General features: G+C 70.1%; 56 protein-coding genes and 1 pseudogene (1 of these 57 cut by a window edge). 22 read left to right on the forward strand and 35 right to left on the reverse strand.

Translation table 11 applies throughout. From position 1 onward, the window contains the following. On the reverse strand, window positions 1-75 hold the start of the coding sequence (locus tag ACFW0G_RS06655; RefSeq protein WP_378323806.1) for a cytochrome P450. The gene continues 1275 nt to the left of window position 1, outside the view; the window shows 75 of its 1350 coding nt (coding positions 1-75); the start codon lies at window positions 73-75; its stop codon lies off the left edge, out of view. Window positions 76-219: 144 nt separating this feature from the next. Here ACFW0G_RS06655 and ACFW0G_RS06660 point away from each other — a divergent pair, with 144 nt between their 5' ends. Continuing rightward, window positions 220-807: a TetR/AcrR family transcriptional regulator gene (locus ACFW0G_RS06660; protein ID WP_378324009.1), complete on the forward strand. Its 588-nt coding sequence runs from the start codon at window positions 220-222 to the stop codon at window positions 805-807. A gap of 2 nt (window positions 808-809) precedes the next feature. Here the strand turns inward: ACFW0G_RS06660 and ACFW0G_RS06665 are convergent, their stop codons facing one another. After that, window positions 810-1862 (reverse strand): LLM class flavin-dependent oxidoreductase, encoded by a 1053-nt coding sequence (locus ACFW0G_RS06665; RefSeq protein WP_378323807.1) that lies wholly within the window; start codon window positions 1860-1862, stop codon window positions 810-812. 59 nt (window positions 1863-1921) lie between these two features. Here ACFW0G_RS06665 and ACFW0G_RS06670 point away from each other — a divergent pair, with 59 nt between their 5' ends. The 3 genes from ACFW0G_RS06670 to ACFW0G_RS06680 all read left to right on the forward strand — a co-directional run bounded on the left by ACFW0G_RS06670 (window position 1922) and on the right by ACFW0G_RS06680 (window position 3493). Beyond that, window positions 1922-2389 carry a MarR family winged helix-turn-helix transcriptional regulator gene (locus ACFW0G_RS06670; protein WP_378323808.1) on the forward strand — a complete coding sequence of 156 codons (468 nt, stop codon included), beginning with the start codon at window positions 1922-1924 and terminating at the stop codon, window positions 2387-2389. A 289-nt stretch (window positions 2390-2678) separates the two neighbouring features. Further along, on the forward strand, window positions 2679-3053 hold the full coding sequence (locus tag ACFW0G_RS06675; protein ID WP_378323809.1) for an RNHCP domain-containing protein: 375 nt from the start codon (window positions 2679-2681) through the stop codon (window positions 3051-3053). 26 nt (window positions 3054-3079) lie between these two features. Beyond that, window positions 3080-3493, forward strand: coding sequence for an RNHCP domain-containing protein (locus tag ACFW0G_RS06680; protein WP_378323810.1), 414 nt, complete (start codon window positions 3080-3082; stop codon window positions 3491-3493). A 43-nt stretch (window positions 3494-3536) separates the two neighbouring features. Here the strand turns inward: ACFW0G_RS06680 and ACFW0G_RS06685 are convergent, their stop codons facing one another. Next, window positions 3537-4871: an aspartate aminotransferase family protein gene (locus ACFW0G_RS06685; protein WP_378323811.1), complete on the reverse strand. Its 1335-nt coding sequence runs from the start codon at window positions 4869-4871 to the stop codon at window positions 3537-3539. An 87-nt stretch (window positions 4872-4958) separates the two neighbouring features. Here ACFW0G_RS06685 and ACFW0G_RS06690 point away from each other — a divergent pair, with 87 nt between their 5' ends. Next, the gene (locus ACFW0G_RS06690; RefSeq protein WP_378323812.1) at window positions 4959-5900 is read left to right on the forward strand and encodes a LysR family transcriptional regulator; all 942 of its coding nucleotides are present in this window, start codon (window positions 4959-4961) and stop codon (window positions 5898-5900) included. On the opposite strand, the gene ACFW0G_RS06695 is transcribed toward ACFW0G_RS06690, so the two are convergent. Together ACFW0G_RS06695 and ACFW0G_RS06700 are read right to left on the reverse strand one after the other, a co-directional pair. After that, a complete protein-coding gene (locus ACFW0G_RS06695) occupies window positions 5876-6274 on the reverse strand; it encodes a PPOX class F420-dependent oxidoreductase (protein WP_378323814.1) in 399 nt (132 codons plus the stop codon). The genes ACFW0G_RS06690 and ACFW0G_RS06695 overlap by 25 nt on opposite strands. A gap of 76 nt (window positions 6275-6350) precedes the next feature. Further along, on the reverse strand, window positions 6351-7262 hold the full coding sequence (locus ACFW0G_RS06700) for an NADP-dependent oxidoreductase (protein ID WP_378323815.1): 912 nt from the start codon (window positions 7260-7262) through the stop codon (window positions 6351-6353). Between the two features lie 198 nt (window positions 7263-7460). Between ACFW0G_RS06700 and ACFW0G_RS06705 the strand changes: the two genes are divergently transcribed. Continuing rightward, window positions 7461-7967 carry a MarR family winged helix-turn-helix transcriptional regulator gene (locus ACFW0G_RS06705; RefSeq protein ID WP_378323817.1) on the forward strand — a complete coding sequence of 169 codons (507 nt, stop codon included), beginning with the start codon at window positions 7461-7463 and terminating at the stop codon, window positions 7965-7967. A gap of 45 nt (window positions 7968-8012) precedes the next feature. Continuing rightward, complete coding sequence (locus ACFW0G_RS06710; RefSeq protein WP_378323818.1) at window positions 8013-8918, forward strand: LLM class flavin-dependent oxidoreductase; 906 nt, start codon at window positions 8013-8015, stop codon at window positions 8916-8918. 7 nt (window positions 8919-8925) lie between these two features. Here ACFW0G_RS06710 and ACFW0G_RS06715 read toward each other — a convergent pair whose 3' ends face one another. Further along, a complete protein-coding gene (locus ACFW0G_RS06715) occupies window positions 8926-9384 on the reverse strand; it encodes a pyridoxamine 5'-phosphate oxidase family protein (RefSeq protein ID WP_378323820.1) in 459 nt (152 codons plus the stop codon). A 181-nt stretch (window positions 9385-9565) separates the two neighbouring features. Here ACFW0G_RS06715 and ACFW0G_RS06720 point away from each other — a divergent pair, with 181 nt between their 5' ends. Next, on the forward strand, window positions 9566-10105 hold the full coding sequence (locus ACFW0G_RS06720; RefSeq protein ID WP_378323822.1) for a GNAT family N-acetyltransferase: 540 nt from the start codon (window positions 9566-9568) through the stop codon (window positions 10103-10105). 376 nt (window positions 10106-10481) lie between these two features. On the opposite strand, the gene ACFW0G_RS06725 is transcribed toward ACFW0G_RS06720, so the two are convergent. The 3 genes and pseudogenes from ACFW0G_RS06725 to ACFW0G_RS06735 all read right to left on the reverse strand — a co-directional run bounded on the left by ACFW0G_RS06725 (window position 10482) and on the right by ACFW0G_RS06735 (window position 13058). Then, the gene (locus ACFW0G_RS06725; RefSeq protein ID WP_378324010.1) at window positions 10482-10676 is read right to left on the reverse strand and encodes a hypothetical protein; all 195 of its coding nucleotides are present in this window, start codon (window positions 10674-10676) and stop codon (window positions 10482-10484) included. A 136-nt stretch (window positions 10677-10812) separates the two neighbouring features. Next, window positions 10813-12399: pseudogene (locus ACFW0G_RS06730) on the reverse strand (DUF222 domain-containing protein); the annotation flags it as partial. Window positions 12400-12491: 92 nt separating this feature from the next. Further along, the gene (locus ACFW0G_RS06735) at window positions 12492-13058 is read right to left on the reverse strand and encodes a TetR/AcrR family transcriptional regulator (protein WP_378323824.1); all 567 of its coding nucleotides are present in this window, start codon (window positions 13056-13058) and stop codon (window positions 12492-12494) included. 82 nt (window positions 13059-13140) lie between these two features. On the opposite strand from ACFW0G_RS06735, the gene ACFW0G_RS06740 reads away from it, so the two are divergent. Beyond that, window positions 13141-14622, forward strand: a complete 1482-nt coding sequence (locus ACFW0G_RS06740) for an amidase (RefSeq protein ID WP_378323825.1) — start codon at window positions 13141-13143, stop codon at window positions 14620-14622. A gap of 22 nt (window positions 14623-14644) precedes the next feature. Here the strand turns inward: ACFW0G_RS06740 and ACFW0G_RS06745 are convergent, their stop codons facing one another. From ACFW0G_RS06745 to ACFW0G_RS06805, 13 genes are all read right to left on the reverse strand, one after another. After that, on the reverse strand, window positions 14645-15469 hold the full coding sequence (locus tag ACFW0G_RS06745; protein WP_378323826.1) for a hypothetical protein: 825 nt from the start codon (window positions 15467-15469) through the stop codon (window positions 14645-14647). After that, window positions 15466-15687: a hypothetical protein gene (locus ACFW0G_RS06750; protein WP_378323827.1), complete on the reverse strand. Its 222-nt coding sequence runs from the start codon at window positions 15685-15687 to the stop codon at window positions 15466-15468. Before ACFW0G_RS06750 ends, ACFW0G_RS06745 begins: the two co-directional genes overlap by 4 nt. A 121-nt stretch (window positions 15688-15808) precedes the next feature. Then, entirely contained in the window at window positions 15809-16567 is a 759-nt protein-coding gene (locus tag ACFW0G_RS06755; RefSeq protein WP_378323828.1) for a hypothetical protein, read from the reverse strand. Between the two features lie 105 nt (window positions 16568-16672). Next, on the reverse strand, window positions 16673-18148 hold the full coding sequence (locus ACFW0G_RS06760) for an NADH-quinone oxidoreductase subunit C (protein ID WP_378323829.1): 1476 nt from the start codon (window positions 18146-18148) through the stop codon (window positions 16673-16675). Beyond that, window positions 18145-19617 (reverse strand): proton-conducting transporter membrane subunit, encoded by a 1473-nt coding sequence (locus ACFW0G_RS06765; protein ID WP_378323830.1) that lies wholly within the window; start codon window positions 19615-19617, stop codon window positions 18145-18147. The genes ACFW0G_RS06760 and ACFW0G_RS06765 overlap by 4 nt, the downstream gene beginning before the upstream one ends. Continuing rightward, window positions 19614-20279, reverse strand: a complete 666-nt coding sequence (locus ACFW0G_RS06770) for a hypothetical protein (RefSeq protein WP_378323831.1) — start codon at window positions 20277-20279, stop codon at window positions 19614-19616. The genes ACFW0G_RS06765 and ACFW0G_RS06770 overlap by 4 nt, the downstream gene beginning before the upstream one ends. After that, a complete protein-coding gene (locus tag ACFW0G_RS06775) occupies window positions 20276-21235 on the reverse strand; it encodes a respiratory chain complex I subunit 1 family protein (protein WP_378323832.1) in 960 nt (319 codons plus the stop codon). The genes ACFW0G_RS06770 and ACFW0G_RS06775 overlap by 4 nt, the downstream gene beginning before the upstream one ends. Next, window positions 21232-23220, reverse strand: coding sequence for a proton-conducting transporter membrane subunit (locus ACFW0G_RS06780; RefSeq protein ID WP_378323833.1), 1989 nt, complete (start codon window positions 23218-23220; stop codon window positions 21232-21234). Before ACFW0G_RS06780 ends, ACFW0G_RS06775 begins: the two co-directional genes overlap by 4 nt. Before the next feature lie 11 nt (window positions 23221-23231). Next, window positions 23232-23702, reverse strand: a complete 471-nt coding sequence (locus ACFW0G_RS06785; protein WP_378323834.1) for an NADH-quinone oxidoreductase subunit B family protein — start codon at window positions 23700-23702, stop codon at window positions 23232-23234. Window positions 23703-23783: 81 nt separating this feature from the next. Continuing rightward, window positions 23784-24164 carry an ArsR/SmtB family transcription factor gene (locus ACFW0G_RS06790; protein ID WP_378323835.1) on the reverse strand — a complete coding sequence of 127 codons (381 nt, stop codon included), beginning with the start codon at window positions 24162-24164 and terminating at the stop codon, window positions 23784-23786. Window positions 24165-24256: 92 nt separating this feature from the next. Continuing rightward, window positions 24257-26458 (reverse strand): hypothetical protein, encoded by a 2202-nt coding sequence (locus ACFW0G_RS06795; RefSeq protein WP_378323836.1) that lies wholly within the window; start codon window positions 26456-26458, stop codon window positions 24257-24259. Between the two features lie 148 nt (window positions 26459-26606). Continuing rightward, window positions 26607-27002: a GNAT family N-acetyltransferase gene (locus ACFW0G_RS06800; RefSeq protein ID WP_378323837.1), complete on the reverse strand. Its 396-nt coding sequence runs from the start codon at window positions 27000-27002 to the stop codon at window positions 26607-26609. A gap of 32 nt (window positions 27003-27034) precedes the next feature. Continuing rightward, a complete protein-coding gene (locus tag ACFW0G_RS06805) occupies window positions 27035-27481 on the reverse strand; it encodes a hypothetical protein (RefSeq protein ID WP_378323838.1) in 447 nt (148 codons plus the stop codon). Window positions 27482-27582: 101 nt separating this feature from the next. Between ACFW0G_RS06805 and ACFW0G_RS06810 the strand changes: the two genes are divergently transcribed. The 3 genes from ACFW0G_RS06810 to ACFW0G_RS06820 all read left to right on the forward strand — a co-directional run bounded on the left by ACFW0G_RS06810 (window position 27583) and on the right by ACFW0G_RS06820 (window position 31995). Continuing rightward, the gene (locus tag ACFW0G_RS06810; RefSeq protein WP_378323839.1) at window positions 27583-28446 is read left to right on the forward strand and encodes a TetR/AcrR family transcriptional regulator; all 864 of its coding nucleotides are present in this window, start codon (window positions 27583-27585) and stop codon (window positions 28444-28446) included. 75 nt (window positions 28447-28521) lie between these two features. Further along, window positions 28522-30993 (forward strand): ABC transporter permease subunit, encoded by a 2472-nt coding sequence (locus tag ACFW0G_RS06815; RefSeq protein ID WP_378323840.1) that lies wholly within the window; start codon window positions 28522-28524, stop codon window positions 30991-30993. Window positions 30994-31020: 27 nt separating this feature from the next. Further along, entirely contained in the window at window positions 31021-31995 is a 975-nt protein-coding gene (locus ACFW0G_RS06820; protein WP_378323841.1) for a glycine betaine ABC transporter substrate-binding protein, read from the forward strand. A 57-nt stretch (window positions 31996-32052) separates the two neighbouring features. Here the strand turns inward: ACFW0G_RS06820 and ACFW0G_RS06825 are convergent, their stop codons facing one another. The 4 genes from ACFW0G_RS06825 to ACFW0G_RS06840 all read right to left on the reverse strand — a co-directional run bounded on the left by ACFW0G_RS06825 (window position 32053) and on the right by ACFW0G_RS06840 (window position 34937). Then, the gene (locus ACFW0G_RS06825; RefSeq protein ID WP_378323842.1) at window positions 32053-32223 is read right to left on the reverse strand and encodes a hypothetical protein; all 171 of its coding nucleotides are present in this window, start codon (window positions 32221-32223) and stop codon (window positions 32053-32055) included. Further along, the gene (locus ACFW0G_RS06830) at window positions 32220-33617 is read right to left on the reverse strand and encodes an amidase (RefSeq protein ID WP_378323843.1); all 1398 of its coding nucleotides are present in this window, start codon (window positions 33615-33617) and stop codon (window positions 32220-32222) included. The genes ACFW0G_RS06825 and ACFW0G_RS06830 overlap by 4 nt, the downstream gene beginning before the upstream one ends. A gap of 120 nt (window positions 33618-33737) precedes the next feature. Further along, window positions 33738-34475 (reverse strand): metal-dependent transcriptional regulator, encoded by a 738-nt coding sequence (locus ACFW0G_RS06835; protein WP_378323845.1) that lies wholly within the window; start codon window positions 34473-34475, stop codon window positions 33738-33740. A gap of 54 nt (window positions 34476-34529) precedes the next feature. Next, window positions 34530-34937: a MerR family transcriptional regulator gene (locus ACFW0G_RS06840; RefSeq protein WP_378323846.1), complete on the reverse strand. Its 408-nt coding sequence runs from the start codon at window positions 34935-34937 to the stop codon at window positions 34530-34532. A gap of 91 nt (window positions 34938-35028) precedes the next feature. Between ACFW0G_RS06840 and ACFW0G_RS06845 the strand changes: the two genes are divergently transcribed. Continuing rightward, a complete protein-coding gene (locus tag ACFW0G_RS06845) occupies window positions 35029-35607 on the forward strand; it encodes a dihydrofolate reductase family protein (RefSeq protein WP_378323847.1) in 579 nt (192 codons plus the stop codon). Here the strand turns inward: ACFW0G_RS06845 and ACFW0G_RS06850 are convergent. Further along, window positions 35582-35980, reverse strand: coding sequence for a nuclear transport factor 2 family protein (locus ACFW0G_RS06850; protein WP_378323848.1), 399 nt, complete (start codon window positions 35978-35980; stop codon window positions 35582-35584). The two genes, ACFW0G_RS06845 and ACFW0G_RS06850, sit on opposite strands and share 26 nt — an antisense overlap. Before the next feature lie 51 nt (window positions 35981-36031). Between ACFW0G_RS06850 and ACFW0G_RS06855 the strand changes: the two genes are divergently transcribed. Next, window positions 36032-36589 carry a PadR family transcriptional regulator gene (locus tag ACFW0G_RS06855; RefSeq protein WP_378323849.1) on the forward strand — a complete coding sequence of 186 codons (558 nt, stop codon included), beginning with the start codon at window positions 36032-36034 and terminating at the stop codon, window positions 36587-36589. Between the two features lie 7 nt (window positions 36590-36596). Here ACFW0G_RS06855 and ACFW0G_RS06860 read toward each other — a convergent pair whose 3' ends face one another. Beyond that, window positions 36597-37091, reverse strand: a complete 495-nt coding sequence (locus ACFW0G_RS06860; protein WP_378323850.1) for a MarR family transcriptional regulator — start codon at window positions 37089-37091, stop codon at window positions 36597-36599. A 180-nt stretch (window positions 37092-37271) separates the two neighbouring features. Here ACFW0G_RS06860 and ACFW0G_RS06865 point away from each other — a divergent pair, with 180 nt between their 5' ends. Genes ACFW0G_RS06865 through ACFW0G_RS06875 form a run of 3 tightly spaced genes read left to right on the forward strand, consistent with a single transcriptional unit; the run spans window position 37272 to window position 41330 of the window. Beyond that, on the forward strand, window positions 37272-38678 hold the full coding sequence (locus ACFW0G_RS06865; protein WP_378323851.1) for a cellulose binding domain-containing protein: 1407 nt from the start codon (window positions 37272-37274) through the stop codon (window positions 38676-38678). A 28-nt stretch (window positions 38679-38706) separates the two neighbouring features. Then, entirely contained in the window at window positions 38707-40329 is a 1623-nt protein-coding gene (locus ACFW0G_RS06870) for a glycosyl hydrolase family 18 protein (protein ID WP_378323852.1), read from the forward strand. 8 nt (window positions 40330-40337) lie between these two features. Beyond that, the gene (locus ACFW0G_RS06875) at window positions 40338-41330 is read left to right on the forward strand and encodes a chitinase (RefSeq protein ID WP_378323853.1); all 993 of its coding nucleotides are present in this window, start codon (window positions 40338-40340) and stop codon (window positions 41328-41330) included. Window positions 41331-41402: 72 nt separating this feature from the next. Here the strand turns inward: ACFW0G_RS06875 and ACFW0G_RS06880 are convergent, their stop codons facing one another. The 4 genes from ACFW0G_RS06880 to ACFW0G_RS06895 all read right to left on the reverse strand — a co-directional run bounded on the left by ACFW0G_RS06880 (window position 41403) and on the right by ACFW0G_RS06895 (window position 44832). Continuing rightward, window positions 41403-42338, reverse strand: coding sequence for a helix-turn-helix domain-containing protein (locus ACFW0G_RS06880; RefSeq protein ID WP_378323854.1), 936 nt, complete (start codon window positions 42336-42338; stop codon window positions 41403-41405). A gap of 117 nt (window positions 42339-42455) precedes the next feature. Further along, window positions 42456-43316: a spermidine synthase gene (locus tag ACFW0G_RS06885; RefSeq protein ID WP_378323856.1), complete on the reverse strand. Its 861-nt coding sequence runs from the start codon at window positions 43314-43316 to the stop codon at window positions 42456-42458. Further along, entirely contained in the window at window positions 43317-43688 is a 372-nt protein-coding gene (gene speD / locus ACFW0G_RS06890; protein ID WP_378323857.1) for an adenosylmethionine decarboxylase, read from the reverse strand. Further along, window positions 43678-44832 carry a type III PLP-dependent enzyme gene (locus tag ACFW0G_RS06895; protein WP_378323858.1) on the reverse strand — a complete coding sequence of 385 codons (1155 nt, stop codon included), beginning with the start codon at window positions 44830-44832 and terminating at the stop codon, window positions 43678-43680. Before ACFW0G_RS06895 ends, speD begins: the two co-directional genes overlap by 11 nt. Before the next feature lie 132 nt (window positions 44833-44964). Between ACFW0G_RS06895 and ACFW0G_RS06900 the strand changes: the two genes are divergently transcribed. Next, window positions 44965-45576, forward strand: coding sequence for a chemotaxis protein CheB (locus tag ACFW0G_RS06900; protein ID WP_378323859.1), 612 nt, complete (start codon window positions 44965-44967; stop codon window positions 45574-45576). Continuing rightward, entirely contained in the window at window positions 45573-47444 is a 1872-nt protein-coding gene (locus ACFW0G_RS06905) for a CheR family methyltransferase (protein WP_378323860.1), read from the forward strand. Before ACFW0G_RS06900 ends, ACFW0G_RS06905 begins: the two co-directional genes overlap by 4 nt. Here the strand turns inward: ACFW0G_RS06905 and ACFW0G_RS06910 are convergent. After that, window positions 47432-48202, reverse strand: a complete 771-nt coding sequence (locus ACFW0G_RS06910) for an ANTAR domain-containing protein (RefSeq protein ID WP_378323862.1) — start codon at window positions 48200-48202, stop codon at window positions 47432-47434. The two genes, ACFW0G_RS06905 and ACFW0G_RS06910, sit on opposite strands and share 13 nt — an antisense overlap. 81 nt (window positions 48203-48283) lie before the next feature. On the opposite strand from ACFW0G_RS06910, the gene ACFW0G_RS06915 reads away from it, so the two are divergent. Genes ACFW0G_RS06915 through ACFW0G_RS06925 form a run of 3 tightly spaced genes read left to right on the forward strand, consistent with a single transcriptional unit; the run spans window position 48284 to window position 50956 of the window. Next, a complete protein-coding gene (locus ACFW0G_RS06915; protein ID WP_378323864.1) occupies window positions 48284-49174 on the forward strand; it encodes an ANTAR domain-containing protein in 891 nt (296 codons plus the stop codon). Between the two features lie 43 nt (window positions 49175-49217). Continuing rightward, the gene (locus ACFW0G_RS06920; protein ID WP_378323865.1) at window positions 49218-49802 is read left to right on the forward strand and encodes a TetR/AcrR family transcriptional regulator; all 585 of its coding nucleotides are present in this window, start codon (window positions 49218-49220) and stop codon (window positions 49800-49802) included. After that, window positions 49799-50956 carry a glycosyltransferase gene (locus ACFW0G_RS06925; protein ID WP_378323866.1) on the forward strand — a complete coding sequence of 386 codons (1158 nt, stop codon included), beginning with the start codon at window positions 49799-49801 and terminating at the stop codon, window positions 50954-50956. The genes ACFW0G_RS06920 and ACFW0G_RS06925 overlap by 4 nt, the downstream gene beginning before the upstream one ends. 13 nt (window positions 50957-50969) lie before the next feature. Here the strand turns inward: ACFW0G_RS06925 and ACFW0G_RS06930 are convergent, their stop codons facing one another. Together ACFW0G_RS06930 and ACFW0G_RS06935 are read right to left on the reverse strand one after the other, a co-directional pair. After that, complete coding sequence (locus tag ACFW0G_RS06930) at window positions 50970-51383, reverse strand: SsgA family sporulation/cell division regulator (RefSeq protein WP_378323867.1); 414 nt, start codon at window positions 51381-51383, stop codon at window positions 50970-50972. 192 nt (window positions 51384-51575) lie between these two features. Further along, entirely contained in the window at window positions 51576-54848 is a 3273-nt protein-coding gene (locus ACFW0G_RS06935) for an NACHT domain-containing protein (protein WP_378323868.1), read from the reverse strand. Window positions 54849-55131 lie beyond the last annotated feature (283 nt).

A 55131-nucleotide genomic window follows, 5' to 3' on the forward strand; every position in this document is an offset into this window, starting at 1 on the left:
CGGCATCGTCAGCGCGTACGCGCCCTGGAAGGCGCGCGGCGCCGAAGGGCCAGGAGGAAGCTTGACAGTCGTCATCGAGCCGACACCCTTCTCGGCGTGGTACGTCAACGTACCGTCGGTACGGTACGCCGGAGTACCATTGCCGCACAAGAGCTTCTCGGGGACGGGAGGTATAGCGTGACCCCGGTGACGACCGCTCGACAGCGCCATGCCGAGACGATGCCAGCGTCCGAGGAAGCCGGGAAGTTCCGCCAGCGGCTGCTCGACGGCCTCGCCGCGTCGATCGTCGAGGACGGCTACCGGGACACCACCATCGCCGGCATCGTCCGCCGCGCGCGCACTTCGCGCCGGACGTTCTACGAGCACTTCTCCAGCAAGGAAGCGTGTTTCGTCGCCCTGCTCGCCGACGCGAACGCCGAGATGGTGCGGCAGATCGCGGCCGCCGTCGACCGGAGCGCGCACTGGGAAAGCCAGGCGCGGCAGGCGATCGAGGCGTGGATCGCCTGCGCGGAGTCCGAGCCCGCGCTCACGCTGAGCTGGATCCGCGACGTCCCGTCACTCGGCGCCGCGGCCCGTCAGCTGCAGCGCGACACGATGGAAGCGTTCATCGTCATGATCCAGACGTTGTGCGACACCGCCGAATGGCGGGACGCCGGGATCGGGCCGGTACCGCGGCAGCTCGCGATCATGCTGCTCGGCGGGTTACGCGAGCTGACCGCGAGCACCGTCGAGGACGGCGGCCGGATCGGCGACCTCACCGAGGTCGCCGTCCACGCCACCATCGCCCTGCTCGGCCCGCGCCCCTAGCCTCACACCGTCGCGGGGGTCTCCTGGGCCAGCAGCTCGCGCACCCGCGGGACGACCTCGGTGCCGTACAGCTCGATCCCGGTCATCATCCGTTCGTGCGGCAGCGTGCCCTGCGAGTACTTGAGGTCGAAGCGGTCCGCGTCCAGTGCCCGGACGGTCCGCGCGATCTTCCTGGCCACCGTCTCCGGCGAACCGACGTGCAGCGCGCCCTCGTGGACGTCGGCCTCGAACTTCTCCCGCGTCAGCGGCGGCCAGCCGCGCTCGGCGCCGATGCGGTTCATGATCACCCGCGTGTGCGGCCACAGCGTCTCGATCGCCTCTTCGTCGGTCTCGGCGACCAAGCCCGGCGAGTGCACGGCCACCGGCAGCGGCTCCTTGCCGAACTGGTCCAGCGCCCGGTGGTAGAGGTCGACGTACGACGCGAAGCGGACCGGGTCGCCACCGATGATCCCGAGCACCAGCGGGAAGCCGTACTTCGCCGCGCGGACCACCGACTCCGGGCTGCCGCCGACACCGACCCAGGTGCGGATGTGCCCGCTCTCGGTCTTCGGGTACACGTGCTGGTTACGCAGGGCGGCCCGCAGCTCGCCTTCCCAGGTCACGGGCTCTTCGGTGAGCAGCTTCGCCATCAGGTCGAGCTTTTCCGAGAACAGCTGTTCGTAGTCGCCGAGGTCGTAGCCGAAGAGCGGGAACGACTCGGTGAACGAACCGCGGCCGAGGATGATCTCCGCGCGGCCGCCCGAGATCGCGTCGAGCGTGGCGAACCGCTCGAACACGCGCACCGGATCGTCCGAGCTGAGCACGGTGACCGCGGTGCTCAGGTGGACACGCTCGGTACGGCTCGCGATGCCCGCGAGCACCACCTCGGGCGCGGAGATCGCGTAGTCGTCGCGATGGTGCTCACCCACGCCGAAGTTGTCGAGGCCGACCCGGTCGGCGAGGACGCCCTCCTCGATCACGTTCCGGATCACCTGTCCGTAGGGAAGACGCTCCCCGGCGGCGTCGACCGTGACGTCACCGAAGGTGTCCACCCCGAATTTCACGTTCTTGGCCATCTCGTCTTCCCCTGTCGATCGTGCTGTTAGATGCTTCGTCAAGCAACTACACTACCGCCATGCCTTCTTATTCCCGGCCGGCCCAGCCCCTCACCCCCGCCGAGGAGACGCTGTTCCGTACCTGGCTGCGGGCCGCGCGGCTGATCCACCGCGCGTTCGACGAGGATCTGGCGCGTGAGCAGCGGATGTCGCTGCACGAGTACAGCGTGCTGATGCACCTGTCGGAAGCGCCGGAACGCCGCCTGCGCATGGGCGAGCTGGCCGCGGCCGTCGAGATGTCGTTGAGCGGGATGACCCGGCTGGTCACCCAGCTGGAGCGGCTCGGGTTCGTCGAGCGGTGCCGGCTGGAGTCCGACGGCCGCGGCGCGAACGCCGTCCTCACCGACCGCGGGTTCGCCCGCCTCGAAGAGGCCTACCCGACACACCTCGCCAGCGTCCGGCGGCACTTCGTCGACCACCTCGACGGACTCGACATCGCCGAGCTGACCCGCGCCCTGGACGCCTGCGCGGACAGCACCTCGGCGTAATTCGTTCGCGGGTGCCACCGCGTCGTCGTTATGCTCGCCGTGTCCATCGTGGATTCGTCTACCGGGCCCGCGGCTTCAAAGCCCTGTGCCTTAGAAAGAGTGTGTTGATGCCCCGCCTCGCGCCGAGCGCGCCTCGCTTCACCGCGTAACCCTCCGCGTCCCCAGGACGCCGTTCGCGGTGCTCTCATCCGCTCGACCGTGCCCGGATTCTTCCCGGGTCACGGGGCCTTCGCGCGGCCGCTCGGCCTGCTCTTGCTGTTCCCGTACCTTTTCAGCAAGGAGCATCGCGGTGTCCACCACCGACAACACTCGTCAGAACAACACTTTCAAGATCGGTACCTTCGCCTGCGTGCGCTGCGGCCTGACCGTGTCGGCCTTCGCCGCCGACGGCACGCGGCGCAACCACTGCCCGTCATGCCTGCACTCCCGGCACGTCATCGACCACACCGACGACAGCCCGGGTGACTGCCAGGCGCGGATGACCCCCATCGCGATAGCCGTCACGCGCGGCGGCGACTGGATGGTCATCCACCGGTGCGTGCGCTGCGACGAGCTCACGGCGAACCCGATCTGCGCGGACGACAACCAGCTCATCCTGATGCGCATGGCGGTGCGCCCGCTGGCCCAGCCGCCGTTCCCCCTCGAAGTGTTCGGCGACCTGTGATCGTGGCCCGGCAGAAAGGAAACGACATGCCACGACGGAACAACCGCCAGGAACGGGCTCGCGCACAACGGCACAAGGACGTCCTCCACGCCCACGACGGGCACCGCGGCGCGTTCCGGTGCGTCGGGTGCCGCCTCGACGTGCCGCCGGACGCACCGGGCACGGCGCACCGCAACCACTGCCCGCACTGTCTGGCCAGCCTGCACGTCGACCGCCGCGTCCCCGGTGACCGGGCCGCGTCCTGTCGCGGGCGGATGGAGGCACTGTCGATGTCGGTCCGCCCGGACGGCGAATGGCTGATCATCCACCAGTGCCTGACGTGCGGCGAGCTGTCGGCCAACCGCATCGCGGGGGACGACAACGCGCTGGTGCTGCTGCGGCTCGCGCTCAAGCCGTTGCGCGACACCAGGGCGGCGACCCGCACGCTGCTCACCCTGTGAAAACCGGGGCCGCCGAAGCGATCCCTTCGGCGGCCCCGGCCATTCACCGGCCCGCCGCGGCGTCGCCGATGGCTTCGTCCAGAATGGACAGACCGAGCGCGAGTTCCTCCTCGGTGACGGTCAGCGGCGGCGCGATCCGGAACACCCCGCCCATTCCGGGCAGCTGCACGATGTTCATGTGCAGGCCGAGGTCGAGGCAGCGCCGGGTGACCGCCGCGCCGAGTTCGTCGGAACCCCGTTTGGTCTCCCGGTCGGTGACCAGTTCGAGACCGGCGAGCAGGCCCCTGCCGCGGACGTCCCCGACGACCGGATGCCGCTCGGCGATCGCGTCGAGGCCCTGCCGGAGCAGCACACCCAGCCGGGCGGCACGCTCGTCGAGCCGCTCGTTCGTGAGGACGTCGAGAACGGTGTTGCCGACGGCGGCCACCAGCGGGTCGGCGACGTGGGTCGTCAGGAACAGGAACCCGCGCTCGTGGGCCGTCTGCTCGATTTCCGCGCTGGTGAGCACGGCGGCGAGCGGCAGCCCGGCGCCGAGCGTCTTGGACAGGGTCAGGATGTCCGGGACCACGCCGTCGCGTTCGAAGGCGTACCAGGCCCCGGTGCGGCAGAGCCCGGTCTGCGCCTCGTCGAGGATCAGCAGCATCCCGCGTTCCCGGCATTTCTCCCGCAGGGCGGCGAAATACCCGGGCGGCGGTTCGATGATCCCGCCCGAGCTGAGGATCGGCTCCACCACACACGCGGCGAGCGCGCCGACCGACTGCGCGTCGATCATCTCGAACCCGAAGTCCAGCTGACGCCGCCAGTCGAGTTCGCCGTCGGGGGTGGTGAAGTCGGGGCGGTAGGCGTTGGGCACGGGGAGCGCGAAGTTGCCCGGCGCCGCCGGACCGTAACCCTTACGGCCCGCGCTGTAGGTCGCGTTGGCGGCGCCCTGCGTCATCCCGTGCCAGGAACGGGCGAACGAAACGATCTCGTGGCCGCCGGTGACGAGCTTCGCCATCCGGATCGCGGCCTCGTTCGACTCGGCGCCGGTCGTCAGGAGCAGCGCCTTCTCCAGCGGCGCGGGCAGGGAATCCGCGAGCCGCCTGGCGAGGTCGACGACCGGACGGCTCAGCATCCCGCTGAACAGATGGTCCAATGTGGACACCTGGCGCCGCACGGTGGCGACGATCTCCGGATGCGCGTGGCCCAGGATCGCGCTCATCTGCCCGGAGGTGAAGTCGAGGATCCGCCGACCGGTCTCGGTGTAGACGAAGCTCCCCTCGGCATGGTCGATGATCTCGCGGGTGAACGCGGCCCCGCCGGTGTAGCGCACCAGATGGCGGTCGGCGTCGGCCCAGAACGTCGCGGTGGTGGACGGGTCGGTGATCGGAGCAGCCATGTCTCCGACGCTAGGGGCACCCCGAGCGACGCGTCCATCTCACGATTCCGGCTGTGCTGTTCGGCAGAACCGCACAACAATGGCGGCATGCTGAACCCGTGGCGGCTCCGCCTGCTGAGCCAGCTCGACACCCTGGGCACCGTCCGCGCCGTGGCGCAGGCGGCCAACCTGAGCGCTTCGAGCGTGTCCCAGCAGCTCGCGGTGCTGGAGAGCGAAACCCGCACCCGGCTGCTCGAACGGACGGGACGGCGGGTGCGGCTGACCCCGGCCGGGCTGATACTGGCGCGCCGGGCGCGCGCGATCCTCGACCACATGGACACCGTCGAGGCGGAGCTGCGCAGCCTCGGCGAGGAGCCGGTCGGGCTGGTGCGGCTGGGCTCCTTCCAGAGCGCGATCCACACTCTGGCGGTCCCGGCGGTGACCCGGCTCGCGCGCTCGCATCCGCATCTCGACGTCGAACTGCTGGAACTGGAACCGCACGAGAGCATCCCGGCGCTCCAGGTCGGCGACGCCGATCTCATCATCACGACACCGGACTTCGTCGAGCAGCCGCTCGGCCCGGACGTCGACGTGGTCCCGCTGGCCATCGACCCGATCGTGCTCGTGCTGCCCGCCGACCACCCCACGGCGGGCCGGGGACCGGTGGACCTCGCCGCGTGCGCGAACGAGCCGTGGGCGTTCGACATGCCGCAGTCGTACATGGCGAACGTGGCGATCCGGCTGTGCCGTCAGTCCGGTTTCGAGCCGCGGGTGGTGTGCCGCTTCAGCAACTACCTGATGACCCTGCAGCACGTCGAGGCCGGGCTGTCGATCGCGCTGCTGCCCAGCCTCGCCGTCGATCTCCGCTACCGCGTCGCCACCCGCGAACTCGCCACCCCGGTCACCCGCACGATCACCGCCGCGCTCCGGCGAGGTTCACCGCCCCGCGCTGCGGTGAACCTCGTTCTCGACGCGCTCCGGCACCACCCGGCGCTACCCGCCTCCGTGGCGCCCGCCGCCCCGGATCAGGCGGCGGGCGGCCAGGTGTAGAGCTTCTCCGGCGTGATCCGGACGATCAGCCGTTCGGCCGTGGGCTCCGGTGGCGGGGTCGTCCCGCCCATGTACCGGTCGTACATCTCGTGCAGTAGCGTCTTCCCGGGATCCGCGGTGATTTCCACGGTGCCGCGGATTTCGACGTAGCGACCGGTTTCCTTGCCCAGTACGAGCAGGCTGACCCGCGGGTCGCGGCGCATGTTGCGGGTCTTGAGCCGCCCTTCGATGGTGCTGAACACGACCGTGTCGCCCTCCCGCTTGACGAAGATCACCGAGGACTGCGGACGCCCGTCGGCGTTCGAGGTCGCGATCATCGCGGCGTGCGGGCCGTCGAGCAGTTCCCGGGCCAGGTCGGTGAGGTGCGCGGTCATCGGGCTGTTCCTTTCGTCGTCCATATCCCGGTAGACCGGACGACGACCGGAAAGGAATCGGTGCCGGGGAATTTCTTCAGGCGACGGTCAGGACGAGCTTGCCGGGCGCGTGCCCACCGTCGCTGGCCCGTTGGGCTTCGGCGGCGTCGGCGAGCGGGTACACCGTGCCGATCCTGACCCGCAGCTCGCCGCGGGCGGCCCGCTCGACGACCTCGGCCAGATCCTCGGCCCTGCTGCGGTCGTCGCCACCGCCGGAGAACGGGATCCCCAGGTCCTGCGCGGCGGGATCGGCGATCGTGACGATCCGGCCGGTGCCACCGCGCAGGGTGATCGAGTCCGGCAGCGCACCGCGACCCGCCGCGTCGAACACCGCGTCGATGCCCTGGGGTGCCAGCGCACGCACGCGATCGACCAGCCCGTCGCCGTACTCGACCGGGGTCGCCCCGAGCGAGGCGAGGTAGTCGTGGTTGGCCGCGCTCGCGGTGCCGATCACCGTCGCACCGAGGGCCACCGCCAGCTGCGCCGCCAGGCTGCCCACCGCGCCGGCCGCGCCGTGGATCAGCAGCGTCTCCCCCGCGCCGACCTCCAGCACGCGCAGGACACGTCGCGCGGTTTCCCCGGCGACCGGGAGCGTGGCGGCGTCCTCCCAGCCGAGCCCGGCCGGTTTGGCCGCGACCACGGTCGCGAGCGCGTACTCCGCGTACGAGCCGGAATCCGCCCAGCCCACGACCTCCTGGCCCACGGTCAGCCCGGTGACGCCCTCGCCCACCGCGTCCACCACACCGGCGACGTCCAGGCCCGGCGTCGACGGCAACGTCGTGGGGAACACCGCCTGCATCGCCCCGGACCGGATCTTGCCGTCGATGGGGTTGACCCCGGCCGCGTGGACCTTGACCCGCACCTGGCCCTGCCCGGGTTCCGGAATGTCCACTTCGGACAGCTGGAGCACCTCGGGGCCACCGAACCGGTCGAACGTGATCGCCTTCATGCCGCTTCCCTTCCGACTGCTGTTCCGCATTTACCTGTCCGAACAGGCAACTCCGGCGACCTCTTCCGAGCGGGCGACGAATGTGACCCAGGACACGAATACCGCCAAGGTTAGTACGGCCGCGCGCCGACGTCATCCCGATGACTGCGCGAGCAGGTAACCTGCGAGTTCGACGGGACGAGAGGACGGTCGATCGCGATGAAGCAGCCGGATCCCGGGGCGGCGGCCCCGCCCACCGCGCGCGGCGGCCCGATCAGCCACGCGATCTTCCGGGTGGCCCGCCTGCACCGCATGCTGGCGGGCCAGCTGCTGCGCCAGGCCGGGCTCCATCCCGGGCAGGAACTGCTGATGATGCACCTGTGGGACGCGGGCCCGCAGCGCCAGACGGACCTCGTCGCCGTGCTCGGTTCCGACTCGGCGACCGTGACCAGGACGGTCGCCCGGCTGGAACGGGCCGGTTTCGTCCGCCGCACGTCCTGCCCGCACGACCGGCGGGTCACCATCGTCACCCCCACTCCCGCGAGCCTGGCGCTGCGCCGCGAGGTCGAACAGATCTGGCGGCGGCTGGAGGAACTCACCGCCGATGGCCTGACCGCCGGCGAACGGGACACCGCCCTCGATGTACTGGAGCGGCTCGAACACAACCTCACCGCCGCCACCGCGGAACGCTGCGCTCGGACGTCACCGCCGCCTCGCCGCTCGTGATCCGTCGCGACACGGGGCGCGCGTTCCGGAGTTAGGGTCGCGAGTATGCGCTTTGGTATTTCCCTCCCCCAGTTCTTCGCCGACGGCGAGTTCGACCCGGCCGGCTTCCGCGCGTTCCTGCGGCGCGCCGAGGAACTCGGTTTCGACAGCGGCTGGACGCAGGAGCAGGTCCTCGGCTCGATGCCGCATCTGAGCCCGATCGAGACGATGACCTACGCCGCCGCCTGCACCGAGCGGCTCCGGCTCGGCTGCGCGGTGTTCGTCTCTCCCCTGCACAATCCGGTCCACCTCGCCAAGCAGCTCGGCACACTGGACCAGCTCAGCCGGGGACGGCTGGACGTCGGCATCGGGACCGGCGGCAAGGGCCGGGCTTTCGGCGCGTTCGGCATCGAGGCCGAGGGCCTGGTGTCGCGGTTCACCGAGGGCCTGCGGCTGATGCGTGAGCTGTGGACCCAGCCGGAGGTGACGTTCGACGGGCGGTTCTGGCAGCTGGAGAACGCCTCCATGGAGCCGAAACCGTTCCAGAAGCCGGGACCGCCGGTCTGGTTCGGCGGCAGTCACCCGAACGCGCTCGCGCGGGCGATCCGGCTCGCCGACGGCTTCTTCGGCGCGGGTTCGTCCACCACCGCGAAGTTCGCCGAGCAGGTCAAACTGCTGCGCGCCGGCCTCGCCGAAGCCGGACGGCAGGACTTCCCGATCGCCAAACGCGTCTACATCGCCGTCGACGACAACCCAGCCCGCGCGCAGACCCGGGTCGCCGACGGACTGGCCGCGCTCTACGGCAAGCGCGGCTTCGAGGACGTCGCCGTCGCGGGCACCGCCAAGGACTGTGTGGACGGTGTGCGCGAGGTGATCGACGCGGGCGCCGAACTGGTCCTGTTCACCCCGCTGTTCGACCAGGCCGAGCAGATGGAGCGCCTCGCCGCGGAGGTCATGCCGCAACTTCCCTGAGGTCCGGCTACTCGCGCTCGGCCCTGCGCAGCCCGTGCGAGGGCGTCCACCACTCGACGACGAGCTTCGTCGCCTCATCGTCGAGGTGGGTATGCACCACCTCGGCGATGTCGACGTGGAAGCGGTCGCCGTCCTCGGTAGCCGGTCCGGTAGGTCCGGTAATGAGGGCCCGGCCGGAGATCTTCGCCTCACCGGGCCACTGCGCTTCGGCACCTTCGACCGGGTCGACCGTGGCGCTGTGCAGGGCGAAGCGCGGATCCCGGCGAAGATCCGCGCCCTTGCGCGCGTTCGGCATCGAACCGAAGACCAGCTCACCGTCCTCGAAGACCACCTCGATCCCGGAGATCCGCGGCGACCCGTCGGCCCGCAAGGTGGCCATGGTCTGATGCCGACGCGCGTCGAACAGCGCCCGAACCCGCCGCGCGAACTCCGGTGCCGCCTGTTCGACGTCCCGCCAAGCCGTCATGCGCTCACGGTACCGACGGCGCAAGCCACGTACAAAGTCCGCAGTTCTTCGACTTCCCCGGCGCCCAGCTGATCGACAGGAGCCTGGCCCAGCGGGTGCCGCCGGGCCCCTGCTGCGCTTGTCGTTTAACCTGGCTTCTTCTTGGCGTCTGGTTGTTGGCTGTTCGTTGAGGGAGCGTGCGATGACGTTGAGAGACGAACCGATCGTGCGGGAGGCCGGGGACGGCGATGTCGTAGCGATCTGCCGGTTCGGCGAGGCGTACATTCGATCGCACTACTCGCCGTTGATCGGCGCTGCGGCCGCGGACGAGCAGGTTCGCAGATGGTGGAACGAGACGCATGTGGGCGCGGCGGTGGCCGATCGTCTCGTGGTCGTCGCCGAGGCCGACGGGCAGTTCGTCGGTGTCGGCCAGCGCGGGCGCAGAGGTGCCGACCACGTGGTCTACAAACTCTACGTTCATCCCGGGCACCGCGGGTACGGGCTGGGCCCACGGTTGCTCGATGCGCTCATCAGGCAGCTGCCCGCCGACGTTGATCGGCTTTGTATCGAACATTTCGTGGCCAACGAGCGCGCGGGGGTGTTCTACGAGCGTGAGGGTTTCGCCGTGGAGCGGATCGAGTCAAGTCCGACCGGAATCCCCGCACTCGGGGTGGTGTGGCGTGCGCGCCCGCTGGCTTCACCCACTCAGCGTGTCGTCAACCACGAGACGGCGAGTGAATGAACGACCCCAGTTGATCATGGGTGCGGCCCTGGGCGATGATTCCTCTTGCGACAGAAGGAAGTTCGGCTCAAGGGCCGCGGTGATCAGTGTGCATGATCGCGGGCGCGACGGCGCTCGGGGACCTGGCCGCGTTTCGCCAGGAGTTCTATGGATGCCTGACAGCGCGGGCAGACGCGTTGTCCCCCGACTGGCCGTATTCGATCGTGACCGCGCCGGAGACGCGGGTTCCGGAACATCCGCGCGAAGATCATCTCACCAGCAGCCGCACCAAAACCCACCCGACCGGGGCCAGGACCGAGACGAACGAGTTGAACAAGCTGAGAAAAGTGGCTTCGGTAGCCACCTCTCCTACCGGGCACCCACGCCCACCGTAGGTTCAAAGGGCATTGGGTAAGTGGAGGATGTTTCTTCTGGGTGTGCGTAAGGGATCTACGTAATCTGGTGGAATGAACTCCGGGAGTCCGTCTTCGGCGATGCGGACTGTCCAGTCGGCTTTGTGCAGCAGCCGGTGGTGGGCTCCGCAGAGGAGCACGAGATTCCGGAGCACGGTCAGGCCGCCATGTGTCCACATAATAATATGGTGGGATAATATGGTGGGCGTCGCAATGTCGGGGCTTGCGATGACATCCGGGGAATGCGCAGCCACCGTCCCGCATGATCAGCGCTTTGCGTAGCGCGGGAGTGACGAGTCGCTTGGCTCTGCCGAGATCAAGGGGTTCACCCTTGGTGCCCAGTACTGCGGGGATGACCTGGCAGTCGCAGGCGAGCATGCGGGCTTCGCTGGCGGTGATGGTGCTGACCATGTCCAGACACGCGGTGCCCAGCTTCGACTTCAAGTCCTCCAGCGTCACTGTGACCAGGAGTTGGGCGCGGTCGCCGCCGCGTACGTCGGGAACGTTGGCGAGCATGGCGATGGCTTCGCCGAAGGCTTCCCCGTAGCGTTCGGAGACCGAGCGCAGGTCGGGCCACTTGTCTTCTCCGGCGGGCCGTGGGGTGGCCAGCGGGTCGAGGATGGTGCTGAGGCGGGTGCCGGTGATGGGGTCGAGTTGTCCGTCGATGTCGAACCAGCCGTCTTTCCGCTGCCGCAACCGCAACTCGGGTTTCCGCTCCGGCGGATCCGGGTCCTTTGGCGGCTTCCCGTCCTGGTCCATCCGCGCCAGCAACTCGTCAGCGGCTTTCACCACTTCTTGAGGTGTCGCGTGACGGGCGAGTTCGACAAGGATCTTCTCGGCCTTGGATCTGTCCTCATAGGACACAAAGCTGGGGACTTTCTTCAGGAACCGGAGGATCTTGTCGCTGTGGTGCGGTCCGATCTCGCCGTCGAGCGCGGCCGCGCCGGTTGCTGGCGCGGTGGCGGGGAGTTCGGTACCGTCGATGTTACGACCGGGATTCAACCCGTGGGCGCGGTCGAGATACTTTTTGGCGTCACCGCGCGACATCCGAGCCATGTGGGCGAACCACGCGGCGGTGGATCCGTAGCCGTACAGTTTGGACGCGCCGCGTGAGTCGATTTCGGTGAGGTACTGGCCGAGTTCGGCGTCCAGGCACCACAGGGTCTCCAGTCGTGTACGCACCTCGTCGGCGAGTTCACGACCGGATCGCCGCCACAACTCCTGCGGCGGTTCCAGAGTGGGCAGATTCCCGGACACGTCACCATCATACCGCGCAGAATAGAACGTGTGTTCGACATCATCGAGTGAAATTCCCCGCTTGACTTTCGCGATTATACGGCGGCGTTCGGTGACGGCTGGCTTGGCTCGGCACGATGTCAGGCTGCGATGAGGACGCGACGGAGCCTGGTGGTCATGTCGTGGTAGCTGGGGTGTTTTTTCGTTGCGTACCAGGGTGTGCGGGCTCGGTGTTCTGCTGTGGCGCGGGATGAGTGGCCTGCGAGGTGGTACCGGATGGTCACGAGGCTTGGGGTGATCATGGCGAGTGAGGCGGTGTGCTTGACGGCTTTTTTCGGTGCGGTTGCGGGCTTCTCCGGCGCCGGTGGTGTGCTTGGCATCGGTGAAGGCGCCCTCGATGGGCCATCGCGAGACGTAACGTTCGATGACGGTGGCGTAGGTGGTGACAGTTTGCGTGCGGCCGTAGCGAGAAACTGTGAGAGTGGTCGCCGGTGCGGCAGCGGCAAGCTGGTCTGGGGTGCCCATTCTGGCGCCCCGGACACGCGGGCGGCCGCGTCCGCCTCGCATGTCCGGCGGTTGTCGACGTCGGGTGGACGCCGGCAACATGCGTTGGCGTCTCACCCGGCCTGCATCAAGGTCGTTGCACCATAAGCCTTCCTGCCGCATACGCGGGTGGCGTCGCGTCCCATGGCCGGGCACGACCGAATCGAGCGCCGCGTCCCATACAACTCGGCCACGATGAAACAGGAACGCCGATTTCAGGAGGCGCGCGCGTCCCCATAACCCGCCAGACGCCGTTCCAGACCGTCGATCAGCGCCGACAGCCCGACGTCGAAGGCGCGCTCGGCTTCTTCGGGCAGGCCGGTCGCCTGGTCGTGGGTCGAGCCGAGGACGAGGTATTCGATCGCGCGCACGACCGGGACGAGATCGTCCTCGGGCCAGCCTGCCTCACGCAGGACGGCGAACACCTTGTCGTAGGCTGCCAGCACCGTCGGCGACCGCACCGGCTGGGCGGTCAGCAGCGGGACGACGTGGGGATGCGCCGCGAACGACGCGCGATAGGAACGGGCGACACGGTCGCAGGCCAGGGTCCAGGGACGCAGGTCCGCCGCGGCGAGGTCCATGTCGGCGGTGAGCAGTTCCCGGAGCCCTTCGATGATCTCGTCACGCCCGGAGACGTGGTTGTAGAGCGACGGGCCCTTGACGCCCAGTTCCGCGGCGATCCTGTTGGTGGACAAGGCATCGGGGCCGTGCTCGTCCACCAGCCGCAGCGCCGCGCGGAGGATGCCGTCCCGGCTGATCAGCGTCTGCTTCGGTCGTGCCATCGGTCCATCCTGGGGGTTGTTCCTCAGCCCCGGATAGCCTACCGTCCTAAAACTAGAACCTCTAGTCCAAGGCGGTGGTCCGGTGGAGTACAGCGAGTACCGGCGGTTCGACGCGGTCGGCCTTGCCGAGCTGGTGGCACGCGGCGAGGTCTCCCCCGCCGAGCTGCTGGAGGTGGCGATCGCGCGCGCCGAGCGGGTCAACGGGCCGCTCAACGCGATCGTGTACCCGATGTACGACATCGCCAGGAAACGCGCCACGGCCGACCTTTCCGGACCGTTCGCCGGAGTACCGTTCCTGATCAAGGACCTGCACCAGGACTACGCGGGGCTGCCCACCGGCAGCGGCTCCCGCTCGCTGCGGCACCGGCCCGCGGCACGGCACAGCGCGGCCGTCCGGCGCTGGCTCGGTGCGGGACTGGTGATCTTCGGCAAGACCGCGACGCCGGAGTTCGGCACCAAGGCGGTCACCGAGTCCGAGGCGACCGGGCCGACCCGCAACCCGTGGAACCTCGGACACACGCCCGGCGGCTCCTCCGGCGGTTCCGCCGCCGCGGTCGCCGCGGGCGTGGTCCCGGTGGCTGGCGCCAGCGACGGCGGCGGGTCGATCCGCATCCCGGCCGCCTGCTGCGGAATCTTCGGCCTCAAACCGGGCCGCGGGCTGCTGCCCTGCGGCCCGGACCACGCCGAGTACCTGCACGGTGCCGCCACCGAGGGCGTCCTGTCCCGGAGCGTACGCGACACCGCGGCGATGCTCGACGTGCTGGCCCGTACGCCGGACCCCGGCGGCCCGTACCTCGCCGCGGTTCCCGAAACGCCCTACGCCGAACTCGCCCGGCGTGAACCCGGCAAACTGCGCATCGGCTACACGACCTATTCCCCGCTCGGCACCCCCGTCCACCCGGACGCCGTGGCCGCGGTCGACAGCGCCGCGGTGCTCCTCGCCAAGCTGGGCCACGACGTCGAACCCGCCGACCCCGGTATCGACGGCACCCAGCTCGCCAAGGATTTCCTGACGATGTGGTGCGCGCAGTCCGCCACCACCATCGCGGAAATCCGGCGCACGACCGGAGCCTCCACAAAGGACTTCGAGCTGGACACCCGGCTGCTCGCCGCGTCCGCCTACGCGGTGCGCGCCCCCGAGTACGTCGCCGCGCACCACCGATGGAACGCCCACACGCGGGCGCTCGCCGCGTTCCACGAGAAGTACGACCTGCTGCTCACCCCGGCGCTGGCAGGCCCGCCGGTACGCGTCGGCGAGCTGGACACCCCGCACCTGCTCCGCTACATCGGCGAAGTCCTGCTCCGCCTCGGTCTCGCCGGGCCGCTCGCGAAGACGAAGGCGTGGAACGACACGGTCATCGCGAACCTGGCGCCGGTACCGTTCACCCAGCTCGCCAACCTCACCGGCCGCCCGGCGATGTCGGTGCCGCTGTACCGCACCGGAAAGGGGCTGCCGCTCGGCGTCCAGTTCGTCGGCGGGCTCGGCAGCGAGCCGGCAATGCTCGCGCTGGCCACCCAGCTGGAGGCCGAACAACCGTGGGCCGACGCCGAACCCGAGTTCTGATCGGACAGTCCACAAGAGACAGTCAGCGAGGGCGAGGGCCGCTCAGTGCCGCCGCGGCGGCGTCGGCGACGCGGCGGGTGAGGTCCGGATCGGACAGCTCGGGCAGCACCCGATCGACCGGGGCCAGCGCCGCCAGCGCCTGCGCACCGGCGCGATAAACCTCGAGCTGGTACAGCGGATCGGCGTGCCGCCGGGAATCGGGCCGCTCGCGGAGCGCGCGAACCAGGCCGGGCAGCGCCAGCAGATGCGCGAACGGATCATCGGGGACGATCACCGCCGGGGCCGGGTCTTCGGCGATGGTGCGGCTTCCGGTGGCACACGTCAGATCGACGACAGCCGCGGCGTCGCGGGTGATGGCCGCGAGCGGGAAGCCGGGCGCGTCGGCCGGACGCCATGACGCGATGTCGCCCACTCCGGCCGCCATGAGCAGCGGGACCAGGAGTGGTGCCGCTTCCGCTCCCGTCACCACGACCCGGCCGGATCGGCATGGGATGTCCTTGCGCCGCAAGGCGACCAGCACGGAAGCCGCCAACGCGACGCCGAGCGTGTCCTGTTCGGTGATGATCGGGACCCCGCCCGCCAGGTCACGCTGCGCCGCCCTGGCCCGCGCCGCTTCGGTGCGCGCCAGGAACACCGCGGTGATCCCGGTGGGCAACGCCCGCACCGCGGCGGACAGATCCCCGGCGTCGCGGGCGGCGACCGCCACCGGGAAGGCGTTCAACGAGGTGTGGTCGCGGAGCGACCTCGCGTCGCTGCTCAGCGCGGCCAGCACCGCACCGGGATCGCCCTCGGCGCCGGGCAACGCGCTGCCGTCACCGGCGATCGCGAGCCCGGCCGCCGCGTTCACGCTTCGAGGGCGGCACGGTCCTCGGCCAGTGCCGCGCGGACCGTGGGAAGGACGAGCACAGTGGCGTCGACGTCGTTTCGCTCCGCGAGATCCAGCAGCTCGGCCAGCCGCACGCGATGCAGGTAGGCCTCGTAGGGATGCCCGGCCTCGGTCGCGGCGAGGGTGGCGTCCTGTGCTTCCCCGATCCCCCGACGCAGTTCGTTCGCGAACTCGCTCACCGGTCCCCGCCTTCCCGCCGGACTGCCCAACATCTAGCAAACCTACCATGTTGGCAGTTTCATAACTTTGCAACTCTTCAGTACGTGTCGACGCCGCCGTTTCGCGGCCGGGGCGCGCGGTTCAGCCGGATCCGGTGCGCGCGGGCGCGAGCGAGGCGAGCACGGCCTCGGTGATCAGATCGGCCAGTTCCCGCGCCGCTCCACGCGAAAACACCCGCCCCGGGGTGACCACGGCGGCCAGCACCGCCGCCGCGACGTGGAAGGTGTCGACCTCCCTGGCCCGGCCCTCCGCGTAGAGCGCGGCACGCAACAGCCCGGCCGCGGCGCACGGCGCGGCGTGGACGTCGTCGCCGGTGTTCACGGCGAGCACGCCACCCATGTCACCGGGGAGCGCGCCGAGCAGGTCCACTACGGCGTCGGCGCCGAAAACGATCTGGTGCAACGGGAAAACGGCGCCGTCGGCGGTGTTCCACAGCGTGACGTCGCGGACGTCGGCCGCGATCAGCAGCGGCGCGAGGCCGGGCAACCGCTCGGCACCGGCGATCACGACCCGCACGTCGCGCGGTGCGCGTCCGCGCCGGGCCAGCGTCGCGAGCAGCGCGCCGGTCAGCGCGATCGCGGTGGCGTCCTGGTCCGAAAGCACGTAAAGCCCGGTGGCCGCACGCAGCCGCCGAGCCGCCGACGCGGCACCGGCACCGGGGTGGACCAGCAGGATCGCGCCGTACTCCGCGGAAGAGATCGTTCCGTGGTCAGCCCCGTCGAGCACCTTGGCCGGAATCCCGGCCAGACCGCTGATCAGTTCCGCGTACTCACGCGCCACGGATTCCGCGGCAGCACCCGAACCCACGACCGCGATCCGCCGGGTTCGCGCACCGCGCATGGACGTCGACCTGACCGGGGAAGTCACCACGGTGCGATGATCTGCGCAGTTGAAGAAATTCGCAAGTGCTCGAACATGCGAGAAGAACCACACCGGCACGGTGGCCTACAGGTCGTTGCCCGCGTAGGACAGGTTGAAGCTCTTGTTGGTGAGCGGGAAGTCCGGGACGATCGTGTCGGCGAGCGCGACCGGGAGCGCGGGCCAGTTGAAGAAGCTGGGATCGACCACCTTGACCCGGCTCAGCGCACCGCCGGAGTCGACTTCGACCCGGTGGACGATCGTGCCCCGCCAGCCTTCGGCGATGCCCACCCCCGAGCGCGCGGCGGGGAACCGGCGCAGCGCCACCGTCCGGCCGAGTTCGCCGGTGCCCGCCACCAGCCGGGTGATCAGCGCGATGGCGGCCTGGATTTCCTCGGCGCGGACCATGAAGCGCGCCAGTACGTCGCCGTCGGTGCGGCTGTGCACGGCCGGGGTGAACCCGGAGCCGGACGCCGGATGGTCGGCGCGGGCGTCCTGCCGCACGCCGCTGGCGCGGGCGACATAGCCGAGTGTGCCGAGGTCCTCGGCCTGGGCACGGGTGAGCACCGCGGTGCCGGTGAACCTGTCGGCCACCACCGCGTTGCCCAGTGCGAGACCGGCGATCTCCGCGACGTCCACGCCGATCACGGCGAGTTCGTCGGGATCGGGCAGCCGCCGGACGCGGGCGCCGCCGGGATGGATGGCGCCACGCAGCAGACGATGGCCGGTGACCTGGTCGTTGATCCGCAGGAGCCGTTCGCGGACCCGCTGCGCGTGCACGTTGAGGATGCCGTGCCCGACGTCGTTGCACAGCGCGCCGAGGTCGGTGACGTGGTTGTAGATCCGTTCCAGCTCCAGCAGGATCGCGCGCAGGCGCAGCGCGTCGTCCGGGACCACGACGTCCAGCGCGTCCTCGACGGCGAGGCAGAAAGCGAGCGTGTGACCGACGGCCGTGTCCCCGCTGATCCGCTCGGCGATCTCGATCGCTTCCGCGGGCCCTCGCCCGTGGAACAGCTTCTCAAGTCCTTTGTGGACGAACCAGAGACGCGCCTTGAGGTTGAGGATGGTCTCGCCGACCACGGAGAACCGGAAGTGACCCGGTTCGATCATCCCGGCGTGCACCGGGCCGACGGGAATCTCGTACACCCCGTCGCCCTCGACCGTCCGGAACGGGTACGGGCCGTCGACGTCACCGAACGAGGGCGGTTCCCCGGCGTCACCGAGCATCGGATACCAGCCCCGCGGCCAGTGGAAGTGCCGCACCAGCCTGCGCGGCAGCGGATGGCCGGTGGGCACGATGCCGAACAGATCGCGCATCTCCCGCTCGAACCGGCCTGCCGGGAACGACAGCCCGGCGAGGCTCGGCACCCGCGGATCGGCCTTGTCCAGCGGAACGTGCAGCTCGACGCGCCGGTCCGGGCCCGCCGCGGTGAACAGGTACACCGCGCGCAGCCGGTCGCCGTCGTCGTGCCCGGCGACGAGCGCGACACGGAACCCTTCGCCGAGCAACGCTTCCGCCCGCGCGGGGAGCTCGCCGGGGGCGAGGATCGTCGAGTCGGTCATGGTGTCCTCGTCAGCAGTCCGGCCGCGGTGTGCAGCAGAGTGGTCAACGGGCCCGTGGTGACGCCGAGCCCGGCGCAGAGCAGCAGTCCCCCGACGAGCGCCGTCGCGGAGACCCGGGAGAGCCCGATCGGGGCGGTCGCGGTGCCGGGGCCCTCCGGCGGGGTGCCCAGCACCATGCCGCCGGTGTGCCCGATCAGCGCGGCCGCGATCACCAGCACCAGTACCAGCGCGGCGGCGGTGACCCAGCCCATGCCACCCGCCGCGAACCCGGCCCGGACGATGCCGAGTTCGCTCGCGAACAGGCTGAACGGGGGCAGCCCGATGAGCGCCAGCACCCCGAACCCGACGCAGCCCGCCAGCACCGGCGCGCGTACGGCGAGGCCGCGGACACCGTCGATGCGGCTGGTGCCGACGCCCTGCAGAACGCGGCCCGCGCTCAGGAACAGCACGACCTTCGCGAGCCCGTGGCCGAGAATGTGCAGCAGCACCGCCGCCGACGCGAGCGGGCCGCCGATCGCGGCCCCGAGCGCGATGAGGCCGAGGTGTTCGATGCTGGAATAGGCCAGCATCCGCTTGTAGTCCCGCTGTGCCAGCAGCAGTGACGCGGCCAGCGCGAGGGACGCCAGCGCCATGACCGTCAGCAGCGTGCGGGCGAAGGCGGGCCCGAGCGCGCCGTCGGCGATGACCTTGACCCGCAGGATGGCGTAGAAGGCGACCGAAAGCAGCACCCCGGACATCAGCGCCGACACCGGAGCCGGCGCCTGGGAATGCGCGTCCGGCAGCCACGCGTGCAGCGGCGCGAGCCCTGCCTTCGTCCCGAATCCGAGGATCAGCAGCGCCACCGCGATCCGGGTCACCCCGGGATCGAGGCCGTGCGCGTGGGCCGAGAGGGACGCGAGATCGATGCCGCCGCCCGCGTGGGCCGCGGCGTAGTTGAGCAGCAATGTACCCAGCAGCGCCAGCGCGATCCCGGCCGAACAGATCACCACGTACTTCCACGCCGCTTCGACCGCGTGCCGGGTGCGGCGCTGGCCGACAAGGAACGCGGTGACGATGGTGGTGGCCTCGATCGCCACCCACAGCACGCCGAGGTTCGCCGCCAGCACGGCGATTCCCATCGTCACGAGGAACAGGTGGACCAGCACGCTGTGCCGGGCCGCCGTCCGGGCACTCGCGCGGCCGGCGGCGATTTCCCGTCGCAGGTGGGCGGGGGTGGCGGCGGTGGCGAGCAGCGCGACCACGCTGATCACCAGCAGCATGAACGCCGAAAGCGCGTCGGCCCGGAGCAGCCCGCCCAGCACCTCGCGCGGGCCGTGGCCGACGACGTCGGCAGCGGTGGCGGCCGCGGCGGCCAGCATCAGGCCCGAGGTGACGGCGCCGGTCCAGGCGGTGGCGCGCCGCCAGCCGAGCACCGCGTGGACGAGCGCACCGAGCAGGGGAAGGACCACGAAGGCGGTGAGGGTGATCATGAGTCGCGCAGCTCCCGCAGTTCGTCGAGATCGGTGCCGCCGAAGGTCTCCCGCATCCGGCTGGTGAGGATTCGCAGGACCAGCACGGCGAGCAGGACGTCGAGCGACACGCCGAGTTCCACGATCAGCCCGGCACTGCTCGTGGTGAGGAACCCGACCGCGGTGATCCCGTTGTCCAGCAACAGGAATCCGACGAGCTGCGACAGCGCGCGGCGCCGGGTCACCAGGACGAAGAAGCCGATCAGCACGACCGTGATCCCGACGGGGATGGCCTGGGTCGCCGGCGACGGCGCCAGGGCGACCAACGGCCGCGACACCGCGTACGCCACCAGTGTCAGCACCGCCGCCGCCAGCAGCGACGAGGCGACGTTGACCAGCGGCGCCGTCTCGCGCGGAACGTCACCATCGCCCTTCACCGCCCGCAGCAGCAGCCAGGGCAGCACTCCCGCCCGCAGCACCAGGACGCCCACCGCGACGATCCACAGCTCGGCGGAGTGCTCGTGCGCGGCGAGCACCGCGACCAGCGCGGCCAGCGCCAGCCCCTGGAACGCGAACACCCGCACGATCACCGCGAACTCGCGGCGCCACAGGATCAGCACCGCGGTCAGCAGCAGTGCGCCGCCCGCGAGATCGAGCAGCTGCACGTAGCCGGTTTCGCTCACGACGCCTCCTGGGCGAGGAAGAACGACGCCGCCACCGCCAGCAGCGCCAGCAGGAACGACCCGGCCAGCAGCTCGGGGACCCGGAACAGCCGCAGCTTGGCCAGGAACACCTCGGCCACCGCCAGCAGCACGCCCAGCACGCCGATCTTGACCACGAGCGCGACCACGCCGACCAGCAACGCGAGCGGGGTGGCCGTGGTGGCGATGCCCCACGGCACGAACAGATTCGCCAGCAGGCCGAGGAACACCGACAGCCGCATAGCCGAGGCGAGCTCGATCAGGGCCAGGTCCGGTCCGGCGTACTCGAGGATCATCGCCTCGTGCACCATCGTCAGTTCCAGGTGCGTCGAGGGGTTGTCCACCGGCAGGCGCCCGGTCTCGGCGACGATCACCACGATCAGCGCGACCGCGGCGAGCAGGCTCACCGGCGAGATCACTCGCGCCGGGTCGTCCACAGTGGACGAAACGATGGCGCCGAGGTTCGTCGAGCCGACCCGGACCGACAGCGCGAAGATCGCCACCAGCAGCGTCGGCTCGACCAGTGCGATGATCGTCATCTCGCGGCTGGCGCCCATGCCGCCGAACGCCGTCCCGGTGTCCAGCCCGGCCAGTGCCAGCGCCACCGTGCCCAGCGCCAGCAGCGCCACCACCGCGAACAGATCGGCCACCGGCCCCGCCACCGAGGTCGTGCTCACGAACGGCGCCACCACCGCCACGACCAGCGTCGTGGCGACCAGGACCAGCGGGGCGAAGCGGAACACCTCGCTCGTCCCGCGCGGGACGACGCGTTCTTTGCGCAGCAGCTTGCGCAGATCCCGCCACGGCTGTGCGATCCCCGCGCCCGCCCGGCCCTCGAGCCGGGCCCGTGCCTGGCGCATCGCCCCGACCAGCAACGGTGCGCCGCCGACGACCACCACGAGCTGCACCACCGCGGCCACGAGCGAGAACCCGCTCACCGGGTCACCGCCAGCAGGATCAGCACGCCCACCACGGTCGAGAAGCCGTAGCCGAGATAGCGGTGCACGCTGCCCGTCGCCAGCCGCCTGCCCGCGCGGCCCCAAGCCGTCACGGCGGTCAGCACCGGGCGGTACAGCCACCGTTCGATCCGGTCGGGTACCCGGCGCCGGTACTCCACGGCCCGTACCAGGTAGCGCGACTCCTCGTGGTGGTCGACGTCGACGTCGGTCTCGGGCAGCACCACGTCGTCGAAGACCCGTTGCAGCGGTTCGGCGAACGACGTCGCGGTGTACTCCATCCGCGCCGACATCGGACCACCGCCGCAGTCCCAGAGCCGTTTTTCCGCCCGGCGCGCCCCGCGCCCCGCGACGGCCCGCAACGCGGCGACGACCACGGCTCCCCCAGCCAGCAGCCCGAGCGTCAGCAGCAACGGCGACAGCGATCCGGCGACCCCGGCCAGCCGCAGTGTCACCGCCCCGCTCACCGCCGGATCGCCGAGTCCGGACGCGGCGCCGATGCCGGGCAGCACCAACGCCGGCAGCACGGCCAGCATCGCGCACGCCACCGCCGCGACACCCATTCCCGCCACCATGCTCGGCGGGCTCTCGTGGGCGTTTCCCGCCGCGGCGGACCGCGGCCTGGCCAGGAAACCGACGCCGAACGCCTTCACGAACGTGGCCACCGCGAGTCCCGCGGTCAGCGCGACCGCCGCGACCGCGACCGGCATCGCGATCGCCGTCGCCACCCCGGCCGCGGGCAGCCCGTGGATCAGCGCCTGGAGCAACAGCCATTCGGAGACGAAGGCCGTCCCCGGCGGGAGCGCCGACGCCGCCAGCGCACCCACACCGAACAATGCGGTCGTGGCGGGCATCCGGGCCCGTAGCCCGCCCAGCGCGTCGAGATCGCGAGTGCCCGTGCCGTGCAGCACCGAACCGGCCCCCAGGAACAGCAGGGTCTTGAACGCGGCATGGTTCACCACGTGCAGCAGCGCCGCCGCCAGCGCCAGCCCGGCCAGCGTCCGCTGTCCCGAGGACACGAACATCCCGGCCGCGCCCACGCCGACCAGCACCAACCCCAGGTTCTCCGTCGTCGAATAGCCCAACAGGCGCTTCAGGTCGGTGTTCATCGCCGCCTGCAGGATCCCGTACACCGCCGAGACGGCCCCGAGCCCGAGCACCAGCAGCCACCACCACCGCGGGCCGCCGCCGAGCAGATCGAAGCCGACCCGCACGACGCCGTACGCACCGAGGTTCACCATCGCCGCCGACATCAGGGCCGAAACGTGGCTCGGTGCCTCCGGGTGCGCGCGCGGGAGCCACGCGTGCAGGGGAAGGACGCCCGCCTTCGACGAGAAACCCGTCAGCGTCAGTGCGAACACGATCCCGGCCGTCACCGGGGGAAGGTGCGCGTGGCGCAGTATCGCGAACGTGTCACCACCCGCGTACGCGGCGAAGATCATCAGTCCACAAAGGATGGCCAGGAAGCCGAGGTGCGTCATCACCGCGTACCACCGGCCCGCCGCCGCGACCTCCGGCCGCCGCCGGTGTTCCGCGAGCACCAGCACCAGCGAGGCCGCGGCCATCAGCTCCCAGCACACCAGAAACGTCCCGGCACTCGCCGCCGCGGGCACCAGCAGCATCGCCGTCACGAACAACGGGAACACCGCCTGGGTCACCCGGGAATCGAGGCCGCCCCTGGCGTAGCCGACGCCGTAGATCCCGGCCGCGACCGCCACCGCGCCGATCACCGCGGCGAACAGGCCGCCCAGCGCGTCGAGCGTCAGCGAAACCCCGGAAAGCGGGAGAATCCCTTGCCAGGAAACGGAAAACGACGTCCCCGCTACCGCGGACGCACCCGCCGTGGCCCCGGCCGCACCGGTCAGCGCCGTCCCGGTGCCCACCACCGCCGCCCGCGCCGGACGCGGCACCAGCAGCCCCGCGCACGCGCTCAGCACTCCGAACGCCCCGGCCACGCCGAGGCTCATCGCCGTGAGGTTCACCGACCGGTCAGCTTCCGCAGACCCTCCACAATGGCCTCCGGCCGCGGCGGGCAGCCCGCGATCTCGAGGTCGACCGGCACGATGTCGGCGACCGCGCCCGCCACGCCGTAGGCGCCCGCGAACACGCCGCAGTTCCGTGCGCAGTCCCCCACCGCGACGACGGCCTTCGGACCGGGCACGGCGTCATACGTCCGGCGCAACGGCTCGGCCATGTTCCGCGTCACCGGGCCCGTCACCAGCAACGCGTCCGCGTGCCGCGGCGACGCGACCAGCCGCGCCCCGTACCGCTCGGCGTCGTGGACCGGGCCGAAGGCCGACGCGATCTCGACCTCGCACCCGTTGCACGATCCGGCGTCGACATGCCGCACCTGCACCGAATCACCCAGCGCCACGACGGCGCCCGGACGTTCCGGCGCGGGCTCGGCGATCCGGCCGGTCCGGCGGATCTTGCGCCACAAACCCAGCATCGACCACTCCCACCTGCGCACACGAAAGAGGGGAAGCCGCCCCGCGGGCAACGAGCCAGTGATCAGCGGGGCGGCGGCGGGTCAGCCGCCCCGCGCGTTCGACTTCCGCGTTCGCCGCCCCGTGGCCGGAGCCGGGGCCGGGGTGCGCAGGTCGTCCAGCAGTTCCACCTGCCCGGACAGCACACCGGTGAGGATCCGGCGCGCCACCGCGAGCAGTTCCGCCACATAGGGGCTGGTCAGCGAGTAGTAGACGCTCGACCCTTCCTTGCGGGTCGTCACCAGGCCCGTGCGGCGCAGCACCGCCAGCTGCTGCGACAGGTTCGCCGGCTCGATGCCCACCTCCGGCAGCATCTCCGCCACCGCGTGCTCCCGTTCGGACAGCAGCTCCAGCACCCGGATCCGCGCCGGATGCCCCAACGTCTTGAAGAAGTCAGCCTTCAACTGGTACAGGGGCCTGCTCACCGACGCTCCTCCCGGAGAGTGCACCGTCCGGTACGGTGTTCAACACTTGCCAACCTTAGCAAGTTCGAAAGAGTCTGCCACCGGACGCCGCGCTAGCGGGCTTTGAAGATCCGCCCGGCACCCACGGCGAGACTCAACGCGAGAGCCCACCCCGCGACGACGAACGCCGAGGACACCCAGACGGCGGCACCGCTGGCGATCCACAGATCCCGCTGCTTCAGGTTCACCACGGGCACGAGCAGATCGAGGGTGTACAGGAACTCGTTGGTGCCCGTCGCGTCCTTCCGTGGCGTGAGCTGGTGCACCCCGCTGAACACGGTGAAGGCGATGGTGCCCGCGAACTGCAAGGCCACCAGCCACCAGAGTACCTGGAGCGGACGGTAGCCATACTGAACCGTCCAGCGCGACAGGCCACCGACCAGTCGCAGGAACCTCCCCAGTGGTCCCTTCCGCGAAGCGCGCCTGGCGGTCTCCCCGGCGACCGCCACCTTGATCGCCTCGTCGTCGAGACCGGCGGTCCGGTAAACGGAAGCGAGCTGGGCGTAGACCTGGGGCATGTAGCGGTGATTCCGTTTCAACCAGGCCAGCCGCTCGGCCACCGGCGGAACCCCGGGCCCGTCCAGAGGAAGAGACCCGTACACGAATTCGTACAACCGCACGACGCAGGGCCACTTCGCGTTTCGGTCGTCGAGACGGCTCACGTTCGCCCGGCACAGATCGAGCCCACCGGAAGGCCGCTGTTTGAAGGCGAGAGTGAGGGTTCTCCTGACCACCACGCCTTTCAGGATCAACGCGTCCTCGCGGTCGGCCGCCAGTTCCGCCTTGGTGAAATCGAGATCCCCGGTGATCTGCGCACCTCGGAGTGACACCGTGCCCTCGGCGTGGAACCCCTTACCGAACTCCGCGGACTGCCGCACGGCGATCCGGTCGCCGGTGAATGCCTGCGGCCGGTGCGTGAACTTCCCGCCGGTGCAGCGAAGCCGTCCCCCGATGCTCGAATCCGTCAGGTCCGCTTCCCCTTCGGCGACGAAACCTTCGTCGAAGAACGCGTCGCGGGTGACCCCGAGTCCCTTCGCCGTCAGCGCGCCGTCACCGGGATTGACGAAATGCCCGCCCGAACAACGAAGCGAGCCGTTGATGGCCGCGTCGCTCAGCACCACCTCACCCACCGACCGGAACCCCTCCCCGGTCACCAGGCAACAGAGGTTCACGTCCCGCTGCACGGTGAGCCCGGTCGCGTCGATGACGACGTCGGCCGCGTTGTCGAACTTCCCGCCCTCGCACCACAGGTTCCCGCCGATCTTCGCACCGGCGAGGAGCAGCTTTCCCCTGAGCTCGAACCCGCTCTGGCAGATCATGTTCTGGTCGATCACGGCACGGGCCAGATCGAGCGCGACACCGCCGACCCGGTGGAAGGCGCCGCCGGTGAGGTCGAGTCTTCCGCCGATGTGGCACCCGGTGAGGTCGACACCACCGTCCACAAGGGACCCCTTGGCCAGCGTGACATCCTGGTCGACGGTCAGGCCACTGAGGTCCAGTGCGATGTCGCCACGATTGCGGAACAAGCCGCCCCGGCAGGTCAGCACGCCCTTGACGTGCCCGCCGGTGAGCCGGATCGCGCCGACCGCTCGGAAGCCGTTGTCCCAGCAGACGCTCTCGTCGACATCGAGATCGCTCGCTTCGAGCGCGGTACCGCCGGGATTGACGAACTCCGCGTCGCCGCACTGGAACTGCCCGCCGACGTGGGCTCCCACGAGACGAACCTGCCCCTCCGCCCGGAAACCGCGGGAACATCGCAGGTCCTGATCCACCCGCAGCCCGTCCGCTGACAGCACGGGGCCGTCGGGACGACGCAGCCGCGAGCCCGCGAAGTCGACCTGCCCCTTTACGTACGCGCCCAGGAGAAAGACACCGCCGTCGTCCTCACATTCGCGGACTTCGAAACCGAAGTCCGTTTGCAGTTGGTCGGCGCGGATGCCGGACAGCCCGCACTCCACGAAACCGACGGCGGGCGCCTGTGCCCGGCGTAGGTCGACCGGCTCGTCGAAACGGCATTTCCGGAACTCGACGGGAAACAGCAGCTTCCCGGCTTCGAGGTTCACCACACCCCCGACAACGGCGTTGCGCACCACCAGTTTCCGGCAGTCTCGATCGGCGATCTTCGTCAAGAGCACCTGACAGAGGACATCTGCCGCCAGGCCCTGCCCATTGCCGTCGAAATCCACCGGGCCGCCCTCGGCGACGCCGTCCCACAACCTGGCTTCGTTTCCGGTCAGTCCCTCTCGCTCCACCATCGCCCCTCCCGCGCACCCGCGATCACCGCGTTCAATCCGAAGTCGCCGATGAATACACTCCGTTAGTGCAAGGAGCGCGGTTCACTCGGATGCGGCGGGCTCGCGACGTTTTCGATATGGGAAAGAGTCCGTTTCGCGGCATGGGAAGTCAGCGCAACGCGATGAGACCCGCATCGGTGGGACGGAACCCGCACGCGCCGAAGTAGAAATCCCGGAGGTGTTCTTCGAAATCGACGTGCAGCCATTCGCAGCCCGCCTCGGTGGCGCCCGCCGCCGCGCGGCGTACCAACTCGGTGTCGATCCCCCGGTGCTGGTGATCGGGCCGCACCTTCGGGTCGAGCAGGAAAGCGTGGTCGGCCCCGTCCCACGCGACGTTGACGAAGCCGACCAGTGTCCCGCCGGGCTCGCGACCGGTCACCCAGCCGAGACTGTGCGCCCTGATCCTGTCCCACCAGCCCGCTTCCGCGGCGCCCCCGTGCGAGCGGGTCAGCGCGGCCAGTTCGTCGTCGGCGAGCCGGGCCCGCCAGCCGTAGTCGATCTCCATGTCCCCATGATCCCGGCCCCTGCCAACGGTTTTCAGGCCGCGACGGCGACGCGCCGGGGCCGCCACAGCAGGACGACCACGGCCAGCCCGGCGAGACACGGCAGGACTCCGGCGACGCCGAGCAGCGTCGGCAGGACCCGCCGTCCGTACTCCTCCATCAGCAGGTTCATGACGGTGATTCCGCCGCCCAGCAGGAGCAGCGTCACGGCCACCACGCGTGTCCCCCGCTTCCCCGTCTTGACCATCCACGCGATCAGCAGCCACGACACCACGCCGAGGCCGCCGAGCGCGTAGAGATAGGTGGCGACGACGGAGTGGGTGACGGCCACCTTGTCGGGCGCGATCCAGCCGTCCTCGACCTCGTGCAGATGCCGCAGCAGCGCGTCGTTCCCGATGACGACGGCGAGTGTCGCGACGACAGTGAGAGCCAACCCGACGTAGGCGGCCGTCAGGACCCGCCGATCCCCGGTCCCGGTCATGTGCGTCCCCCGATTCCTCCGCAGGACTATCCTCCTGCGAGTAAGAGTTTCAAATACTGAACTTGAGACATCGTATCCCAAGTTTGAAGGGACCGGCCACCGTGAACCAGGACACCCCTCCGCCGGGCACCGGCCTGGCCAGGCGCAGGCGCCGCCTGTCGGACGAGGAGACCGGCCAGCGCATGCTGCGGGCGGCGACGGCGATGGTCACCGAGGCCGGGCTGACCGTGAGCCTGGACCACATCAGCCTCGAGGACGTCATCCGCGACGCCGATGTCTCACGCAGCGCGGCCTACCGCCGCTGGCCGTACAAGGACCTGTTCTTCAGCGATCTGCTCAAGGAACTGGCCAAGGGCACCAGCCCGGAGATCGGCGCCAACCCGGAGGCACTCGCCGCGATCGGCCGTATCGTCCTCGACCGGCTGGACTGGATCGAGACACCGGAACGCCGTCTCGCCGTCGCGGCCGAAGCCCTGCGGCACGGCGCGCTCGACGAGTTCGAGCTGTTCCACCGATCCGCGCAGTGGCGCACCTATTTCGCCCTGCACGCGACGTTCCTGAGCCTGCCCGGCGGAGAACTCCGAGACGAGGTCCAAAGCGCGCTCGCCACTTCGGAGCAAGCTCTCATCGCCGGGATCGCGACGGCGTACCGGCAGGTGACGACCCTGCTCGGGCTGCGCCTGCGGCCGGCGCTCGACGCGTCCTACGAGACGGTCGCGACGCTGGCCACCGCGACCATCCGCGGGCTGATCCTGATGGCGCCCGCGAACCCCGGGATCGCGACCGCGCGGTGCCACGCCAACCCGTACGGCGCACCCGAGGCGGCGGAGTGGTCCCAGCCCGCGCTCGGCATGGCCGGGGTCGCGCTGACCTTCTTCGAACCCGACCCCGACGTCGTCTGGGACGAGCAGCGCGCCGAGTCGGTTCGCGCGCTGCTGACCTCGGGCGACTGGACGCGGACCTGACCCGGCGACCGCCGTTTCCGGGACACGAACGGTGGACAGGACGCCCGCCGCCATGGTCCGCTGTGACCCGAACCGGTGACTGGGGAGCCGGTCACAACCGAAGAGGAGCGGACGCTGAGCCTGTGGGACTACCTCCGCGAGAACTGGATCGACGTCGTCAACGACGCGATCCTCCATGTGGACGTGACCCTCGCGGCGATGGCGTTCGCCGTGCTCATCGGGGTGACGATCGGCGTGCTCACCTACCGGCGGCCGCTGTTCGCCGCGCTGGCGACCACGACCACCGCGGCGTTCCTGACCATCCCGTCGATCGCGCTGCTGGGCATCCTGATCGGCCCGTTCGGGCTCGGGATCACCAACGTGCTCTTCGCGCTCGTGTTGTACGCGCTGCTGCCGATCACCCGCAACACGATCGTCGGACTGCGCGGCGTCGACCCGGCGATCGTGGACGCCGGCGAAGGGATGGGGCTCGGCCGCGCGCGGCTGCTGTGGCGGGTCCGGATGCCGCTGGCGTGGCCGGTGATCCTGTCCGGTATCCGGGTGTCGACGCAGATCACCATCGGCATCGCCGCGATCGGCGCGTACGTGAAGGGGCCGGGCCTCGGCAACGAAATCTTCGACGGCCTCGGCCGGTTCGGCTCGGTCAACTCGCTCAACCAGGTACTGACCGGCACGCTCGGTATCGTCGTGCTGGCGCTGCTGTTCGACCTCGCGTTCGTGCTGCTGGGCAAGCTGACCACCCGCCGGCGCCGGGCCGCCGTCCCCGCGGCCGCCGGAGGTGAAACCGTTGGGAGGCAAGGGGAAGCGATCGAGCTCGACGGCGTCGCCAAGCGCTACCCCGGGCAGTCCGCCCCCGCCGTCGACGACCTGACGATGCGGATCCCCGCCGGGGAGATCGTGGTGCTGACCGGGCCGTCGGGCTGTGGGAAGACGACGACCATGCGGATGATCAACCGGCTGGTCGAGCCCACGGCGGGCCGGATCACGGTCGGCGGCACGGACGTCGCGGCCCTCGACGTCGACGCGCACCGGCGGGACACCGGGTATGTCATCCAGCAGATCGGCCTGTTCCCGCATCTGCGGGTCGAGGGCAACATCGGCGTGGTGCCGCGGCGGCTCGGCTGGCCACGCGGGCGCATCGCCGCGCGGGTGCGCGAACTGCTGGACGTCGTCGGCCTCGAACGCGCGCACGGCGGCCGGTATCCGCACGAGCTGTCCGGCGGCCAGCGGCAGCGGGTCGGGGTGGCGCGGGCGATGGCCGCCGATCCCCCTGTGCTGCTCATGGACGAGCCGTTCGGCTCCACCGACCCGATCACCCGTGCCCGGCTGCAGGACGAATTCCTTCGCCTGCAAAGCGAAGTGCGCAAGACGATCGTGTTCGTCACGCACGACTTCGACGAGGCGGTGAAGGTCGGCGACCGCATCGCCGTGCTGCGTCCCCGTTCGGTGATCGCGCAGTACGACACCCCGGAGGCGATCCTCGCCGCGCCCGCGGACGACTACGTCGCGAGCTTCATCGGCAACGGCCGGAACCTCAAGCGGCTCGGGCTGATCCGGCTGCGCGACGTCGAACTCGGCGCGGTGCCGCCGGTTTCGGACGGTCTGCGGTCGCTGCCCGCCGACGCGACGCTGCGGGACGCGCTGGACGTCATGGTGCACGGCGGCGGCACCGAGGTGCTGGTGGCCGACGGCGACCGGACGATGGGCGTGTGCGATCTGCCGGGCCTCGTCGCCGCGTTGCGACCGGCGGACGACACTCCCCCGCTCGTCGTCGAGCAGCGCGAGCCCGAACCGGATTCCCTTACCACCACTCGGGAACGGCCGCGCCGCCGGTGGCTCGGGCTGCTCGTGCGGCCCGCGTTGCTGGCCGCCGGGATGCTGGCGCTGTTCCTGGTGATGCGCGCGCAGCCGCTCGATTCGATCGAGCAACGTTATCTCAACGGCCAGGAGATCCTCGCGGAACTAGGCGCGCACGTCCGGCTTTCGCTGATCTCGACACTGTTCACCGTCGCGCTCGCGGTGCCGCTGGGCATCCTGTTCACCCGGCGGTCCACCCGCTGGCTCAAGCCGTTCGGTCTCGGTCTCGGCAACCTCGGGCAGGCCATCCCGTCCATCGGGCTGGTCGTGCTGCTCGCGCTGTGGATCGGCACCGGGACCGCCACCGCGGTGACGGCGCTGGTCGTCTACGCCACGCTTCCGGTGCTGCGCAACACGATCGTCGGGCTCGACGGCGTCGACCCCGCCGTCACCGACGCGGCGCGCGGCATGGGCATGTCGCGCACGGCGGTGCTGTGGCGCATCGAACTCCCGTTGGCCGTCCCGGTGATCCTGGCCGGGATCCGCACCGCGCTGGTCCTCACCGTCGCGAGCGCCACGCTCGCGACGTTCATCGACGGCGGCGGGCTCGGCGGCGGCCTCGTCGCCGGGATCGGGCTGTACCGGCCGACGCTGAGCCTGACCTTCGGTCTCGTCGTCGCCGCGCTCGCGCTCTTCGCCGACTGGCTGGGCCTCGTGGTGGAGGAATTCCTCAAACCACGCGGCACCTGACCCGATACCACGAGAAGGAGCAAGTCCATGCGCATGCCCCCACGTCCGGTCGCCGCCGTGCTCGCGCTCGTCGCGGCCGTGTCCCTCGCCGGCGGCTGCACGATCGGCAAGGACTCCGGTGGTGCGCAGGTCGGCGAGGGATCCATCAAGAAGATCGAGGCGCTCAACGGCGTCCAGATCAAGGTCAGCTCGAAGGAGTTCGACGAACAGCTGCTGCTCGGGCAGATCGCCGTGGTCGCCTTGCAGGCGGCGGGAGCGAGCCCGCAGGACAAGACCAACATCACCGGATCGAGCAACGTCCGGCAGGCGCTGACGACCGGCGCCGTCGATCTGTACTGGGAGTACACCGGGACCGCGTGGATCAGCTTCCTCAAGCAGACCAAGCCGATCAGCGATCCGCAGGCACAGTACGACGCGGTCAAGAAGGCCGACGAGGCCAACAACATCACCTGGTGGGCCCGTTCCCCCGCCAACGACACCTACGCGATCGCGGCCAACCAGAAAGCCTTGCAGCAGACCGGCGTCAAGACGTTGTCCGACTACGCGGCGCTCGTGAAGTCGAACCCGGCCGCCGCGTCGACCTGCATCGGCCCCGAGTTCAAGAGCCGCGACGACGGTTTCCCCGGTCTGGAGAAGACCTACGGCTTCACCCTGCCCCCGGCGCAGGAACACCTCGTCAACGACGCGGTGATCTACCCGACCGTCGGCAAGGGCGACACGTGCGGCTTCGGCGAAGTCGCCTCGACCGACGGCCGCGTCGCGGGCCAGCAGCTGACCGTGCTGGAAGACGACAAGCACTTCTTCCCGATCTACAACCCGGCGATCACGATCGCCACGCCGCTGGCACAGAAGTACCCGCAGCTGGAACAGGTTTTCGCCGGTATCGCCGCGAAACTCGACACCAGGACGCTGACCGATCTGAACAAGAAGGTGAGCGTCGACGGCCAGAAGCCCAACGCGGTGGCGCACGACTGGCTGAAGGCCGCGGGCTTCATCGGCTGAGCGGCGGGTGCTGAAGGGGACTTTCGTCTCGTCACATGCGAGGAAGTCCCCTTCAGCTCATCCTGTGCGAGGAAAGTCCCCTTCAGCAGAGTCTCGGTCGGCAGGGACGTCGTGGAGCGCATCGACGGCGGCGCGGAACGCGGGATATCGGGCCGCCATCGCCTCGATCTCCACCTCGGTGGCGGGCAGTGCCGCGGCGGCGAGCAGCACCCGGACCTCCCCGCTCATGCCGCCGCCTCCGCCGCGACCGGCGGCGTGCGCAGCTGCCAGCCGGTGACACGCTGGTACGCCTCGCCGACGCGCACCAGCTCCGCCTCCGCGAAACGACGGCCCGCCAGCTGCATCGACAGCGGGAGCCCGTCCGCGGTGAAGCCCATCGGCACCGCCAGCACCGGGTTGGCCAGCCCGTTCCAGTAGGGCGTGGTGAGCAGGCGGAACAACACACCGCTGTCCGGCACGCCGCCGGGCCCGGCCAGCTCGGCGACCCGGGGTGCGCCGGCCGTCGCGGTCGGGCACACGATGACGTCGACGTCCGCGAAGACCCGGTTGACCGCCTCCTGCGCGACCCGCCGGACCCGTTGTGCCTGAACGTAATCCGCCCCGCTGACGAACGCGCCGTGCGCCACCTCGCCCCGGAAACCCCGGCCGTAGTCATGCCATCGGCGCGACAACTCGCCGCGATGGCGGGCCAGTGCCTCGCTCGTCACGACGGCCACGACCGCGGTCGTCAACTCCGCCCGGTACGGCAGCACGACTTCGCGCGCCCGCGCGCCCAGCCCGGTCAGAACGTCAAGCGCCGCAGAGAAAACGCCGTCCAGCGCGGGATCGCACCCCTCGGGGAAATGGCCCTCGCGGACGACACCGATCCGCAGCCCGGTGAGGTCGCCGTCGAAGTCCGGACAGCGGAACGGCGCGGACACACACTCCGGGTCGGCCGGATCCGGCCCGGCGAGCACCTCCAGCACGGCCGCGCAGTCCCGCGCACTCCGCGCCAGCGCGCCGATCCGGTCGACGCTGGGGGCCAGCGGCACGCAGCCGGACCTCGGCACCCGGCCGTAGGTCGGCATCAGACCGCTCACCCCGCAGAACGCCGCGGGCATGCGGACGCTGCCCGCGGTGTCGGAGCCGATCCCGGCGAGGAACATCCCCGTCGCCACGCCGATCCCGGCCCCCGAACTCGACCCGCCCGCCCAGTGCTCCGGCCGCCACGGATTGCGCGGCATCGGGAACGGGTCGGCCGCTTCCGGCAGCCCGCAGCCGAACTCCATCGTGGTGGTCTTGCCGGTGAGGACCGCGCCCGCCGCCTCGAGCCGGGTGACGACCGTGGCCTCCCGCTTCGCCCACCAGGCACGGTCGTGCACCCGGCTCTGCGCGGTGGTCGGGCCCTCGGCGGTGGCGATGAGATCCTTGATCCCCACGGGAATCCCGTGCAGCGGACCGCGATCCCGCCCGGCGGCGAGTTCGGCGTCGGCACGGGCCGCCGACTCGCGGGCGGCGTCGTCGAACCTCCTCAGGTAGGCGCCGTACACCGGGTCTCCGCGGTCGGCGGCCGCGATGGCCGCTTCGAGGAGGCCGGTACTCGTGACCGTTCCCGCCCGCAACGCGGCCGCGGCGCTGGTCAAGGTGTGCGAGGGCGTCGTGCTGATGGCTGTCTCCTATCCGGACCGGGACGACGAGGTCCCGCGAACGAGGTCGGCCAGCACTCTGCGTTCTCAACTCGGGTTGAAGTCAACCCCCGGCGTTCACCGGGACGACGCGAGCGAGCCCGGCAACCCGGCAGGCGCGCGGTCCCCCGTGGAATCGCCGACGAGCAGCATCGCGGCCTGACGCCGGTCGAGGCTCAGCGTGCCGGTCTCCGTGCGGACCTCGACCCGGTGCGCGTCCGGCGCGAACTCCAGCTCGGCGCCGGGCACGATCCCCGCGTCCCGCAGGGCGCGCAGAAACGCGATGTCCTCCTGGATCCGCTCGCTGATCCGGTACAACCGCGCCCGGCCACCGGGCACGGCTTCGGACAGCGCGCGCACCCCGCCCGGTACCCGCGCCGGCTCGACGGCGGCGTCGAACTCCGCGAGGCCGGGAATCGGCGCGCCGTAAGGGCTGTACCGCGGCTTGCCGCACAGGTCGAAGATGCGGCGCTCCGCCTCCTCGGACATCACGTGCTCCCAGCGGCACGCCTCGATGTGCACCGTGGCCCAGTCCAGCCCGATCACACGCTCCAGCAGCACTTCGGCGAGCCGGTGCTTGCGCATCACCCGCACCGCGCGGCGCCGTCCCTGTTCGGAAAGCACGAGATGCCGGTCGTCGTCCAGTTCGAGCAGACCGTCCCGTTCCAGGCGGGAGACGGTCTGGCTCACGGTCGGCGGGCTCTGGCCGAGGCGGTCGGCGATGCGGGCGCGCAGCGGGACGACGCCGTCCTCCTCCAGCTCGTAGGCCGCCTTGAGGTACATCTCGGTGGTGTCGATCAACCCTTCCGCAGTCATCTGCCGAGACTGCCACTTCGAGTTAACTTGAGGTCAAGCGAATTTCTTCGATTGTCAAGCCTCCGAACGGCTTGGCTCCGGGAGGACGACGCTCGCGCGGAAGTGCGGGCATTCATGCGACGCGTCCTCCTGTCCGCACAGGAGCAGATGGCGCAGGTAGGTCCGCGCGGAGATCAGCCGATCCATCTGGTCCTCGAGCACCTCGATCCGCGCGGCCACGGTTTCCCGCCAGTCGCGGTCCGCGGCGGCACTCGCCTGCACGGCGGCGATGTCGTCGAGGCTCAGCCGCCCGACGTCACGCCACAACCGGATCTGGGCGACACGGTACAACTGGTCGCGGTCGTAGTAACGCCAGCCGGAACGCCGGTGCGAGGTGATCAGCCCCCGGCGCTCCCAGTAGTGCAGTGTCGACGCGGGGAGACCGAAGTGACGCGCGACTTCACTGATCGAGACATGCTCCATCACCCCATTGGACCCCAAGCCGGACTGATTTTGCAAGGTTAGGCTAACCTAAACACGCAAGACTGTCGTACCGCTCCCGTACGCTTCGGCCATGGGACGGATCGTGCTGTCGATGTCCATGTCGCTCGACGGTTTCTTCGAGGGGCCGGGCGGCGACATCAGCTGGCATCGGGTCGACGAGGAACTGCACAGCCACTTCAACGACGAACTCCGGGCGATGGGCGCGTTCCTGGACGGCCGGGTCGTCCACGAGCTGATGGCCGCGTACTGGCCGACCGCCGACGCCGATCCGGCGAGCACGGGCGCGGAGGCCGAGTTCGCGGGAATCTGGCGCGAAATGCCGAAGTACGTGTTCTCCCGGACGCTGGAGCGGGCCGACTGGAACACCACGATCGTGCGGGAGGTCGTCCCCGAGGACATCCTCGCGCTCAAGGCACGCACGAGCGGCGATCTCGCGCTCGGTGGCCCGAATCTGGCCGCGACGTTCCGGCGGCACGGACTGATCGACGAGTACCGCGTCTACGTCCACCCCGTCGTCCTCGGCGACGGCAAGCCGTTGTTCCCCGCTTCGGAGACACCCGAAGACCTGGAACTCACCGAGACCCGGTCCTTCGGCAACGGAGTCGTCCTCCTCCGCTACCGCGTCACACCCCGGCGGCCTCCTTCTTGATCTGCTCGAACTGCGCGGCCATGGCCTCGGACAACGCCTTCGCGGCCGACAGCGGCCGGACCATGACCATGAAGTCGTCGATCAGGCCCGCCTCGTCGGTGTGCAGGAAATCGCAGCCGGTGATCTCCTTGCCGTCCACAGTGGCCTGGAAGACCAGCGCGTGGTCGGCGCCGTCGGCGATCTCGCGGACGTAGCGGAAATCCTCGAACACCCGGAACACCGCGCGCAGGATCGCCGCGGTGATCGGCTTGCCCTGGTACGGCTTGAACGCCACCGGACTGGTGAACACGACGTCCTCGGCCAGCAGCGCGGCGACGGCCTCGTGGTCACCGGCTTCGACGGCCACGCGGAAGGGATACGTCCTCGTAGTCATAAAATTGACTATACTTCGATATGAGTAGGAGACAAGGGAGGCCGTGACGGGATGGCTCTGCGACACGCCGTACTGGCCGCGCTGCTGGACGGGGAGTACAGCGGCTACCAGCTGACCAAGGCGTTCGACGTCGGTGTCGCCAACTTCTGGCACGCGCAGCCCCAGCAGCTCTACCTGGAGCTGGCGAAGCTGGAGAAGGACGGCCTGGTCACCGGCCGTCAGGTCATTCAGGAGACCCGGCCGAACAAGCGGCTCTTCACGGTCACCGACGCGGGCGTGGCCGAGTTGCAGCGGTTCGCCGCCGCGCCCGCCAAGCCGTCGTTCATCCGCGACGATCTGATGGTCAAGGTGCAAGCCGCCGACGCGGTCGACACCACCGAGGTGATCCGACAATTGGAGGAGCGGATCCAGCTCGCCGACGCCAAGATCGAGGTCTTCGACAAGCTCCTGCGCCGGATGCGCGGGAAGCGCGACGAGGAGACGTTCCTGCGCGAGGGCGATCGGGTCGGGCCGTACCTGACCTGCCTGCGCGGGCGCCGGTTCGAAGCCGAACACCGCGCCTGGTGCGTCCGGGTCGCGGCGGTGCTGCGCGCGAGAGCCGCGAACTGACCGCCGCTCAGCGATCCGTCAGGTCGTCGGTGGCCTCCTTGCCCGCCGCGGTGGCACGGCGGAGGAAACCGGCGAGCAGTTCGAGTTCGCGCTCGGAGTACTCGGCGCACAGCTCGTCCAGCGCGCTGTTCATGCCCGCGTAGAGCCCGAAGAGCTCCGCGTTGCGGTCCCGTACCGCGCGGACCGTGACGGCCCGGCGGTCGGCCGCGTCCGGATCCCGTTCCCGCACGACCCAGCCGCCGCGCTGCAGCCGGTCCAGGATCCCGGTCACCGTCGCCGGATGCAGCCCGGCCAGCCGGGCCAGCACGCTCGGGCTCAGCGGGCCGTGCGCGCCGATCAGCTCGAGGCAGTCCAGGTCGACGTCCTTGAGTTCCAGCCGCGTGCCGACCTGGTGGTTGAGCAGCGAAAGCTGGCTGCGCAGTTCCCGCAGCGACTCCTTCACGGCCACTGTGGACCGTCGCCGCCGCGCGGCGGCCGACCGGGGAGAAGATGTGGAACTCATCTGATGTGCTCTCCGTAATTTCCGGGTTTCATGTCCAGCGTAGCGGGCACGGATCCGGCACGGACGGCCCGTCGGTTACTCAGCGCGTCTGTCGGAATACCGACACGGCGGAATCCCGCCTCCCCATAATTGGTCCAGACCACGTAGCGTCGGAGGAACACGCTTTCCGGGAGGCCGTCAATGAAGACGACGATTCGCCGCATCCGCCGAGCGGCCGCGCTGACCGCGGGCGCGGTACTGCTGCCCGCCGCGGCGGTGCTCGCGGGCGAGCAGTTCGCGGGCGCGGCCACCAGTGCTTCCGCGAGCTTCGCCACAGTGTCCACATGGGATTCCGGTTACACCGGCAAGTACACCGTCACAGCGGGTTCGGCCGCACTGACGAGCTGGAAGCTGGAGTTCGACCTGCCGAGGGGAAGCGCAGTCGGCACGTATTGGGACGCCCTGCTCACCCCGGGCGGAAGCCACTACGTCTTCACCAACCGCGAGTACAACGGCACGGTCGCGGCCGGCGCGGCGGCATCGTTCGGCTTCACCGTTTCCGGCACCGGAAGCCCGCTGAACTGCACCCTCAACGGACAGCCGTGCACCGGCACCCCATCACCGACGACCACTCCCCCGACGACCGCCCCCACCACGAGCACACCACCGACCACCACGACTCCGCCGGGCCCGTCCACCGGCGGGCTGACGGCCGCGCCGTACTACATGCCGCTCGACAACGACCCGCAGGACATCGGCGCCGCCATCGCGGCCAGCGGGCAGAAGAGCTACATCCTCGCGTTCGTGCTGGCACCCGACGGCGGCGGCTGCACACCGGTGTGGGACGGCAACGCCGCGCAGCCGGTCGCCTCCGACACCGTGGTGGCGGGGAAAGTGGCCCAGATCCGCCAGGCGGGCGGCGACGTCTCGGTGTCCTTCGGCGGTTACAACGGCCGCGAACTCGGCGCGGCCTGTGGTGACGCGGCCTCGCTGGCGAACGCGTACCAGCAGGTCATCACCAAGTACTCGCTCACCCACATCGACCTCGACATCGAGGGCGACGACCTCGGCGACGTCGCGGGCGAGACGAAACGTTTCCAGGCGGTCAAGACGCTCAAGGAACACAACCCGGACCTGCACGTGACGCTCACGCTGCCGACCACCACGGTCGGGCTGTCCGGCCTCGGCAAGGACGAGATCCAGCGGGCGCGGGACATCGGCGCGCAGATCGACCTCTACAAGATCATGGCCTTCGACTACGGCGGCCCCGGCGGCAGCATGGCCGCCGACGTCCAGAAGGTCATGGAGCAGGTACACGGCCAGCTCCGCACCCTGCGGCCGGATCTCGACGACGCCGGCGTCTACGCCCGCACCGGGCTGATCCTGATGAACGGGCACACCGACCAGCCGAGCGAGCTGTTCACCGCCGACACCTTCCGCACCCTGCTCGGCTACGTCCAGCAACACCGGCTCGGCCGGTTCTCCTTCTGGTCGCTCAACCGCGACCGCGAGTGCACCCGGCCCACCGGCTGGGTCGACGGCAAGTGCAGCAGCGTGTCCCAGCAGCCCTACGACTTCAGCAAGATCGTCGCCCAGTACCAGAGTTGATTCCTTCTCAGTGTCGACAAGGAGAACGATGTCCAGGAAAAGATGGCACCTGTTCGGGCTGCTGCTGGCCGCGGGCACGCTCGGTGCGGGGCTCGTGGTGGCCCCGGCGAGCGCGGCGGGCAGTGTGACCGCGGCGTTCAGCAAGGGCTCCGACTGGGGTGCCGGCTATGAGGGCAAGTACACGATCAGTAACGGCTCGCCGGCCCCGGTCTCCTCGTGGACCGTGGAATTCGACCTCGCCGCCGGGCAGAAGATCGCGTCGCTCTGGGACGGCAGCTACACCACGAGCGGCCAGCACGTCACCGTGAAGAGCACCTGGAACGGCAACGTCGCGACCGGCGCGTCGGTGAGTTTCGGCTTCAACGTCCAGTATTCCGGCACCTACAGCGCGCCCAGCGGCTGCAAGGTCAACGGCGGCTCCTGCGACGGCGGCACGACCCCGCCCACCACCACGACGGCACCCACCACCCCGACCACCGTGCCGACGACACCGACCACCCCGCCGACGACCACGACTCCACCGGATCCCGGCGGCCTCAAGAACGTCGGCTACTTCGTGCAATGGGGCGTCTACGGCCGCAACTACCACGTCAAGAACATCGAGACCAGCGGGTCGGCCTCGAAGCTGACGCACATCAACTACGCCTTCGGCAACGTCAAGAACGGTTCGTGCTCCGCGAACGACGACACCTACGCCGACTACGACAAGTTCTACGACGCCGGGTCCAGTGTGGACGGTGTGGCGGACACCTGGGACAACGGCGCGCTGCGCGGGAACTTCAACCAGCTGCGCAAGCTGAAGAAGATGCACCCCGGGCTCAAGGTGATCTGGTCGTTCGGCGGCTGGACCTGGTCCGGCGGCTTCGGCCAGGCGGCGCAGAACCCGGCCGCGTTCGCGCAGTCCTGCTACAACCTGCTCAAGGACCCGCGCTGGGCGGACATCTGGGACGGCATCGACATCGACTGGGAGTACCCGAACGCGTGCGGCCTCAGCTGTGACACCAGCGGTCCCGACGCCTACAAGAACCTGCTCGGCGCACTGCGCGCGAAGTTCGGCTCCTCCTTCCTGGTCACCTCGGCGATCACCGCGGACGCGAGCAACGGCGGCAAGATGGACGTGACCGACTACGGCGGCGCGGCGCAGTACCTCGACTGGTTCAACGTGATGACGTACGACTTCTTCGGTGGCTGGGACGCGAAGGGCCCGACGGCACCGCACTCGCCGTTGACCGCCTACGACGGCATCCCGAAGGCCGGGTTCAACACCGACGCGGCCATCCAGAAGCTGAAGTCGAAGGGTGTCCCGGCGAGCAAACTGTTGCTGGGCGTCGGGTTCTACGGCCGCGGCTGGACCGGCGTCACCCAGGACGCGCCCGGCGGCACCGCCACCGGCCCCGCGCCCGGCACCTACGAGGCGGGCATCGAGGACTACAAGGTGCTCAAGAACAGCTGCCCGTCCACCGGAACCGTCGCGGGCACCGCGTACGCCAAGTGCGGCAGCAACTGGTGGAGCTACGACACCCCGGCGACGATCGGCGGCAAGACGCGTTACGTGAAGGAGCAGGGTCTCGGCGGCGCGTTCTTCTGGGAACTCACCGGCGACACCACGAACGGCGAACTCATCAGCGCCCTCCGGGGCGGACTGTCCTGAAAGGACTCATGATGATACGCAAGCGATTACTCGGGAAGGCTCGGTCCTCGATGAGCCTGGCCGCGACGGCGGCCGTGCTCGGAGCCGCCCTCGTCGCGGCACCCGCGGCGTCCGCCGCCCCGGCGGCCGCCGGGAACGGCGCGCCGTACCTGTTCCTCGGCTGGGGCAACCCGCCGAGCGCGACATCGGTGATGAGCGCGACCGGGGTCAAGTGGTTCACGATGGCGTTCGTGCTGGCCTCCGGCGGCTGCAACCCGGCGTGGGACGGCAACCGGCCGCTCACCGGCGGGGTGGACGCGCGGACCATCAAATCCATCCAGGGCGCGGGCGGGCAGGTCGTGCCGTCGTTCGGTGGCTGGAGCGGCAACAAGCTCGGCCCGAACTGCCGTGACGCGGCGTCGCTCGCCGCCGCGTACCAGAAGGTGATCAGCGCCTACGGGCTCAAGGCGATCGACATCGACATCGAGAACACCGACGAGTTCGAGAACGCGGCCGTGCAGGACCGCGTCCTCGGCGCGCTGAAGATCGTCAAGGCCGGCAACCCCGGTATCCGGACGATCCTCACCTTCGGCACGACCACCGCGGGCCCGAACTCGTGGGGCAACCGGCTCGTCGAACAGGCCAAGGCGCTCAACGCCGGTGTCGACGTCTTCACCATCATGCCGTTCGACTTCGGTGGTGGCGCGGACATGTACGGCAACACCGTCAAGGCCACGACCGCGCTGAAGGACAAGCTGAAGTCCGTGTTCGGCTGGTCGGACGCGACGGCGTTCAGCCACGTCGGTATCTCCGGCATGAACGGCCTGTCCGATCAGCAGGAGCTGACGAGCGTGGAGACCTGGACCCGGATCACGAACTGGGCCAAGGCGAACGGGCTGGCGCGGCTGTCGTTCTGGGCGGTCAACCGCGATCGTCCCTGCCCCGGCGGTGGCGTGCAGTCGACCTGCAGCGGCATCGCCCAGAAGGACTGGGACTTCACCAGGGTGACCGCCGGGTTCTGACCCCCGACCCACCGGCCGGTCACGGTGCCGGTGCCATCACCCGACGATGGCACCGGCACCCTTTTCGTGGCCTCAGGGTTCGAGCAGTCCGCGGCGGGCGGCCTGGAGCCCCGCCTGGAACCGGGTCCGCGCGCCGAGCGCGTCCATCAGCCTGCGGACCCGGCGTTCCACGGTGCGCTGCGCGACGCCGAGCTTGCGCCCGATCGCCTGGTCGGTCAGTCCCGCGGCGAGCAGCACGAGCAGCCGCTGGTCCTCCTCGCCCGTCCCGGCGCGGCCGTTCTCCGGCCACAGCGGGCTCGCCCGCTCCCACAGCAGGTCGAACAGCGCCACCAGCCCGCTCACCACGGTCGCCGACGACACCACCACCGCCTGGTGCCCGCTCGCGGGCTCCGCGAAGACGAGCCCGATCCGGCCGTCCGCGACCACCAGCCGGACCGGCGGCGCGGGCAGCATCCGCGCCTGCTCCCCCGCCTCCGGCTCGTGCGGCGCCGACGGCCGGGCGGGTTCGCCCTCCTCGTAGAGCGTCCGGGTGCGCACGCCGCGGGCCCGCGCCTCCCGCTGGAGCTGCCGGTGCGTTTCCAGCGGCACGACCGCGTCCGGTGACCGGCGGACGACGAGCAGGTCCGTCCTGGCGACCTGGTGCAGCTGCCGGTACCGCTGCGCCGCGGCACCGCGGTCGCGGATCACCTGCCGGACCGGCCCCTGTTCCAGCCGCAGCCGCGCGCCGAAGGACGCGCCGGACAGCCGCGCCTGCTCGATCTCCGCCCGGCGCCGCTGCGCGAGGATCTCCACCGCGATGTCCGGCGGCGAGGCGACGATCAGCGCAGGGCGCCCGGTCGTCCTGGTCAGCATTCCCTTGCCCGCCAGCGAGGCCACCAGCGGCCGCAGCCTGCCCGCCGTCATCCCGGTCAGCTCCGCCAGCCGGGTGAAGGTGACCTCGGGATGCCGCAGGAGGACCTCGTAGACCCGCTGCTCGGCGCCGCTGACGCCGAGACTCTCCAGCGTCATCGCCGTGCCCCTTCCCACGTCCGGCCCGCTGACCAAGCACGGTCATCGTTGCCCGAAGGTCCAGACCAAAACAACCTTCGTCCGTAGGGGATCGGCCCAGCGGCGGATCCGGCGCCGCTAACGGTCGGCGCGGCGCAGCGAATACGGCGGAACGGCGCAACCGCGCAGCGCTTCCTCGTCCATTGTGGACGGTGTGATCCTGCCCGCGCGGAGATGGCCGACAGCGCGGCCGACCGGGTCGTCGACGTGGTCGGCGCGGCCGGTGAGGAAAGCCCATTCGTGCTCGTCGGAGCCGTGGTAGAGCACCGACCCGAACACCTCGTGGAAACGCCGCCACGAGGCGAGCAGGGTCTCGTTGCGCCACAACGTCGGGCAGCCCGCCTGGCTGGTCACCACGCCGCCTTCGGCGAGCAGACCGGCGCAGCGGGTCAGGAAGTCCGTGCCGTACAAGCGGTTGTGCTGGGCGGCGGGGTCGGCGTTCTCGTCCGGCAGGTCGATGACGACGACGTCGTAGCGTTCGCCCCGCTCCTGTGCTTCTGCGAGGAACTCCCAGCCGTCGCGGTAGTGCATCCGCACCGGGCCGTCGCCGCGTTCGGCCCGCTCCAGCTCGGCGGGCGTGTACCCGTAGGGCAGGTGCCCGGCGCAGGCCCGGACGGTCTGGGCGTCGATGTCCACGTGGTCGACCAGTTCCGCGCCCGCGGCCAGCGCGAGTTCGCACACCACGCCCTCACTCGACCCGATGACCAGCACCCGGCGGACCCGCTCGGCGAGCAGCAGCGCGGGCACCATCAGCGCCTCGTGGTAGACGAGCTGACTGGCCTCGGTGCTCTGCCGTTCGTTGTCGCAGAAGAGCGAGACGCCCTGCGCGGTCCGTCCGATCAGGACGTCCTGGAAGTCGGTGCGCCCGGCGAAGAGCACCTCGCCGACCTGCCACACCCTGGTCAGGCCGGTGCCGACCGGTTCGGTGATCTCGGGCATTCAGCGTTCCCCTCGCAGGACGGTGGACAGTTCGAGCGTCGCGGCGTCGAGCGCCTTGGCGAACAGCCGGACGGCGTGCTCGGGATCGGCGCGGTCCCCGCAGGTGAACACGTCGACGAACATCGCGCCGATCTCCGGGTAGCTGTGCACCGACGCGTGGGATTCGGCGAGCATCGCGACCACGGTGACGCCCTGCGGCACGAACCGCTGGGCCACCACGTCGCACACCGTGGCGCCCGCCTCGGTCACCGCGGCGACCAGCAGCTCGCGCAGCCGGTCCGGATCGTCGAGCAGCGCGGCGTCGATCCCGCCCAGCTCTGCGAGCACGTGCCTGCCCGCGAAGCGGCCGACCTGCCCCGGCTCAGCCGTCATCCCCGTACCTCCCCACACAGTAGGTCCGCAGTGGTGCGATGCCGTTGAAGGCGACCGAGGCGTAGCTGGCGGTGTAGGCACCGGCCGCGAGCACGTCGAAGCGGTCACCCGCCCGCAGCGTCAACGGCAGTTCGTACCGGGTGCGCTGGTAGAGGACGTCGTCGCCGTCGCAGGTGGGCCCCGCGAGGATCACCGGGCCCGACGGCCCGCCGCGGTCGTCCAACGGCTCGAAGCGGTACGCGATCGCCTCGTTCTCCGCCTCGGCCAGCCCGTTGTAGCGGCCGATGTCGAGGTAGACCCACCGCCGCTCGTCGGTCGCGGAACGACGCGCGACGAGCACGACCTCGGTGCGCAGCACCCCGGCCTCGGCGACGAGCACCCGCCCCGGTTCCATGGTCAGTTCCGGCACGCCGTCCGGGAAATGCGCCCGCAAGGCGTCGCCGATCTTCGCCGCGTACTCCGCCAGCGTGGGCACGTCCGAGCGGTAGGCGACGGCGAATCCGCCCCCGAGGTTCAGCCGGTCCATCGCCACACCCGCCGCCGCGGCCTCCGCGAACAGCTTCGCCGCGGTCGCGACGCCGATCTCCCACGCGGACGGATCCGGCTGCTGCGAGCCGACGTGGAACGCCAGGCCCGGCCGGAGTCCGAGGTCCGCGGCGCGCAGCACGAGGTCGAGCGCGGCCGAAGGTTCGCAGCCGAACTTGCGGCCGAACGGCGTCACCGAGTCCGGCGCGTCGAGCAGGACCCGGACCGATACCGCCGAACCCGGCGCGTGCCGGGCGAGATTTTCGACGTCGCTCTCCGCGTCGGTGGTGAATTCACGCACGCCGTGCTCGTACGCGAAGGCGATGTCGGCGGGTTTCTTGATCGTGTTCCCGTAGGCCAGTTTCGCCGGGTCCGCTCCCCTTTCGAGGCACAGCGCGATCTCCCCCGGCGAGGCGACGTCGAAACCCGCCCCGGCCGCGACCAGCGCGTCGACCACTGGAGGCGCCGGATTGGCCTTCACCGCATAACGGATCCGGGCGCCGGGAAACGCCGTCGCGAACTCCTCCGCCCGCGCGGCGACCACGTCGGTGTCGACGACGAGGCACGGCGTCGGCGGCTCGCGCTCGTCGAAGAAGCGCCGGATCAGACTGGTGGACACCGCCCCAGCCTCTCAGGTGCGTCGCCCGAACCGGCGACCCCCTCGGCGACACGGGCCGGGACCGGCCCCGGCACCCCGCTCCCCTCGCTACGCTGTCGTGGTGCCAGAACAACCCCATACCGCCACCGGGACATGACCGCCGCCGTGTCCGGCCCCGAGGCCGGGCTGCCGCCGTATGCCATCGTGGCCCTGGCGTCCTCGGCAGGCGGAATCACCGCGCTCGGGCGGGTGCTCAGCGGCTTCGCCGACGGCTTCCCGGTGCCGGTGGTGCTCGTCCAGCACCTCGACCGCAGGCACAAGACGATCATCGCGGAGGTCCTCGGCCGCCGGGCGAAGCTCCCGGTGCGGCTGGCGGAGGCCGGTGAGCAGGCGAAGCCGGGGACGGTGTACATCGCTCCCCCGGACAAGCACCTGCTCGTCGAGCCCGGCGGGCAGCTGACCCTGTCCAACAGCGAGCTCGTCCATTTCCTGCGCCCGTCGGCCGATCTGCTCTTCGAATCGGTCGCCGGAACCTACGGGCAACGCGCGCTCGCGTGTGTGCTGACCGGGACCGGCGCCGACGGGGCGATGGGTGCGTCGGCGGTCAAATCCCGTGGCGGTACGGTGATCGCCCAAGACCCCGAGACCGCCGAATTCCGGGGCATGCCGGAGGCCGCCGTCGAGGCGGGCGCGGTCGACTTCGTGCTCCAGCTCGACGAGATCGCCCCCGTGATCCGCGGGCTCGTCGAAGCGAGGATGTCATGACCGAGCCGGACAACACCGTCACCCCGAACGCCGCCGGTGACGAGTTGGAGGCCCTGCTGGCCTTCATCCGCGACTCGCGCGGCTTCGATTTCACCGGTTACAAGCGCACCAGCCTCACCCGCCGCGTCCGGAAGCGGATGGCGGAGGTGGGAATCGACAGCTACACCGACTACCGCGACCGGCTGGAGGCCAGCAGCGAGGAGTTCGGCTTCCTGTTCAACACGATCCTGATCAACGTCACCAGCTTCTTCCGGGACACCGAGGCCTGGTCGGTCCTCCAGCGCGAAGTGGTCCCCGGCATCCTGGCGAACATCGAGGCCGGCGAAGAGATCCGGGTGTGGAGCGCGGGCTGCGCCAGCGGCGAGGAGGCGTACTCGCTGGCGATCCTGTTCGCCGAGGCGCTGGGCGTCCAGGAATGCGTGAAACGGCTCAAGATCTACGGCACCGACGTCGACGAAGAGGCGTTGCGCGACGCGCGGGCGGGGCTTTACTCGTCCAGGGCACTGGAAGCACTGCCGGAGGACCTGCGGAACAAGTACTTCGAGCCGAACGGCATGCTCCACGCGTTCCGGCCCGATCTGCGCCGCCGGGTGATCTTCGGCCGCCACGACATCACCCGCGACGCGCCGATCTCCCGGCTGGACCTCCTGGTGTGCCGCAATACCTTGATGTACTTCAACGTCGAGGCGCAGACGCAGATCATCGACCGGTTCCACTTCGCGCTGCGCGAAGCGGCGTACCTCTTCCTCGGCAAGGCCGAGATGCTCCTGTCGAACGGCGACCGGTTCAAGGTCGTCAACATGCGCCAGCGGATCTTCCAGCGGCGTACCGGCGAAGCCGCCACGATGTACCGCACCACGCCGGTCAAGCTGGAGGCCGGGGTCACGATCGACCCCGACGACGTCCGCAAGAAACGGCAGCTGCGCGAGCTGGCGATGGAGGCCATGCCGATCGCCATGCTCGGGATCGACACCGACGGCACCGTCATCATGGCGAACAGCGCGATGCGATCCCTGTTCGGCCTCACCACGCGCGACGTCGGCAGGCCGTTCCGCGATCTCGAGGTGTCCTACCGGCCGATCGAACTACGCTCGCTGATCGAACAGGCCTATACCGAGCACCGCGTCGTCCGCGTCGACTCCATCGAACGCCGGATCGACACCAACGAGGTGCAGTACCTCGATATCCACATCCAGCCGTTGTGGGGCAGCGACGCGAACGGTGCCGGGGTCGTGGTCACCTTCCACGACTCCACCGCCATCACGCAGCTGCAGCGAAACGTCAAGCGGCAGCGGGAAGAGCTGGAGACCGCCCGCGAGGAGCTGCAGTCCACCAACGAAGAACTCGAAACCACCAACGAAGAACTCCAGTCCAGCATCGAGGAACTGGAGACGACCAACGAAGAGCTCCAGTCCACCAACGAAGAACTCGAAACCACCAACGAAGAACTCCAGTCCGGCAACGAGGAACTGGAGACGATGAACGAGGAGATGCGCGCCCGCACCGACGAACTCGACGAGGCCCGCACCTTCCTGGAGGGCGTGCTGTCCAGCGTCGCCGCGGGCGTGGTGGTGATCGACGCGGATCTGTTCGTCCGGAGCTGGAACAAGGGCGCCGAGGAACTCTGGGGCCTGCGCTCGGAAGAAGTGGTCGGCCAGGTGTTCTTCAGTCTCGACTTCGGGCTGCCGACCGCGTCGCTGCGCGAGACCGTCCAGCAGTGCACGCAAAGCGGCAAACGGGCGGTCCCGCAGCAGATCGAGGCCGTCAACCGGATCGGACGGCACATCACCTGCACGGTGACCTGTTCACCGCTGGACTCCGACAACGACGGCGTGGTGCTCCTGATGGAGGACACCTACCGGGGCTGACCGCCCCGCGAGACCCGTTTCCGGCGCGGTGCGAGATCGGCGATGAGGTCGTAGCCGGACAGTTTCCCGTCGATCGCGGCCTTCGCCACGTCGTTCAGCGGCAGGTTGTGCCGCCGCGCGTAGGCACGGAGGATGTCGAACGCCTCGCCCGGTGGCACGCCGAGCCGGACGGCGACCGCCCCCTTCGCCTGCTCGACCAGCACGCGGCTGGTGAGCGCGTACTGGAGCTGGCTCGACGTCCTGGTGCTGTCCCGCAGCATCCGGTTGTGCAGGATGCCGGTGGTCGCGACGGAGACCACGGCGCCTGCCGAGCGGATCTCGGTTCCGGTGACCGTGCTGCCGAGCGGGCTGAGCACGCAGAGGCTGCCGACCACGCTTTCCCCGTGCCGCAAGGACATCGTGGAAACCGAGGCGAATCCGTGCTTCCGCGCCGCCGGGGCGTAGCGAGGCCACTTCGTGTCGGCGAGGCCGAGCACGTCGTTGACCAGGTCCTTCCCGCCGCGCTGGCTGGATGTGCACGGACCTTCGGTGACGTCGGCCTCCAGCGCCAGCAGCTCACCCAGCCGCCGGGTACTCGCCACGGTCGTGCGTACCGTTCCGCCGGCGTCCGCGAGCCGGAGCCCCGGCTCACCCGGCTCCAGCAGCTCCGCCAGCCTCGCGGTGACGGTGTGGGCGTACTCGGCCTCGTCGAAATCGGCATCGACGGTGTCCGCCAGGTCCACCAGGGCCTCGGCCAGCCACCTTTCCCGGTCGTTCAACACCCGGCCCTTCAGTCACCGCCATCAAGGCGTGTCCGTTCATCGTGCTTACGATCCGCCCCGCAGGGGTACCTTGAACAGGTGCCAGAGCCAGAGGCCACACACGCGGTCATCACCAGGCTATGGCTTGAGGTCGCCCGTGAACAGCAACGCGCCACCAGAGCAGGCGCGCTTGCCGCACATTATGAGAAACTGGCCGTCCACGATCTTGCTTCGTTACGAGGTCTCCGCGAACGGATGGCGGCCCTGCACCGCCGGACGGAGCAACGGCACCGGACCTCGGCCGAGCTCCAGGCGTTCCACGCCGAGAAGCTGCGTTCCTGGCTCGACGCGCCGTCAGGGGCGGGGGGAAGGCCCGTGTTCGCCGCGGCCCTCCGAGCGGCACTCGGTAACGCCAGCATCCTGGTCACCCTGCTCGACGACCAGAACCAGGTCGCGTTGTCGACGACCTCGGGCCACGACGCCCTGGTAGCCCGCGACGCCGAGTTCGTCGCGGGAGAAGGCCCGGCCACCGACGCCGGCATCAGCGGCGGCACCGTCACGGCCGTCGACGACATGCTGACCACCCGGTGGCCGCATTACGCACCCGCCGTGCGGCGAGCCGGGGTACGTGCCGTTCTCGCGGTGCCGTTGCAGCAGCCCATCACCTGCGTCGGGGCGTTGTGCATCCTGGAGCGGAAACCGGTCATCGCCGACACACTCGCGATGGCCACGGACCGGGTCGCCGACGCGCTCGCCCGGACGGTCCTGTTGCCCTCGCCGCAGGCGCCGGAGGTGAGTGACCCGCTTCGGCTGTTCACCGAGACCTCGTACCAGGACGTGGTCCATCAGGCCGCGGGCATGCTGTCGGTCCGTCACGGCTGCTCTCCCGACGACGCCATTGCGCTGCTGCGAGCGCGAGCGTTCGCCGACGGCACGTTCATCGAAGAACTGGCACGCCGCGAGGTACGGGACGGGACCGGGCTCGACTGAGGCGCGTTGACCGGGCCCCGTATTTGGCGTTAACGTGACTAACATGAAATCGGCGAGGCCCTACACGATGCGGGCCAGGGCGGCGGGCGCCGAACAGACCAGGGCACGCGTCCTCGACGCCGCCGCGAAGCTCATGAGCGAACGGCTGCGTTCCGACATCCGCCTCGACGACGTCGCGGGGAACGCCGGGGTCACCGTGCAGACGGTGCTCCGCGTCTTCGGCAGCAAACAGAAACTGTTCGCCGCCGCGCTCGATCACGTGGTCGCGGACATGGCCGCCGAACTCAGGCAGGCCGAGCCCGGCGACGTCGCGGGCTCGGTGCGGACCTGGTTCGACCACTACGAGAAGTACGGCGACGTCGTGCTCGGCAACCTCGCCGACGAACGGGATCCGGCCGTGGCACCGATCGTCGAGCTCGGCCGCGAACGCCACCGCGCGCACGTCGAAGCGCAGCTGGCTCCTCTGCTGGCCCGGCATCCGGTGGCGGACCGGCGGCGCGTGGTGGACGCGCTGGTGTGCGTGTGCGACGTCTACACGTGGAAGCTGCTGCGCCGCGATATGGGCCGTTCCCGCGCCGAGGCCGAAGCCACGATGTCGATGATGATCAACGCAGTACTGGGGGGATGATCGAGATGGCCCGGTTCCTGTTCGTCACCTGGGACGGCGCGGGCAACCAGACGCCCGCGCTCGGCCTCGGCGCCGCGCTCGCCGAGCGAGGACACACCGTCGTCTTCGCCGGTTACGCCCACCAACAGTCGCGGTACGAGTCGCTCGGCTTCGGCTTCCGGGTGCTGCGGGGCGCGCAGCGTACGTGGCCGGAGAATCCGCCGTCCGACTGGATGCCGGTGCTCACCGACGTCGTCTGGGCCTGCCCGCGGCACCTCGACGATCTGCCGGAACTCCTTGCCACGGAACGATTCGACGGGCTGGTGATCGACTGTCTGATGTTCGGCGCGCTGGCCGCCGCCGAACGCCTCGGCATCCCGGCCACCGTGCTCGTGCACAGCGCGCCCGGTGCGCTCGTGCCACCCGGCGGCGGTATGGACGCCCTCGCGCTCGACGCGGTCAACGACGTCCGCGCGCACGCGGATCTCCCTGCGGTACAAGCACTTTGGGACACCTGGCGGCCGTTTCGCGCGGTGTGCACCAGCGTCCCCGCGCTGCATCCGATCGCGGCGGACGTGCCCGCCTCCTGCGAGTTCGTCGGCCCGGTCTTCGCGCCGCACACCCCGCGTGGCCGGGAGCGGCCGTGGTCCCCCGACGACGAACGACCGTTGGTGCTGGTGAGTTTTTCGACCGGGCTGGCGTGGGACCAACGCTCACGCATCGCGCGGACCGTGACCGCGCTGGCCGACGGCGGGCACCGCGTCGTCGTCACCACGGGGATGACCGGAGCGGACGACCTGCCTGCCGACCCCGACGTGCTCTACACCCGGTTCCTCCCCCACGCCGAAATCCTGCCGGAGGTCGCGGTGACCGTGACCCACGCCGGGCACGGCACGATCGCCGCCTCCCTCGCCCACGGCGTCCCCGTGGTGTGCCTGCCCAACGCCGCCGCGGACCAGCCTTTGCTGGCCGCGCAGGTCGCCCGGCTCGGGGCGGGGCTCGCGCTCGACGGCGACACCGCCACCCCGGTGGAGATCGCCGAGGCCGTCCGCACCGTGCTCACCGACCGGTCCTACGCTGACAATGCGGCGCGGCTGGCCAAGATCATCGACGCCTTCCCCGGCGCCGACGGGACCGCCGACCGGCTGGAGTCGCTCGCTTCCCCTGTCCGGTGAGCCAGGCGGTGGTTCAGTCCTGCAGCGCCAGCTTGGCCAGTTCCTCGTCGAAGTCGAACCACCGCGACTCCTGGCCGACCGGCACCTTTTCGTAGGTTCGGTCGAGGAAGGCCGCCAGTTCCTGGGCGGGCGCCTCCAGTACCGCGGCGCCGTCCGGCGAGTTCAGCTCCATGATGGCCAGGGACTTGTCGGCGGCCGGGCTCACCCGGACGTCACCCTCGCCCGTCGGCGCGAGCAGACCGTCGGCGAGCAGATCGCGCCCGAAGATCCAGCGGACGACGTTCGTTCCGGCGTGAAGGATCGCGACGATCGCGTACGGGTCTTCGGTGTCGTGTTCCAGCTCGACGGGGACCGGCAGCGGGCTCGCCCCGAACGTCCGGAGCCCGAACTCGATCCGCGCCTGGGTGACGCTGTGCTTTTCGGCCATGATGCGGTGCACCCCTCTGTGCCGCGGGAGATGTGTTGATCTTGCTATACACATAACGCACGGTAAGTCACTTGGCGATCCCTCTTGAAAATCTTTCACACGTTAGGGGCAAGGTTCTGCCCGTTCTCCTCACCCACAGGCGACACAATTATGACCGCCGTCACAAATTCGGGTAACGCGGATGATGGGCCCTCAAGCGGTGGACAGGACGATCGTCTCGGTCGGCGACGACCGGCCGGTCGCGCGGTCTTCCAGCAGCGTGATCCCGGCCGCGATCCGCCGGAACGCGGCACCGGTGCCGGGCTTTCCCTGAGCGTCCGCCTCGCAGGCGAGACACAGCGCCCCGATCCGGATCGCGGTCGCCGTGGGGGTGTTCAGCGGCTGACGGCGGGCGAAGATCGGCCTGGCGAGCCGTTCCAGCCGGGGCGCCACGTCCTGGGCCCAGGCCGAGCATCCGCCACCGACGGTCAGCTCGGCACACCCCTGCCAGGTCTCGTGCCCCAGCGAATCCGGCGAAACGATCTCCTCGGTGCTAGCCAGGCCGGTCACAGCCGCCAGCGCGCGGTCGAAGTCCGCTTGGAACCGCTGTCCGTCACCAGTCCGCGAAGCTCCGGAGTCCCGCAGTGCCCGCGACAGCGCGTGCGCGAGCGCCCGCCCGACGATGTCTTCCAGGTGCCGATCGAGTTCGGGCGCCGGCAGCGGGCTGCGGTCGGCCCCGCGGACCCGGTCGAGCGCGAGCACCCCGTCGAGGGTGAGTTGGAGGTCCAGTTCCAGGGCGTGGTCGAGATCCAGGTCGACGGTTTTGGCCAGATTGCGGGCATATTCGCGATCCCGGTCGAGGGCGCGGTCGAGATCGTGCACCATGGCGCGGTCGCGGTCGTGCACCCGCTCCCGGTCCCGCTCCCGGCCACGGGCGGCGTCGAACGCCCGCGCCAGCGCCAGATCGAGCGCCAGTGCGAGGTCGACGGACCGGATCCGCGCGAGGTCGCGGAGCCGGGCGAGGTCGAGTGCCCTGGCGTGGTCGACCTCCAGATCCACCATCCTGGCCAGGTCGAAGGCGTGCGCGAGGGCCGGATCCAGTGCCTTGGCCAGCCCGGGATCGCGGACCTGGGCGAGCGCGAGATCCGCCGCGCGGGCGAGACCGTGGACCAGCTCCCCGGCGAGGTTCCGCGCCCTGATGCCCGCCACCGTGCGCTTGAGGTCGAATTCGAGGGCCCGCAGGACGACCAGTGACCGGATCAGCAGCAGCCGGGCCAGGGTCGGCGCCGAATCGGCCCAGTCCTTGCCGACCCGTTCGCCCAGTGTCCCGGTGTCCACTGTGTACGGATGCCTGCCTTGCCCCGGCGTCCACAACCGCGGCCCGGAACCGTTCTGGTCGTACCAGACACTCAGCGCGGCCGACGGCTCCGGTTCCGCCGGGTGCAGCGCGCGCTGCACGGCCGGATCGCCGATCTCGGTACTCGTGGGCAGCCGGTAGGCCGGTTCACCGCCGACGATGTCGTTGACCCAGCCGACGAAGGCGAGCGCGTCGGTGCCGCGCACCCCGACCACCGGCGCGTCCGAGCCGGGCTGGAACGGCCGCGGGTCGTCGGGCAGATCGTGCCCGGTGTCGGACAGGAACAGCCGGTAGATGTCCGAGGTGATCGGCTGCGGGCAGATCCGGGCCGTGGCGGCGGGGATGAGCCGCCGCAGATGCCGGGTGATCAGGACGTCCGCCATCAGCTTGCGGCGCCGGGGATCGGTGCCGGAATCGTAGGCGGAGCGCAGCAGCCGGTCCAGCCGGTCCCGCAGTTCCGGGTCGATCTCGCGGGCCTGCTCCGCGCAGTCGAAGGCCAGCGCCAGCGCGTGGACGCTGTCCGAGGCCAGGCAGGCCTGGATGATCGCGTCGGAGTCCGACCGGGCGGCGTACAGGAGGATGCTCTCCCGCCACCAGCCGTCCTCGACGGTGCCGGGCAGCAGGCCGGTCAGCCCCTTGTCCCGGATGTGCGCGGCCGCCAGGTACTCCTGGAAAGTGTGGTGGGCGAAGGAATACAGGCCGTTCTCGCGCTCGACCAGCAGCCCCTCCGAGCCGACGCCGGTGAGGAACTCCGCCGCCGAAAGTCCCCTGGCCACCCGGCGCAGCGCGGGTTTGATCGAGGCGATGACCTCGTCTCTCGGCAGGTCCCGCACCCGGCGTTCCATCATGTCGAACGCGAGCCGCCGCAACAGGAACTCCGTCTGGTCCCCGCCCAGTTCGATCGGCAGCTTCTTGGCGCCCCGCCGCCGCCAGAGCATCACCTCGCAGATTTCGCTGTACAGCTCGGCCCGGCTGCCGGGCAGCGCGCCACGGTAGTGGTGCACATTGGTGATCATCGTCAGCAGCAGTGGATTGACCGTCAGTTCGTACAGCCAGGGGGAATCCCGCAGCCGGTCGAGCAGATCGTCCGCGGCCGAGGCGGCGCGCCGCTCGGCCTCCAGCGGGTCGGAGCCGGCGCTGTGCCGCTCGACCGAGCCGCACCAGGCACGCACGAACCGGGCCACCTGCTCGTCGGTGAAGCGGCGCACCTGCAGGACGGTGGCGCCGGCGATCTCGGCCGACTGGTAGCCCCGCGGCCGGGAGGTGATCACGAAGTCGTTGCCGGGGTACTGCCCGATCAGCCGCTCGACCCAGTCCGCCACGGCGCGGCGGTCCTCGCGACGCGCCACCTCGTCCAGCCCGTCGAGCAGCACCACGCATTCGCCGTCGCGCAGCTTCTGCTCGAACCAGCCCTCCGGCTCGTCGGCGCGGTACCGGCCGAGGGTGCGGCGCGCCAGCTCCGCGAGCGACACGTCCGGATCGGAGATCATCTCGGCCGCGTGGTCGCGGAGGAACAACAGGATCGGGACCGCGCGCCGCCGCCTGCCGCCGGACCGGCAGACCAGCCGCGCCGTGTAGCGCAGCAGCGTGGTCTTCCCGCTGCCCGCGGCGCCGACCACCGCCAGCACCCGGGACGCCGGATGGTCCAGGAAGTTCCACAGCTGGTACCGCTCGGTCACCCCGGCGGGCACGTCCCCCAGCGGATCGGCCGCGACCTGGTGCGGGCTGCGCGGCGCCAGGCCGACGTCGACGAAGACCTCGTCGAGCTGAGGTGTGTAGGGCCCGATGGTCGTCAATCCCTTGAGATCGACGAACCGCAGGCTGCCCAGCACGAATTCGCGGTATCGCCGGTCGAAGCGGAACAAGCGGCGCCACAGCGGCTGGTCGAGCCGGGTAACCAGCCGTTCGCGCCACCGTTTCACCAGATCGTCGGCGACCCCACCGGCGAACGCGACGACCGCCAGCACGCCCTCGTAGATGACCAGCAGCAGCCCGGCGAGCACCGGCCTGCCCGCCGCCCAGGCGGGCCAGGCACCCGCCACCGCGGACGGCGGTCCGATCGTCAGCGCGAGCCAGCCGAGGCGCCCCGCCCACTTGCCCGACTCAGCCAACCGCCACGCCTTCCTCATCCGAAAAGGGGAAGGCCAGGATAACCGGCGAATGCGGCGCGGAAGTGCTCATTTGCGCAATTCACGAACACGCGCGAGGGCGATTACGACATTCGAGTGAGCCCGCTGGTCCGTTTATTCCCCGAGCGGGCAAGATCGCTACGGGATCACCCCTCGTGTGGGCGAATTCGTCGTCATGGCGGGAAAAATGGACCAACGTCGACGATCGCCGGAACATTTTCTCCGGATGTGACCCGAAATGACGATCAAGAGTCTTTCCCGCTCGCATTCACCGTCGGGATCC

Source organism: Amycolatopsis sp. NPDC058986 (assembly GCF_042741125.1).
Lineage (GTDB): Bacteria > Actinomycetota > Actinomycetes > Mycobacteriales > Pseudonocardiaceae > Amycolatopsis.

Excerpts from the sequence above, each read along its gene's own strand:
- ACFW0G_RS06660 (WP_378324009.1), top strand. The coding sequence starts at position 220 with ATGCCAGCGTCCGAGGAAGCCGGGAAGTTCCGCCAGCGGCTGCTCGAC.
- ACFW0G_RS06665 (WP_378323807.1), bottom strand. The coding sequence starts at position 1,862 with ATGGCCAAGAACGTGAAATTCGGGGTGGACACCTTCGGTGACGTCACG.
- ACFW0G_RS06670 (WP_378323808.1), top strand. The coding sequence starts at position 1,922 with ATGCCTTCTTATTCCCGGCCGGCCCAGCCCCTCACCCCCGCCGAGGAG.
- ACFW0G_RS06680 (WP_378323810.1), top strand. The coding sequence starts at position 3,080 with ATGCCACGACGGAACAACCGCCAGGAACGGGCTCGCGCACAACGGCAC.
- ACFW0G_RS06685 (WP_378323811.1), bottom strand. The coding sequence starts at position 4,871 with ATGGCTGCTCCGATCACCGACCCGTCCACCACCGCGACGTTCTGGGCC.
- ACFW0G_RS06690 (WP_378323812.1), top strand. The coding sequence starts at position 4,959 with ATGCTGAACCCGTGGCGGCTCCGCCTGCTGAGCCAGCTCGACACCCTG.
- ACFW0G_RS06695 (WP_378323814.1), bottom strand. The coding sequence starts at position 6,274 with ATGACCGCGCACCTCACCGACCTGGCCCGGGAACTGCTCGACGGCCCG.
- ACFW0G_RS06700 (WP_378323815.1), bottom strand. The coding sequence starts at position 7,262 with ATGAAGGCGATCACGTTCGACCGGTTCGGTGGCCCCGAGGTGCTCCAG.
- ACFW0G_RS06705 (WP_378323817.1), top strand. The coding sequence starts at position 7,461 with ATGAAGCAGCCGGATCCCGGGGCGGCGGCCCCGCCCACCGCGCGCGGC.
- ACFW0G_RS06710 (WP_378323818.1), top strand. The coding sequence starts at position 8,013 with ATGCGCTTTGGTATTTCCCTCCCCCAGTTCTTCGCCGACGGCGAGTTC.
- ACFW0G_RS06715 (WP_378323820.1), bottom strand. The coding sequence starts at position 9,384 with ATGACGGCTTGGCGGGACGTCGAACAGGCGGCACCGGAGTTCGCGCGG.
- ACFW0G_RS06720 (WP_378323822.1), top strand. The coding sequence starts at position 9,566 with ATGACGTTGAGAGACGAACCGATCGTGCGGGAGGCCGGGGACGGCGAT.
- ACFW0G_RS06725 (WP_378324010.1), bottom strand. The coding sequence starts at position 10,676 with ATGTGGACACATGGCGGCCTGACCGTGCTCCGGAATCTCGTGCTCCTC.
- ACFW0G_RS06735 (WP_378323824.1), bottom strand. The coding sequence starts at position 13,058 with ATGGCACGACCGAAGCAGACGCTGATCAGCCGGGACGGCATCCTCCGC.
- ACFW0G_RS06755 (WP_378323828.1), bottom strand. The coding sequence starts at position 16,567 with ATGCGCGGTGCGCGAACCCGGCGGATCGCGGTCGTGGGTTCGGGTGCT.
- ACFW0G_RS06760 (WP_378323829.1), bottom strand. The coding sequence starts at position 18,148 with ATGACCGACTCGACGATCCTCGCCCCCGGCGAGCTCCCCGCGCGGGCG.
- ACFW0G_RS06765 (WP_378323830.1), bottom strand. The coding sequence starts at position 19,617 with ATGATCACCCTCACCGCCTTCGTGGTCCTTCCCCTGCTCGGTGCGCTC.
- ACFW0G_RS06780 (WP_378323833.1), bottom strand. The coding sequence starts at position 23,220 with ATGAGCCTCGGCGTGGCCGGGGCGTTCGGAGTGCTGAGCGCGTGCGCG.
- ACFW0G_RS06785 (WP_378323834.1), bottom strand. The coding sequence starts at position 23,702 with ATGCTGGGTTTGTGGCGCAAGATCCGCCGGACCGGCCGGATCGCCGAG.
- ACFW0G_RS06795 (WP_378323836.1), bottom strand. The coding sequence starts at position 26,458 with ATGGTGGAGCGAGAGGGACTGACCGGAAACGAAGCCAGGTTGTGGGAC.
- ACFW0G_RS06800 (WP_378323837.1), bottom strand. The coding sequence starts at position 27,002 with ATGGAGATCGACTACGGCTGGCGGGCCCGGCTCGCCGACGACGAACTG.
- ACFW0G_RS06805 (WP_378323838.1), bottom strand. The coding sequence starts at position 27,481 with ATGACCGGGACCGGGGATCGGCGGGTCCTGACGGCCGCCTACGTCGGG.
- ACFW0G_RS06820 (WP_378323841.1), top strand. The coding sequence starts at position 31,021 with ATGCGCATGCCCCCACGTCCGGTCGCCGCCGTGCTCGCGCTCGTCGCG.
- ACFW0G_RS06825 (WP_378323842.1), bottom strand. The coding sequence starts at position 32,223 with ATGAGCGGGGAGGTCCGGGTGCTGCTCGCCGCCGCGGCACTGCCCGCC.
- ACFW0G_RS06835 (WP_378323845.1), bottom strand. The coding sequence starts at position 34,475 with ATGACTGCGGAAGGGTTGATCGACACCACCGAGATGTACCTCAAGGCG.
- ACFW0G_RS06840 (WP_378323846.1), bottom strand. The coding sequence starts at position 34,937 with ATGGAGCATGTCTCGATCAGTGAAGTCGCGCGTCACTTCGGTCTCCCC.
- ACFW0G_RS06845 (WP_378323847.1), top strand. The coding sequence starts at position 35,029 with ATGGGACGGATCGTGCTGTCGATGTCCATGTCGCTCGACGGTTTCTTC.
- ACFW0G_RS06850 (WP_378323848.1), bottom strand. The coding sequence starts at position 35,980 with ATGACTACGAGGACGTATCCCTTCCGCGTGGCCGTCGAAGCCGGTGAC.
- ACFW0G_RS06855 (WP_378323849.1), top strand. The coding sequence starts at position 36,032 with ATGGCTCTGCGACACGCCGTACTGGCCGCGCTGCTGGACGGGGAGTAC.
- ACFW0G_RS06860 (WP_378323850.1), bottom strand. The coding sequence starts at position 37,091 with ATGAGTTCCACATCTTCTCCCCGGTCGGCCGCCGCGCGGCGGCGACGG.
- ACFW0G_RS06865 (WP_378323851.1), top strand. The coding sequence starts at position 37,272 with ATGAAGACGACGATTCGCCGCATCCGCCGAGCGGCCGCGCTGACCGCG.
- ACFW0G_RS06870 (WP_378323852.1), top strand. The coding sequence starts at position 38,707 with ATGTCCAGGAAAAGATGGCACCTGTTCGGGCTGCTGCTGGCCGCGGGC.
- ACFW0G_RS06875 (WP_378323853.1), top strand. The coding sequence starts at position 40,338 with ATGATGATACGCAAGCGATTACTCGGGAAGGCTCGGTCCTCGATGAGC.
- ACFW0G_RS06880 (WP_378323854.1), bottom strand. The coding sequence starts at position 42,338 with ATGACGCTGGAGAGTCTCGGCGTCAGCGGCGCCGAGCAGCGGGTCTAC.
- ACFW0G_RS06885 (WP_378323856.1), bottom strand. The coding sequence starts at position 43,316 with ATGCCCGAGATCACCGAACCGGTCGGCACCGGCCTGACCAGGGTGTGG.
- speD (WP_378323857.1), bottom strand. The coding sequence starts at position 43,688 with ATGACGGCTGAGCCGGGGCAGGTCGGCCGCTTCGCGGGCAGGCACGTG.
- ACFW0G_RS06900 (WP_378323859.1), top strand. The coding sequence starts at position 44,965 with ATGACCGCCGCCGTGTCCGGCCCCGAGGCCGGGCTGCCGCCGTATGCC.
- ACFW0G_RS06905 (WP_378323860.1), top strand. The coding sequence starts at position 45,573 with ATGACCGAGCCGGACAACACCGTCACCCCGAACGCCGCCGGTGACGAG.
- ACFW0G_RS06920 (WP_378323865.1), top strand. The coding sequence starts at position 49,218 with ATGAAATCGGCGAGGCCCTACACGATGCGGGCCAGGGCGGCGGGCGCC.
- ACFW0G_RS06925 (WP_378323866.1), top strand. The coding sequence starts at position 49,799 with ATGATCGAGATGGCCCGGTTCCTGTTCGTCACCTGGGACGGCGCGGGC.
- ACFW0G_RS06930 (WP_378323867.1), bottom strand. The coding sequence starts at position 51,383 with ATGGCCGAAAAGCACAGCGTCACCCAGGCGCGGATCGAGTTCGGGCTC.
- ACFW0G_RS06935 (WP_378323868.1), bottom strand. The coding sequence starts at position 54,848 with ATGAGGAAGGCGTGGCGGTTGGCTGAGTCGGGCAAGTGGGCGGGGCGC.